The 57,671-nt window shown below is 30.2% G+C and carries 51 protein-coding genes, 1 other RNA gene and 1 riboswitch (2 of these 53 running past the window's edge); of the genes, 46 read left to right on the forward strand and 6 right to left on the reverse strand.

All coding sequences use genetic code 11. The features are described 5' to 3' along the window. From queG to U8307_RS14035, 37 genes are all read left to right on the forward strand, one after another. Positions 1-346: the 3' portion of a tRNA epoxyqueuosine(34) reductase QueG gene (gene queG, locus U8307_RS13855; protein ID WP_326908779.1), read on the forward strand. The gene continues 761 nt to the left of window position 1, outside the view; the window shows 346 of its 1,107 coding nt (coding positions 762-1,107); the start codon falls outside the window, past its left edge; it ends in the stop codon at positions 344-346. Next, on the forward strand, positions 327-608 hold the full coding sequence (locus tag U8307_RS13860) for a DUF503 domain-containing protein (protein ID WP_326908781.1): 282 nt from the start codon (positions 327-329) through the stop codon (positions 606-608). Before queG ends, U8307_RS13860 begins: the two co-directional genes overlap by 20 nt. Positions 609-612: 4 nt before the next feature. Next, entirely contained in the window at positions 613-1,248 is a 636-nt protein-coding gene (nth, locus tag U8307_RS13865) for an endonuclease III (RefSeq protein ID WP_326908783.1), read from the forward strand. A gap of 86 nt (positions 1,249-1,334) precedes the next feature. Then, entirely contained in the window at positions 1,335-1,805 is a 471-nt protein-coding gene (gene trmL / locus U8307_RS13870; RefSeq protein ID WP_326908785.1) for a tRNA (uridine(34)/cytosine(34)/5-carboxymethylaminomethyluridine(34)-2'-O)-methyltransferase TrmL, read from the forward strand. A gap of 12 nt (positions 1,806-1,817) precedes the next feature. Next, complete coding sequence (locus tag U8307_RS13875) at positions 1,818-3,446, forward strand: Na/Pi cotransporter family protein (RefSeq protein ID WP_326908786.1); 1,629 nt, start codon at positions 1,818-1,820, stop codon at positions 3,444-3,446. A 54-nt stretch (positions 3,447-3,500) separates the two neighbouring features. Continuing rightward, positions 3,501-3,611: riboswitch (glycine riboswitch) on the forward strand. Between the two features lie 171 nt (positions 3,612-3,782). Beyond that, positions 3,783-4,142, forward strand: a complete 360-nt coding sequence (locus tag U8307_RS13880) for a GrdX family protein (RefSeq protein ID WP_326908787.1) — start codon at positions 3,783-3,785, stop codon at positions 4,140-4,142. 38 nt (positions 4,143-4,180) lie between these two features. Then, complete coding sequence (locus U8307_RS13885) at positions 4,181-5,461, forward strand: glycine/sarcosine/betaine reductase component B subunit (RefSeq protein WP_326908789.1); 1,281 nt, start codon at positions 4,181-4,183, stop codon at positions 5,459-5,461. A gap of 17 nt (positions 5,462-5,478) precedes the next feature. Continuing rightward, a complete protein-coding gene (gene grdB, locus U8307_RS13890; protein WP_326908791.1) occupies positions 5,479-6,783 on the forward strand; it encodes a glycine reductase complex selenoprotein B in 1,305 nt (434 codons plus the stop codon). A 110-nt stretch (positions 6,784-6,893) separates the two neighbouring features. Continuing rightward, a complete protein-coding gene (gene trxB / locus U8307_RS13895; protein WP_326908793.1) occupies positions 6,894-7,826 on the forward strand; it encodes a thioredoxin-disulfide reductase in 933 nt (310 codons plus the stop codon). A gap of 13 nt (positions 7,827-7,839) precedes the next feature. Continuing rightward, complete coding sequence (gene trxA, locus U8307_RS13900; protein WP_326908795.1) at positions 7,840-8,157, forward strand: thioredoxin TrxA; 318 nt, start codon at positions 7,840-7,842, stop codon at positions 8,155-8,157. A 36-nt stretch (positions 8,158-8,193) separates the two neighbouring features. Next, positions 8,194-8,667 (forward strand): glycine/sarcosine/betaine reductase complex selenoprotein A, encoded by a 474-nt coding sequence (grdA, locus tag U8307_RS13905; protein WP_326908797.1) that lies wholly within the window; start codon positions 8,194-8,196, stop codon positions 8,665-8,667. A gap of 223 nt (positions 8,668-8,890) precedes the next feature. Continuing rightward, entirely contained in the window at positions 8,891-10,423 is a 1,533-nt protein-coding gene (gene grdC, locus U8307_RS13910) for a glycine/sarcosine/betaine reductase complex component C subunit beta (RefSeq protein WP_326908799.1), read from the forward strand. A 10-nt stretch (positions 10,424-10,433) separates the two neighbouring features. Beyond that, complete coding sequence (gene grdD, locus U8307_RS13915; protein WP_326908801.1) at positions 10,434-11,603, forward strand: glycine/sarcosine/betaine reductase complex component C subunit alpha; 1,170 nt, start codon at positions 10,434-10,436, stop codon at positions 11,601-11,603. 294 nt (positions 11,604-11,897) lie between these two features. Further along, positions 11,898-13,304, forward strand: a complete 1,407-nt coding sequence (gene rpoN, locus U8307_RS13920; protein ID WP_326908803.1) for an RNA polymerase factor sigma-54 — start codon at positions 11,898-11,900, stop codon at positions 13,302-13,304. 263 nt (positions 13,305-13,567) lie between these two features. Continuing rightward, the gene (locus tag U8307_RS13925) at positions 13,568-15,232 is read left to right on the forward strand and encodes a peptide ABC transporter substrate-binding protein (RefSeq protein WP_326908805.1); all 1,665 of its coding nucleotides are present in this window, start codon (positions 13,568-13,570) and stop codon (positions 15,230-15,232) included. Between the two features lie 137 nt (positions 15,233-15,369). Beyond that, positions 15,370-16,434: a Xaa-Pro peptidase family protein gene (locus U8307_RS13930; protein WP_326908807.1), complete on the forward strand. Its 1,065-nt coding sequence runs from the start codon at positions 15,370-15,372 to the stop codon at positions 16,432-16,434. Between the two features lie 81 nt (positions 16,435-16,515). Continuing rightward, positions 16,516-17,436 (forward strand): ABC transporter permease, encoded by a 921-nt coding sequence (locus U8307_RS13935; RefSeq protein WP_326908809.1) that lies wholly within the window; start codon positions 16,516-16,518, stop codon positions 17,434-17,436. A gap of 7 nt (positions 17,437-17,443) precedes the next feature. Then, entirely contained in the window at positions 17,444-18,385 is a 942-nt protein-coding gene (locus tag U8307_RS13940; protein WP_326908811.1) for an ABC transporter permease, read from the forward strand. A gap of 16 nt (positions 18,386-18,401) precedes the next feature. After that, a complete protein-coding gene (locus U8307_RS13945) occupies positions 18,402-19,424 on the forward strand; it encodes an ABC transporter ATP-binding protein (RefSeq protein WP_326908813.1) in 1,023 nt (340 codons plus the stop codon). Beyond that, a complete protein-coding gene (locus U8307_RS13950; protein WP_326908815.1) occupies positions 19,425-20,399 on the forward strand; it encodes an ABC transporter ATP-binding protein in 975 nt (324 codons plus the stop codon). It abuts the gene before it with no gap. Between the two features lie 297 nt (positions 20,400-20,696). After that, entirely contained in the window at positions 20,697-21,722 is a 1,026-nt protein-coding gene (locus U8307_RS13955) for a sugar-binding transcriptional regulator (RefSeq protein ID WP_326908817.1), read from the forward strand. Positions 21,723-21,797: 75 nt separating this feature from the next. Beyond that, positions 21,798-22,805 carry a type I glyceraldehyde-3-phosphate dehydrogenase gene (gap, locus tag U8307_RS13960; RefSeq protein WP_326908819.1) on the forward strand — a complete coding sequence of 336 codons (1,008 nt, stop codon included), beginning with the start codon at positions 21,798-21,800 and terminating at the stop codon, positions 22,803-22,805. Between the two features lie 76 nt (positions 22,806-22,881). Further along, positions 22,882-24,090, forward strand: a complete 1,209-nt coding sequence (locus tag U8307_RS13965) for a phosphoglycerate kinase (protein ID WP_326908821.1) — start codon at positions 22,882-22,884, stop codon at positions 24,088-24,090. Then, a complete protein-coding gene (gene tpiA / locus U8307_RS13970; RefSeq protein WP_326908823.1) occupies positions 24,087-24,845 on the forward strand; it encodes a triose-phosphate isomerase in 759 nt (252 codons plus the stop codon). Before U8307_RS13965 ends, tpiA begins: the two co-directional genes overlap by 4 nt. A 27-nt stretch (positions 24,846-24,872) precedes the next feature. Further along, complete coding sequence (gpmI, locus tag U8307_RS13975) at positions 24,873-26,402, forward strand: 2,3-bisphosphoglycerate-independent phosphoglycerate mutase (protein WP_326908825.1); 1,530 nt, start codon at positions 24,873-24,875, stop codon at positions 26,400-26,402. 22 nt (positions 26,403-26,424) lie between these two features. Continuing rightward, positions 26,425-27,714, forward strand: a complete 1,290-nt coding sequence (gene eno / locus U8307_RS13980) for a phosphopyruvate hydratase (protein ID WP_326908827.1) — start codon at positions 26,425-26,427, stop codon at positions 27,712-27,714. Positions 27,715-27,871: 157 nt separating this feature from the next. Beyond that, on the forward strand, positions 27,872-28,096 hold the full coding sequence (secG, locus tag U8307_RS13985) for a preprotein translocase subunit SecG (RefSeq protein WP_326908829.1): 225 nt from the start codon (positions 27,872-27,874) through the stop codon (positions 28,094-28,096). A 130-nt stretch (positions 28,097-28,226) separates the two neighbouring features. After that, positions 28,227-30,254, forward strand: coding sequence for a sodium-translocating pyrophosphatase (locus tag U8307_RS13990; RefSeq protein WP_326908831.1), 2,028 nt, complete (start codon positions 28,227-28,229; stop codon positions 30,252-30,254). A gap of 182 nt (positions 30,255-30,436) precedes the next feature. Beyond that, the gene (locus tag U8307_RS13995; RefSeq protein WP_326908833.1) at positions 30,437-31,207 is read left to right on the forward strand and encodes an alpha/beta fold hydrolase; all 771 of its coding nucleotides are present in this window, start codon (positions 30,437-30,439) and stop codon (positions 31,205-31,207) included. A gap of 11 nt (positions 31,208-31,218) precedes the next feature. Further along, complete coding sequence (locus U8307_RS14000) at positions 31,219-32,865, forward strand: UDP-N-acetylmuramoyl-tripeptide--D-alanyl-D-alanine ligase (protein WP_326908835.1); 1,647 nt, start codon at positions 31,219-31,221, stop codon at positions 32,863-32,865. A 32-nt stretch (positions 32,866-32,897) separates the two neighbouring features. Continuing rightward, positions 32,898-34,055, forward strand: coding sequence for a D-alanine--D-alanine ligase family protein (locus U8307_RS14005; RefSeq protein ID WP_326908837.1), 1,158 nt, complete (start codon positions 32,898-32,900; stop codon positions 34,053-34,055). A gap of 17 nt (positions 34,056-34,072) precedes the next feature. Further along, positions 34,073-36,187 (forward strand): ribonuclease R, encoded by a 2,115-nt coding sequence (gene rnr / locus U8307_RS14010; RefSeq protein WP_326908839.1) that lies wholly within the window; start codon positions 34,073-34,075, stop codon positions 36,185-36,187. A 170-nt stretch (positions 36,188-36,357) separates the two neighbouring features. After that, positions 36,358-36,807, forward strand: a complete 450-nt coding sequence (gene smpB, locus U8307_RS14015; RefSeq protein ID WP_326908841.1) for an SsrA-binding protein SmpB — start codon at positions 36,358-36,360, stop codon at positions 36,805-36,807. A gap of 9 nt (positions 36,808-36,816) precedes the next feature. Then, positions 36,817-37,173: a transfer-messenger RNA gene (ssrA, locus tag U8307_RS14020) on the forward strand. A gap of 194 nt (positions 37,174-37,367) precedes the next feature. Beyond that, positions 37,368-37,871, forward strand: coding sequence for a GNAT family N-acetyltransferase (locus U8307_RS14025; RefSeq protein ID WP_326908843.1), 504 nt, complete (start codon positions 37,368-37,370; stop codon positions 37,869-37,871). A gap of 156 nt (positions 37,872-38,027) precedes the next feature. After that, positions 38,028-38,606: a DUF1836 domain-containing protein gene (locus tag U8307_RS14030; RefSeq protein ID WP_326908845.1), complete on the forward strand. Its 579-nt coding sequence runs from the start codon at positions 38,028-38,030 to the stop codon at positions 38,604-38,606. Next, a complete protein-coding gene (locus U8307_RS14035) occupies positions 38,599-39,453 on the forward strand; it encodes a DegV family protein (protein ID WP_326908847.1) in 855 nt (284 codons plus the stop codon). Before U8307_RS14030 ends, U8307_RS14035 begins: the two co-directional genes overlap by 8 nt. A gap of 110 nt (positions 39,454-39,563) precedes the next feature. On the opposite strand, the gene U8307_RS14040 is transcribed toward U8307_RS14035, so the two are convergent. Together U8307_RS14040 and U8307_RS14045 are read right to left on the reverse strand one after the other, a co-directional pair. Then, positions 39,564-40,958 (reverse strand): tyrosine-protein phosphatase, encoded by a 1,395-nt coding sequence (locus U8307_RS14040; RefSeq protein WP_326908849.1) that lies wholly within the window; start codon positions 40,956-40,958, stop codon positions 39,564-39,566. Positions 40,959-41,116: 158 nt separating this feature from the next. Then, positions 41,117-42,301 (reverse strand): hypothetical protein, encoded by a 1,185-nt coding sequence (locus U8307_RS14045; protein ID WP_326908851.1) that lies wholly within the window; start codon positions 42,299-42,301, stop codon positions 41,117-41,119. 185 nt (positions 42,302-42,486) lie between these two features. On the opposite strand from U8307_RS14045, the gene U8307_RS14050 reads away from it, so the two are divergent. The 6 genes from U8307_RS14050 to U8307_RS14075 all read left to right on the forward strand — a co-directional run bounded on the left by U8307_RS14050 (position 42,487) and on the right by U8307_RS14075 (position 47,994). Beyond that, entirely contained in the window at positions 42,487-43,020 is a 534-nt protein-coding gene (locus U8307_RS14050; RefSeq protein ID WP_326908852.1) for a GNAT family N-acetyltransferase, read from the forward strand. Between the two features lie 39 nt (positions 43,021-43,059). After that, complete coding sequence (locus U8307_RS14055; protein ID WP_326908854.1) at positions 43,060-43,575, forward strand: DNA topology modulation protein; 516 nt, start codon at positions 43,060-43,062, stop codon at positions 43,573-43,575. A gap of 67 nt (positions 43,576-43,642) precedes the next feature. Then, on the forward strand, positions 43,643-44,500 hold the full coding sequence (locus U8307_RS14060) for an AAA family ATPase (protein ID WP_326908856.1): 858 nt from the start codon (positions 43,643-43,645) through the stop codon (positions 44,498-44,500). Between the two features lie 50 nt (positions 44,501-44,550). Next, complete coding sequence (locus U8307_RS14065; protein WP_326908858.1) at positions 44,551-45,993, forward strand: hypothetical protein; 1,443 nt, start codon at positions 44,551-44,553, stop codon at positions 45,991-45,993. A 24-nt stretch (positions 45,994-46,017) separates the two neighbouring features. Next, on the forward strand, positions 46,018-47,055 hold the full coding sequence (gene mnmH, locus U8307_RS14070; RefSeq protein WP_326911622.1) for a tRNA 2-selenouridine(34) synthase MnmH: 1,038 nt from the start codon (positions 46,018-46,020) through the stop codon (positions 47,053-47,055). A gap of 36 nt (positions 47,056-47,091) precedes the next feature. Next, the gene (locus tag U8307_RS14075; protein ID WP_326908860.1) at positions 47,092-47,994 is read left to right on the forward strand and encodes a DUF4392 domain-containing protein; all 903 of its coding nucleotides are present in this window, start codon (positions 47,092-47,094) and stop codon (positions 47,992-47,994) included. A gap of 73 nt (positions 47,995-48,067) precedes the next feature. Here U8307_RS14075 and U8307_RS14080 read toward each other — a convergent pair whose 3' ends face one another. The 3 genes from U8307_RS14080 to U8307_RS14090 form a co-directional block, all read right to left on the reverse strand. Further along, positions 48,068-49,000 carry an ArsA family ATPase gene (locus U8307_RS14080; protein WP_326908862.1) on the reverse strand — a complete coding sequence of 311 codons (933 nt, stop codon included), beginning with the start codon at positions 48,998-49,000 and terminating at the stop codon, positions 48,068-48,070. A gap of 11 nt (positions 49,001-49,011) precedes the next feature. Further along, a complete protein-coding gene (locus tag U8307_RS14085) occupies positions 49,012-49,305 on the reverse strand; it encodes a hypothetical protein (protein ID WP_326908864.1) in 294 nt (97 codons plus the stop codon). A 152-nt stretch (positions 49,306-49,457) separates the two neighbouring features. Continuing rightward, positions 49,458-51,131: a flavin monoamine oxidase family protein gene (locus U8307_RS14090; protein WP_326908866.1), complete on the reverse strand. Its 1,674-nt coding sequence runs from the start codon at positions 51,129-51,131 to the stop codon at positions 49,458-49,460. 359 nt (positions 51,132-51,490) lie between these two features. Here U8307_RS14090 and U8307_RS14095 point away from each other — a divergent pair, with 359 nt between their 5' ends. Then, positions 51,491-52,909: a sodium-dependent transporter gene (locus tag U8307_RS14095; RefSeq protein WP_326908868.1), complete on the forward strand. Its 1,419-nt coding sequence runs from the start codon at positions 51,491-51,493 to the stop codon at positions 52,907-52,909. Positions 52,910-53,111: 202 nt separating this feature from the next. Beyond that, positions 53,112-53,279, forward strand: coding sequence for a DUF3787 domain-containing protein (locus U8307_RS14100; RefSeq protein WP_326908871.1), 168 nt, complete (start codon positions 53,112-53,114; stop codon positions 53,277-53,279). Between the two features lie 34 nt (positions 53,280-53,313). On the opposite strand, the gene nifJ is transcribed toward U8307_RS14100, so the two are convergent. Next, complete coding sequence (gene nifJ, locus U8307_RS14105) at positions 53,314-56,838, reverse strand: pyruvate:ferredoxin (flavodoxin) oxidoreductase (RefSeq protein ID WP_326908873.1); 3,525 nt, start codon at positions 56,836-56,838, stop codon at positions 53,314-53,316. Positions 56,839-57,166: 328 nt separating this feature from the next. On the opposite strand from nifJ, the gene U8307_RS14110 reads away from it, so the two are divergent. Beyond that, positions 57,167-57,671: the start of a uracil-xanthine permease family protein gene (locus U8307_RS14110; RefSeq protein WP_326908875.1), read on the forward strand. Its footprint extends 854 nt past the window's final position; the window shows 505 of its 1,359 coding nt (coding positions 1-505); it begins with the start codon at positions 57,167-57,169; the stop codon falls past the right edge of the window.

Consider the following 57,671-nt stretch of genomic DNA (forward strand, 5'->3'; position numbering starts at 1 on the left):
CGATGATTTAACTGTAGATTTAATAGAGCTAATGAATATGAGTAACAATGAATTTATTAAAAAGTATGGCAGATTGTCAGGAAGTTGGAGAGGTAAAAATGTTTGGAAAAGAAATGCAATAATTTCTATAGCTAATCTTAAATTACATTCTTTGTTTGATAAAGTAAAAGATGAATTAAAAAGTCCTTCTGAAATGATTAGAATTTATTCAGCGTGGTCATTACTAGTACTAAATAAACAAAAGGCTAAAGACATATTAAATGAAAATCTTAAGAATGAAAAAGGCAAAGTAAAGAAAGAATACATTAAATTAATGGAGGAATTTCATGATTGTAGGCACATGTGAAATAGAGCTTTTAATATTTGAATCAAATTCTCTAAAAGAAAAGAGACATGTTATTAAAAGTATTATAGAAAGGATAAAATCTAGATTTAATGTTTCAATAGCAGAAATTGATTATCATGAATTGTGGAATAGATCATTATTAGGTGTTGCAGTTGTATCTAATAAAAAATCAATTTGCGAATCTTCAATTTCAAAAGTTATTGAATTTATTGATAATGATGAAAGAGTTGAGATAATAAGTAATTTCAAGGAGGTATTGTAATTTTATGAGAAAGGCTGACAAGGTTTATAATCTTTTGAAAGAGTCATATCCTTACGCAAAATGTGGTCTTGATTATAAATCACCTTTTCAATTACTTGTATCAACAATTTTAAGTGCTCAAGCAACGGATAAAAGCGTGAATAAGGTTACTATGGAATTATACAAGCAATACCCTGATTTAGATAGTTTTTTAACATTGTCTAAAGAGGAAATTGAAATTAGTATAAAAAAGATAGGTTTATATAAAAATAAGGCTAATAATATATATAATATGTGTAGGGAATTAAAAGAAAAATTTAATGGTGAAGTTCCAAAAAATATGGAAGATTTAATGTCTCTATCAGGTGTGGGGCGAAAAACTGCAAGTGTTGTTTTAGTAGAAGCATATAATATCCCTGCTTTTCCGGTTGATACTCATGTTTTTAGAGTAACAAGACGTTTAGGTATAGCAAAAGAAAATAACGCTGATAAGGTTTCTGAAGAATTGATGAGCAAACTTGCTAAAAAGAAATGGCATTTGATGCATCATCTATTGATAACTCATGGTAGAGAAACTTGCATTGCACGAAAGCCTAAATGCAATGAATGCTCAATATCGGCAATATGTAATTATTATAAGAATATCAAAAAAGAAATATGAATAATTTGGAAAAAAATTATCTCTTTATAATATTAATAAAGGATGATATAATCACATTGTCGAAAAACATAATATAGGAGTTAATAATGTCTTTAAATATAGTTTTGTTTGAACCAGAAATACCTCAAAATACAGGAAATATAGCCAGAACTTGTGCTGCTACTGGTTCAAATCTTCATTTAATTAAACCTTTGGGTTTTTCCGTAAAGGACAAGTATTTAAAAAGAGCTGGGCTTGATTACTGGGATTTGGTTAATATAACTTATTATGATGATTTCCAAGATTTTATTAAAAAAACTGGAGATGAAATAATCTTTATAGCTACAACAAAGGAAAGTAGAATTTATACTGATGTAAATTATACTGATAATTGTTACATTATATTTGGAAAAGAAACAGCAGGCTTGCCTGAATATATACATCAACATTTTATTAATACTAGAATTAAAATTCCTATGATTGAAAATGAACACGCTAGGTCGCTGAATCTAGCTAACTCTGTAAATATAGTGATGTATGAAGCTTTAAGACAATTAAGCTTCCCAAATTTAGTGTAAAATGGAGGAGATATGGATATTGCTATAAGTTTAATAGGTGGATTAGGCCTATTTTTGTTTGGTATGAATTATATGGGAGATGGTCTTCAAAAAGCTGCAGGTAATAAAATGAAAAGTATTTTAGCGGCTTTAACTAAAAATAAAGTAATGGGTGTACTAGTAGGAGCATTGGTTACAGCTGTAATACAAAGCAGTAGTGCTACTACAGTTATGGTAGTAGGTTTTGTTAATGCAGGATTAATGAATTTAAATCAAGCAGTTGGAATTATAATGGGAGCAAATATTGGTACAACTGTAACTGCTTTTATTGTATCACTAAATATTACAAAGTTAGCTACATTTTTAGTCGGTATTGGAGTGCTTTTGCATTTTACTGCTGAAAAGAAAAAAATAAAAAGTATAGCTGATGTAATAATAGGTTTTGGTATTTTATTTATTGGAATGAATATTATGAAAACTGCAATGGAACCATTAGAATCCAATCCTCAATTTACAAAATTAATGACAGAATTCAAAAATCCCGTCTTAGGTATATTTGTTGGTTTTATAATGACTGCAATATTACAAAGCAGTAGTGCCACAACCGGTCTTTTAATAGCTCTTGCATCTACTGGTGTTATTACCTTTGATATTGCATATCCAGTTATTTTCGGTCAAAATATGGGGACTTGTGTAACTGCAATGTTATCAAGTATAGGAGCAAACAAAACTGCTAAAAAAGCTGCTGTGGTACATTTATTATTTAATGTTATGGGAACTTTACTATTTTTGATTTTTTTAAAGAATCCAGTTGAATGGGTTGTTTATGAAGTAGCACCAGTTGATATAACTAAACAAATTGCTACTGGACATATATTATTTAATATTATTAATGTAATAATTTTATTTCCCTTTTCTGGGTTGTTGGTTAAAGCTTCAGAATATATTATTAAAGGCGGGGACGATGACGAAGAGCATATTACAAAGTATATTGATGAGAGAATACTTGCAACTCCACAAATTGCTTTAACACAAGCTTCAAAGGAAGTTTTGCATTTAGGTAACATAGCATTAAAAGAATTTGATACATCGATAGATGCTTTTATGAAAAATGATGAAGATTTAGCTTACAAAACTTTTGAAATAGAAAAGAAAGTAAATGCATTGAATAAAACAATACTAAAATATTTAGTCAAACTTGATAAAGTAGCTCTTACAGATTATGAAAAAGACAAAGTAGTTACTTTAATGAATGCTATTAATGATATAGAAAGGGTTGGAGATCATGCAGACAATATTGGTGAACTTGCTTTGTATAGAATAGAGAATGATGTTTCTTTTTCAGAAGATGCAAATAAAGAAGTAATAAAAATGTTTGACTTAACAAAAAAAGTTTTCATATTATCATTAAATGCATTAAGAACTTTAGATTGCGATAAATGTGACGAAGTAGTAATAAATGATAAAGAAATTGACATAATGTACAAGAATTTAAGGAAAAATCACATTGAGCGTCTGAATGACTTTATTTGTGAGCCTAATTCTGGAGTTATATTTTTAGATACTATAGGAAACCTTGAAAGAATAGGCGATCATTCATCTAATATTGCAATTTCAATAATGGAAGGTATCAATAGAAAATTAAAAAATAATTATAAATAGTACTTGTATTATTATAATTTATTATATATAATATAATTAACAGAATAGATTGGATGACGTTTAGCGGGAGAGTCTGTTATGAATTTAACAGCGCCGAAGGAGTAAGTAAATAATATTAGCCATATTATTTATGATGATCTCAGGCAAAAGGACCGTAAACTGACAAATCTCTGGAAAGCGTAGCACCGAAGGGGCAATTCTATTAAGAAGAATCTCTCAGGTTAAAAACAGAGCAGAAGGCAATTATTTTTAATATGCTTTCTGCTTTTTTACTCCGTAAAATATTATTTTATAAGTTTTATTTATTTAAATATGGGTATATTAAAGGTGAGAAAAATGATAATAACTAATAATGAAATGGTTTACAACAAATATATGGATGCGTATGATGTCATTTTTATTGATGGCAATTTTAGAGATGTCTTAATAGCGACAAGAAATAAAATACATGAAGGATATGAGTTGCTTACCCATCCATTGTCAAGTAGTGTAAAACCTAATGAAACACCGTATAAATCTATAATAATATCTGATAATAAAAGAAATAATAATTTTGATTCAATTATAATTATTGAAAATTCTATTATGACATATGATAAGTTTAATAAGGATAAAATTAACTACATAAGTGAAAGAATTGATAATGATTTTAAGTTGATTGATTTAACTGTGCTTCAAAGCGCATTAAATATATAGTAATATTTGTTTCTTATTTTAAACGGAGGTGAATAATTTTGAAATTAGAATTAGGCTACATTTTAATTAAGGATATTCAGTTTTCTGAAGAATCCAAAGTTGAAAACGGAACACTGTTTGTTAACAAAGAAGAAGTTAAAGCATTAATTCTAGAAGACCAAAACTTTAAGTCTGCAGAGGTGGAGCTTGCAAAACCAGGTGACAGCATTCGTATAATGCCTGTTAAAGATGTTATCGAGCCAAGAGTTAAAGTTGAAGGACCTGGAGGGATTTTCCCTGGTATGGTTAACAAAGTAGAAACTGTAGGTTCTGGAAAAACAAATGTTTTAAAGGGTGCAGCAGTTGTTACAACAGGAAAAATTGTAGGTTTTCAAGAAGGTATTATTGATATGACTGGTCCCGGATCAGAATATACACCATTTTCTAAGTTAAATAATTTAGTTTTAGCTTGTGAACCAGTTGATGGCTTAAAACAGCATGAGCATGAAAAAGCCCTTAGATTTGCTGGCTATAAAGTAGCATTGTATCTAGGGGAATTAGCAAGAAATATTGTACCAGATGAATCTGAAACATTTGAGACACCTACTATTACAGAAGGAATTAAATTATATCCAGAACTTCCTAGAGTAGGTTATGTTTTAATGTTACAAAGTCAAGGATTATTACATGATACTTATGTATATGGGGTTGATGCTAAACAATCATTAACTACAATGATATATCCTACTGAAATAATGGATGGTGCTATAGTAAGCGGTAACTGTGTATCAGCTTGTGATAAAAATACTACATATCACCATTTAAATAATCCTGTTATTCATGACTTATTTGCAGAACATGGAAAAACATTGAACTTTGTAGGTGTTATTATTACAAATGAGAATGTATATCTTGCAGATAAAGAAAGATCTTCTAACTGGAGTGCTAAATTTGCAGAACTATTAGGCTTAGATGGAGTAATTATTTCACAAGAAGGGTTTGGTAATCCAGATACAGACTTAATTATGAATTGTAAGAAAATAGAAGCTAAAGGTGTTAAAACTGTTATTATAACAGATGAATATGCTGGTAGGGATGGTTCATCTCAATCATTAGCAGATGCAGATATAAGTGCTAATGCAGTTGTAACTGGTGGAAATGCAAATGAAGTAATTGAACTTCCAGCTTTAGACAAGATAATCGGATATCCAGAAGTTGCTAATGTTATTGCTGGTGGTTTCGATGGAAGTTTACATGCTGATGGTAGTATTACAGCAGAACTTCAGGTTATAACAGGTGCGACTAATGAAATGGGCTTCAATAAACTAAGTGCGAGATAAGGAAGGGAGGAAAAATAATGATAAAAGTTGTTCATTATATAAATCAATTCTTTGCTAATGTTGGTGGAGAAGAAATGGCTCACATTCCTGCTGAAGTAAGAGAAGGTATTGTAGGCCCTGGGTTAGCTTTTAAACAAGCTTTTAAGGATGAAGCAGAAATTGTTGCAACAATAGTTTGTGGTGATTCATATTTTAATGAAAATCTTGAAGAAGCAAAGAGTGCTATATTAGAAATGGTAAGAAAATATAATCCTGATTTATTTATTGCAGGACCAGCATTCAATGCAGGTAGATATGGTGTTGCTTGTGGCACTATAGCCAAAGCAGTTAATGATGAATTAGGTATACCAGTAATTACAGGTATGTATATAGAAAATCCTGGTGTAGATATGTTTAAAAACAGTTTATACATAGTTTCTACAAAAAATTCAGCTGCTGGTATGAGAGATGCTGTTAAAAAAATGGCTCCATTAGCATTAAAATTAGCCAAAAAAGAAAAAATAGGATCTTCATTTGAAGAAAGTTATATTCCAAATGGAATAAGAAAAAATTTCTTTGAAAAAGAAAGAGGTTCAAAAAGAGCAGTAAAAATGCTTATTAATAAATTAAATGGAAAAGATTTTGTTACAGAATATCCAATGCCTGATTTTGATAGAGTAGAAGCAAATCCTGCTGTTAAGGATATATCAAAAGCTAAAATAGCATTAGTTACTTCTGGTGGTATAGTACCAAAGGGAAATCCAGATCATATTGAATCATCTAGTGCATCTAAGTATGGTAAGTACGATATTGATGGAGTGCAAGATTTAACAGAAGAAACATTTGAAACTGCACATGGTGGATATGACCCTGTTTATGCTAATTTAGATGCTGACAGAGTATTACCAGTAGATATATTAAGAGAATTTGAAAAAGAAGGTAAAATAGGTAGTTTATATAGATATTATTATACAACAGTTGGTAATGGTACTGCAGTTAAAAGTGCTAAAGGCTTTGCTGAAGAAATTGGTAAAGAATTGAAGGCTGATAAAGTAGATGCAGTTATACTTACTTCAACCTGAGGTACCTGTACACGTTGCGGCGCAACGATGGTAAAAGAAATTGAAAGAGCGGGAATTCCTGTTGTTCATATGTGTACTGTAGTTCCTATTTCGCTAACAGTTGGTGCGAACCGGATAGTTCCAACAATTGCAATTCCACATCCATTAGGGAATCCTTCTTTGACAATTGAAGAAGAAAGAGATATAAGAAGGAATTTAGTTGGAAGAGCATTAAGAGCTTTAGAAACTGAAATAACAGAACAAACAGTTTTTGAGAGTTAGTTAAAGGATCTCATTGAGATCCTTCGAGCTTTGCTCTCAGAATGACAGACTATATTATAGTTAGTATAGTAAGATTTGACCCATGACATTACAGAGAAAAGAGGTGTGAAATGAGCAAAGTATATGATGTTATAATAATTGGAGCTGGACCTGCAGGATTATCAGCAGGTATTTATGCAGGAAGAGCAAGATTAAGTACATTAATTATTGAAAAGGAAAAGGATGGAGGACAAATAGTTCTCACATCTGAAGTAGAAAACTATCCAGGTTGCTTAGAAGGTGAATCAGGCCCTACTTTGGTTGATAGAATGGCTGAACAGGCAAAGCATTTTGGTGCAGAGAAGGTTTATGATGAAATAATAGAAGTTAATCTTGAAGGCAAAGAAAAGGTGCTTAAAGGCAAAAAAGGTGAGTATTTAGGAAAAACAGTTATAGTTGCTACTGGAGCAACTTCAAGACCGATAGGTTGTCCAGGAGAAAAAACTTTTACTGGAAAGGGAGTTTCTTATTGTGCAACTTGTGATGGAGCCTTTTTTGAGGATTTTGAAGTATATGTAGTAGGCGGTGGCGATACAGCAGTTGAGGAAGCATTATACTTAACCAAATTTGCGAGAAAAGTATCTATAATTCACAGAAGAAATGAATTGAGAGCAGCAAAATCTATTCAAGATAAAGCAAAAGCAAATCCAAAAATTGATTTTATCTGGGATTCAGTTGTTAAAGAAATTAAAGGCGACGGAATTGTTGATACAATGATTATTGAGAATGTAAAAACTGGTGAATTAACTGAGGTTAAAGCAGATGAAGATGATGGTACATTTGGTATTTTTGTATTTATAGGATATGTTCCGAAAACAAAAATATTTGAGGATATGCTTGAACTTCAAAAAGGTTACATTGTTACTGATGAAAATATGAATACCAATATTGAAGGTGTGTATGCAGCTGGAGATATAAGAGTAAAAAGTTTAAGACAGGTTGTTACTGCAGCAGCTGACGGAGCAATAGCAGCTGTTCAAGCAGAAAAATACTTGGAGCAATAGTAGGAGGTAAATTATGTTAGAGTTAGATAAAAAAACCTTTGAGCCTGAGGTATTACAAGGAGAAGGTTATATATTAGTAGATTTTTATGGTGATGGTTGTGCTCCTTGTCAATCTTTAATGCCACATGTAATAGAGTTTTCTGAAAAATATGGTGATAAAATTAAATTTATGAAATTAAATACTACTAAGGCTAGAAGAGTTGCTATAGGACAAAAAGTATTAGGTTTGCCTGTTATTGCAATCTATAAAGACGGAGAAAAAGTAGAAGAATTAGTAAAAGAAGATGCTACTCCAGAAAATATAGAAGCAATGATAAATAAATATATTTAAACAGACAATTAACAAAAAATAATAGGAGGTTTAACTATGAGCTTATTAAAAGATAAGAAAGTAATTATAATAGGCGACAGAGATGGGATTCCAGGACCAGCCATTGAAGAATGTGTAAAAAGTGCTGGAGCAGAAGTAGTTTTTTCATCTACTGAATGTTTTGTCTGAACTGCCGCAGGAGCAATGGATTTGGAAAATCAGAAAAGGGTTAAAGAGTTAACAGAAAAGTACGGTGCTGAAAACATAGTAGTTGTACTTGGTGCAGCTGAAGGTGAAGCTTCAGGCTTAGCAGCTGAAACTGTTACAAATGGTGACCCTACTTATGCAGGTCCATTGACAGGAGTTCAGTTAGGACTCAGTGTATTTCACGTTTGTGAACCAGAAGTAAAAGAAGAAGTTGACGAATCTATTTATGATGAACAAATCAGCATGATGGAAATGGTATTAGATGTTGATGACATAGTAGATGAAATGAAACCAATTAGAGAAGATTATTGTAAATATTTATAATATGAATAATAAATTTTTAGAATATTTTTACGAGATATAAGGATATCCCCTTCCCAGATGCGATATCCTTAAACTCGTAAGCAGTGTGATGTAATAATTGCTTCGCAGCTACTGCGAAGCAAATTTTCAAACTTAATTTAAAGTATAAAGTTTAAAGTTTAAATAAACTGATTAAACTTTATACTTTGTATTTTAAATAGTTAATAGCACTAAGGAGGTAATTATGAACAGTGTAATAAAAGGAGCTAGTTATATTTTAGCCTTTGTACCTGATATGGTTTTACATAATGGTACAACACAAACTACTGAAAGAACTGTTAACCCAAATTCAGAGTATTTAAAAGAAATTAAAAATCACATAAGAAATTATGAGCAAGTAGTAAAATATCCACCAAATCAAGCTTATATAGGTAATATTACACCTGATGATTTAGCAAATTATGAATTGCCATGGTATGACAAATCAATAGAAAATGCTGATAGGTTTGGAAAGTATGGGGAGATAATGCCCCAAGATGAATTTATCTGTTTAATGCAAATGTGTGATGTATTTGATCTTGTGAAACTTGAAAAAGAATTTGTTCAACTTACTAGAGAAAAACTATCAAAGCATCCATTAATAGATGAAAATTTATTAGGAAGATTAAAAGATGGTGATGATGCTGAAATAATTGAAAAATTAGTTTCTGAAGAGCATTCAGAACCTATATATAATAATAGTAAATTAATTGGATGTGTAAAAAGAGCACATGATATTGATGTTAACCTAAGTGCTCATGTTATGTTAGAAAATTTGGTTTCTAAGGCTTCAAATGTTCTATCTATTTTGAATTTAATAGCTAAACATAATATTAATAGAGAAGAAATTGATTATGTTATTGATTGTTGTGAAGAAGCTTGTGGTGACATGAATCAAAGAGGTGGAGGTAATTTTGCAAAAGCATGTGCAGAGGTTGCAGGGCTAACAAATGCTACTGGTTCTGATGTAAGAGGTTTTTGTGCAGGTCCAGCTCATGCACTAATTGAAGCTGCTGCCCTTGTAAAAGCTGGAGCATATAAGAATGTAATTGTTTCAGCAGGAGGCTCTACTGCAAAACTAGGTATGAATGGTAAAGATCATATTAAAAAGGGACTTCCAATACTTGAAGATGTTCTAGGTGGTTTTTCTATTTTAATAAGCGAAAATGATGGTATCAATCCAGAAATAAGGTTAGATTTTATAGGAAAACATTGTGTAGGTACTGGTTCTTCTCCTCAAGCAGTTATTACTTCTTTAGTATCATCTTTAGATAAGGCTGGAATGAAAATTACTGATGTAGATAAATATTCAGTTGAAATGCAAAATCCTGACATTACAAAACCTGCTGGAGCAGGAGATGTTCCTTTAGCAAACTATAAAATGATTGGAGCTTTGGCAGTAAAAAGAGGTGACATAGAGAAAAAGGAATTAATTGATTTTACTAAAAAGCATGGGATGATAGGCTGGGCACCAACTCAGGGACATATCCCATCAGGAGTACCATATATAGGATTTGGAAGACAAGATATACTAGATGGTAAAATTAAGAATGCTATGATAGTTGGAAAAGGTAGTTTGTTCCTAGGCAGAATGACAAATTTATTTGACGGTGTTTCCTTTATTATTGAAGCAAACAAAGGAAAAGAAGAAGAACAAACTTCTGTTTCTGAAGATAAAATAAAAGAATTAATTGCACAAGCATTAAAAAATTTCGCTTCAAATCTACTAACTGAATAGGAGTGAAGAAATGTCTGAAAAACAAGTAAATCAAATAATAGGTAAAGTATTTAATCAATTGGCAGACACATTAATAAGTGGCGAATATGGACAAAAGCCACGTATTGGAATAACAGCTATAGGAAGCGAACACGGTGAAGATAATATTATTGAAGCAGCATTAAATGCAAGTAAAAGTTCTATTGAAACGATTGTTATAGGAACAAAGGATATAGATGGCATTGAATCATCTATAGTAAAATCTGAAGCCGAAGCACATAAAAGAATGGATTTGTTACTAGAATCTAAAAAAATAGATGCTGCAGTTACTATGCATTATCCATTTCCAATTGGGGTTTCAACAGTAGGTAAAGTAATTACCCCTGGAAAGGGAAAAGAAATGTTTATTGCTACAACTACAGGAACTTCCTCAACGGATAAAGTTGAAGGAATGGTAAAAAATGCAATTTATGGTATTATAACTGCTAAGGCTTGTGGTATTAAAAATCCAACTGTAGGCATTTTAAATGTAGATGGGGCTAGACAAACAGAAATTGCTTTGAAAAAGCTTCAAAGTCAAGGTTACGATATTAATTTTGCGTCATCTCAAAGATCTGATGGAGGATCTGTTATGCGCGGGAATGACTTACTTATGGGTTCGGCAGATGTTATGGTTATGGATTCATTGACAGGTAATCTTATGATTAAAATTTTCTCTTCATATACTACTGGTGGTAATTATGAATCCTTAGGCTATGGTTATGGACCAGGTATAGGAGAAAACTTTAAAAAATTAATTTTAATAATTTCCAGAGCGTCAGGAGCTCCTTTAATTGAAGGTGCAATAAAATTTGCAGCGAAACTTGTTAAAGGAAATTGTATTGAAATAGCTAAAAACGAATTTAATAAAGCTAATAATGCAGGTTTGAAAGATATATTAAGTGGATTAAAGTCTAGTAAAAAGTCAGAAGTTGAAGAAATAAAAGCACCTAGTAAAGAAGTTGTTACCTTTCAAATTTCTGGAATTGAAATAATGGATCTTGAAGATGCAGTAAAATTACTTTGGAAAGAAGGCATTTATGCTGAAAGTGGAATGGGTTGTACAGGACCTATAATTTTAGTTAATGAAGAAAAAACAAATGAAGCTATAAAAATTCTTTCAAAAGCAGAATACATTGCTAAAGAACAGACTGATTGTTAAAAGTACATTGATAGTATTATGATGATATAATAAATTAAAGAAATTCTTTAAAACTGATAAAAAAGTTGTGGAGAATTTCTTTTTTTGTAGAAGAAATTTTTAATTTCTATCTGAAATGAGGGACGCATATAATTCGTCACTACGTTTATCAGAGAGTTTCATTACTTAAAGGGTTTTTGTTTACTAATTAATGCCAAAAACTTATGTTTTTTATTATAATTCTTAATAAGAATTCATTATTATGTTGAAAAATTAATATAATTTGGTATAATATATATAGCAGGGAGTGATATTATGAAAATGGGATTTGAACTGAATCTTTCACAGACTCAAAAGCTTATAATGACACCAGAATTGAGACAAGCCATTCAAATTTTACAATTTAATAATGTAGAATTGTCAGAGTTTATTAATAAACAGTTAGAAGTAAATCCGTTTCTTGAAACTGCTGATAAGAATAATGATTCTAATTCTAGTGAAGAAATTACTAATGATTTTGAAAAAAATGAAACAAAGGAAGAAATTGATTGGAAGGATGTACTTGAAAAATATGATGATATAAGTTATAAGGCATATGGCAATGTAATTGAATCAGAGTATAAACAAACCTTTGAAAGTTATACATCCAAAAAAATGACTCTGAAGGATCATTTAATGGTTCAAATAGGTGTATCTGTCAAAACTCAAAAAGAAAAAAGAATAGGAGAATTCATAATTGAGTCCCTGGATAGCAAAGGTTATCTTGGATGTTCATTACAAGATATTAGCCTATTGTTAAATGAGGATATTGTAGAGATTGAAAGAATCTTAAGATTGATACAAACCTTTGACCCAGTTGGAGTTGGAGCTAGAAGTTTAAGTGAATGTTTAAAAATACAGATGAAAGAAAAAGGAATAAAAGATAAAAATGCATATATAATTGTTGAAGATTATTTGGAAGATGTTGCAACTAACAAAATCCAAAAGATTGCCAAGGAACTTCATATTACGATTAATAGAGTGCAAAATATCTGTGACATAATAAAAATACTTGAACCTAAACCATCTAGAGGATTCATTGTAGACAGTGATAATATAAGGTATATAGTACCTGATGTTACTATTGAAAAAATAGGTGATGAATATATTATTATTGTAAACGATAATAATTTACCAATGCTAACAATAAGCAGTTATTATAAAGATATGATTAATAATTTGGATAACAAAGAAGCAAATAAGTTTTTAACAGATAAGCTTAATTCTTCTATGTGGTTAATTAAAAGCATTGAACAAAGAAAGATGACGCTTTATAAAGTTGTAGAATCCATTCTAAAATTTCAAAGAAAATTTTTTGATGAAGGAAAAACAGAGTTAAAACCTCTTGTCTTAAAAGATGTTGCTGATGAAATAGGAATACATGAATCTACAGTAAGTAGAGCTACAAACGGTAAATATGTACAAACACCTAGAGGATTATTTGAACTTAAATACTTTTTTTCTAGCAGTTTAAATGATGAATCAGGTGGTAGTGTATCCTCAACAAGTGTAAAAACTAAAATAAAGAATTTAATTGAAAAAGAAAACTCTAAAAAACCATTAAGTGATCAGAAAATATCTGATATATTAAATGAAGATGGTGTAAATATATCGAGAAGAACAGTTGCAAAATACAGAGACGAAATGAGAATACCTTCATCGTCTTTAAGAAGAAGGTATTAAAAATCATCACATTTACTTTATGTGATGATTTTTTTTACACATTATTGACGAAAAATATTACAGTTGTATATAAAATATTAGAAGGATATAAAAAATATAAAAAAAATAGAAACAAATATATAATAAAAATCATTTTAAAGTAAATAGAAATTATTGATTTATCCTATACATGCAAATAGAAAGTATTTTTTAAAATTAGGTAAATAGCATATATGGCATTAAAGTTGCATATATTTAATAAAAAAAATTATGAGGTGTATATTATGAAACTAAGGAAAACGTTATTGCTTACTATGGTTATGATTTTTTTATTGACATCATGTACAACCCCTGGTCAAAGTGACAATGTAGCACCTATTGACGAAGAAGAAGTAACAACCGATGTAAATGAGTCTGAAACAACAGAAAAGAAAATACTTAGATATTCATTGATTGCAGATGCACCAACGTTAGACCCGCAGTTAATGAATTCGATTCCAAGTTCTACAGTTGGTTTTCATATTTATGAAGGTTTAATGAGAAATCATGTTGGTGAAATACAACCTGGTATGGCTAAGGATTATGAAATTTCAGAAGATGGGAAAATATATACATTTTATTTAAGAGATGCTCAATGGAGTGATGGTGTAGAGATAAAAGCACAGGATTATGAGTATGCATTAAGAAGGCTTGTGGACCCTGAAACAGCAAGTGATTATTCGTTTTTAGTCACTTCACTAATAAAAAATGCAGGGGATATAAACGCAGGAAATATGCCTGTAGAGGAACTAGGTGTTAATGCAATTGATGAAAAGACTTTAACTATTGAACTTAATAATCCAACAGGATATTTTTTAAGTATGCTTTCAATGTCTCAATTGTGTCCTGTGAGACAGGATATTGTAGAACAATATGGTAAAGACTTTTCTGCAGATGCTGAAAAAAATGTATATAGTGGTCCATTCATTGTAAAGGATTGGAAACACGAGGATAGAATAATACTTGAAAAGAATCCGAATTATTGGAATGCTGAAGCAATTAAATTAGATGAAGTTCATATATTAACTGTTGCTGATCCAATGACAGCAGTAGCAATGTTTGAACAAGGAGAATTGGATCAAGTTAATATTCCTGCAGAAGTCTTGGCAAATTATGAAGATAAAGTAGAATACTACTTTGATGGTGCAAACGACTTCATAAAACTTAATATGGATGGAAGTAGTGAACTTAGTAATAAAGATTTAAGATTGGCTATAAATTATTCTCTTAATAGAGAAGATTACATACTTTTAACTACACAAAATATGTATCTACCAAATACTAGGTATGTTTTACCTCAAGTTAATGGAGTTAATGGAGAATATGGAGAAGAATATCCTTATGAAGCATTTCCTGTTAAAGGAGATATAGATTTAGCCAAGGAACATTTATCAAAGGCTATGATAGAACTTGGAGCAACTAATCCCTCTGATATTGAAGTTGAATTATTAACTACTGATCAGGAGCGTACAAGAATAGAAGCTGAAGTATTGCAAAACCAAATACAAACTGCTTTAGGAATTAAGGTAAATATAAGACAGGTTCCATATAAACAGAGATTACAAATGGAATCTGATCATGAATTTGAAATGGTAGTAACAGGATGGGTACCTGATTATCCTGACCCTATGTCATATTTGGAATTATGGCCTACAGATTCTCCATATAATCACGGCTCATATAGTAGTGAAATATATGATGGATATATTAAAGAAGCTTTAAGTAATACTAATCCTCAAGAAAGGATGGATGCATTATTTAATGCTGAAAAAACTTTATTAGAAGACGGAGCTATTGTACCACTTCAATTGAGAAGAAATGCTATGCTTGTTAATCCTAAGGTTAAGGGTTTTGAGACTTATTTTGTTGGTATAAACTATGACTATATTTATGCTGATATAGAAGAATAGTTTTTTAAGTACTATTTAATGTTAAAAGATGATTTCTTGAATATGGAATCATCTTTTGCGAATTTAGTATTAAAATAACAATGAACTATTTTTCATTAATAATGATTAGTTATTAATGAAATTAAGGAGATATAGACATGATAAATAATGTTCATAATTTTTTATCTAAAAGAAATATAGATGGTTTTATTATTACTAAACCACAAAACGTAAGATATATTAGTAAATATACAGGAGACGATTCTTGTTTATTAATAACTGAAAAAGATAAGTTTTTTATTACTGATCCAAGATATACTGAACAGGTGCAGCAAGAATGTCCAAGCTATAATGTTGTCAATTGGCGTAGTTATGGAAAAAACATTATTGCAGCAGTAAGGTATATAATAGAAAAGTTAAAACTTAAAAACTTTGCCTTTGAAGGAGATTCGTTAAGTTTTAATTTGTATAAAGAATTATCTGAAGGAATAAATGCAGAAGCAATTCCAATAACTGGAATAGTAGAAGAATTTAGAGCTATTAAAACGAAAGAAGAAATTTACAACTTAAGAGTTGCATGTCAAATTGCTGATCGTGCTTTTGATAAAATAATAAGGGATATACGGGTCGGTATAACAGAAAAAGAATTGGCATCTAAATTATCACATTATATGGTAATGGAAGGTGCAGATACAAAACCATATGGAAATATATTAATTTCAGGAAAGAGAACATCATTATTACATGGGATTCCGTCTAATAAAACGATAGAATATGGAGATTTTGTACTTATGGACTATGGTTGTGGTTTCAATGGATACTTATCTGATATGACGAGAACAGTTATAGTCGGAATACCAACACCAGAGCAAAAAGAAGTATACGAACTAGAAAAGAAAATGTTAGAAGATGCAACTAAAACTATGATTGCTGGGACTCCCGCTGTTGATGTTTATAATGCTTCTGTAAAAGCAATAAAAGATACAAAATACTATGAATATCATTATAATGGTATTGGTCATGGTATAGGATTATTTGTTCATGAAAAACCATTTATGGGCCCAAATTCTACTGAAGTATTAATGAGAAATAATGTAATTACAATTGAGCCTGGAATTTATATTCCAAATTGGGGTGGAGTAAGAATAGAAGACCAAATTTTAATAATGCAAGATTCTAACGAAAGTTTAACTAATTCAACAAGAGAGTTAATTATCCTTTAATACCCCCCCCTTGTTAAAACAGTTTGAAGTAATTGCTTACGTAATAACTTCAAACTGTTATTAAAAATTTGAGGTGATAAAGTGGTAAAATATATATTAAAAAGGTTAGGAATTTCACTTATAACAATATGGGTATTAGCAACAGTAGTTTTTATTTTAGTAAGATTAATGCCAGGGGATCCTTTTGTAAGTGAAAAATTAACACCTGAAATAAGAGCAAATCTTGAAAGATATTATGGCTTTGATAAGCCTTTAATTGTACAGTATTTTACTTATATGAAAAATATTGCTCAAGGTGATTTTGGACATTCTATTAAATATGTAAATCAATCTGTTAATAAAATAATTGCTGATGCATTTCCCTATTCTTTTGATTTAGGTATGAGAGCACTATCATTTTCTATAGCTTTAGGACTAGTCTTTGGAATAATTGCTGCATTAAATAGAGGAAGGACACTAGATTTTATTTGTATAATAATAGCCATTATAGGTACATCTGTTCCTGATTTTATAATTGGCGCCTTGCTGCAGTATTTTTTTGGTATAAAATGGGGATTGTTTCCAGTTGCCCAATACATGGGTATAGAGTATACAATACTACCTTCAATAGCTCTAGGATTCTATACTTTAGCTATGGTATCAAGACTTATGAGAGCTAGTATGTTAGAAGTAGTACAGCAAGATTATATTAAAACAGCTAAATCTAAAGGAATTTCTAGATTAAGAATAATCTATAAACATCAAATTAGAAATTCCATTTTACCTGTAGTTACAGTTTTAGGACCAACTGTAGCTGCCGTATTAACAGGTACATTTGTAATTGAGTCTATATTTGCAATACCTGGCATGGGTAAATATTATGTTCAAAGTGTACAAAATGCTGATTATTCACTTATATTAGGAATGACAATTTTCTATGGGATTTTTTTAGTAATAGCAAATATGATAGTAGATATTTTGTATGGATTAATAGACCCAAGAATTAGAGTATCAGGAAGGTAGGCTAAATATGGAAATTTACGATATAAATGAAAATATAGAAGAATCACAATTTAAGACTGTCGGTAAAAATATAGAGAAAATGGAAGCCATATCGAGACCTAATCTTACCTATTGGAAAGATACTTGGAGAAGAATAAAGAAAAATAAAGTTGCTTTCGCAGGTTTGATATTGATAGTACTATACATAATTTTAGCTATCTTTGGTCCGATTATCAGTAAATACGATTATACAGGTATTGATTCATCAAGAATGAATCAAACTATATCAAAAGAACATTGGTTTGGTACAGACGAACTTGGGAGAGATTTGTGGACTAGAACTTGGAGAGGTGCTAGAGTCTCATTGGCAATAGGATTTATTTCTACTATATTAAATACAGTTATAGGAGGATTGGTAGGTGGAATATCAGGTTACTATGGAGGAACATTAGATTTAGTTTTAATGAGAATAATAGATGTAATGTATGGTATTCCTTATATAATAGTTTCAATACTAGTTATGGTTGTATTAGGGCCAGGTATTACTTCACTGATTATAGCAATGGTAATAGTTGGTTGGATTGGTACGGCAAGATTTGTAAGAGGAGAAATGTTAAAGCTTAAAGAGCAGGATTTTGTTGCAGCTGCAAAGGTTCTTGGAGTGTCTAATATTTCTATTATTGTTAAACATATAATTCCAAATGTAATGGGATTAATAATTACAAATTTAACTATGGCAGTGCCAAAGGCAATATTCAATGAAGCTTTTTTAAGTTATATCGGCCTTGGTATAGCTCCTCCAGAATGTAGTTGGGGTATTTTGGCAAAATCCGGTATTAAAATGCTGAGGATTTATCCATATCAATTATTTATTCCATCATTTTTTATATCAACTACAATGCTGGCATTAAATCTTTTAGGTGATGGGATGAGAGATGCATTAGATCCTAAACTTAGAGGTACTGAATAAATAAGGAAGTGAAATTATGGATAAGATACTTGAAATTAAAGATTTGAATTTTTATTTTAATACTTATGGTGGTATAGTTAAATCAGTTAGAGGAGTAAGTCTAGATATAAATGAGGGCGAGATTATTGGTATAGTGGGAGAATCAGGTTGTGGAAAAAGTGTAACGGCTCAATGTATATTAAAACTCAATCCTGAACCACCAGGTTTTTTTAAAGAAGGCTCAATTAAATATAAAGGTAAAGAAATAATAACAATGACTGAACAAGAAATGAGAAAGATTAGAGGCGTAGAAATAGGATTTATATTTCAAGATCCAATGACGTCATTAAATCCTACAATGAAAATAGGGAAACAAATTGAAGAAATATTTGTTCAAAGAAAACTATATAACAAAAAAGAATTAAAAGAAAAAGCTTTGGAAATTTTAAAGTTAGTTGGAATATCTGATGGTGAGAGAAGATATAATCAGTATCCTCATGAACTAAGTGGAGGAATGAAACAAAGAGTAATGATTGCAATAGCTCTCATAGGAAATCCAAGTATTATTATAGCTGATGAGCCAACAACATCTTTAGATGTTACTATAGAAGCACAAATACTTGATTTGTTGAAAGATTTACAGAAAAAATTTAAAACATCAATTATATTAATAACTCATGATTTAGGTGTTATAGCAAAAATGTGCGATAGAGTTTTTGTTATGTATGGAGGGAAAATTTTAGAAAGAGGAATGGTTGATGATATATTCTATAATACAAAACATCCCTATACATCTGGTCTTTTATGTTCTATCGCAAGTTTGGATATAGAAAAAAGTGAAGAACTAGAACCTATAGAGGGAACACCTCCAGATTTGTTTTCGCCACCTTTAGGATGCCCCTTTGCGGCAAGATGTGATTATGCAATGGAAATTTGTTATAGTAAAATGCCTCTAGAATATTTGATAAAAGAAGAACATTCAACAATGTGTTGGTTGCAACATGAATACGCAAAGAATGTAATACTCCCATGTAAAAAACAATCAAGAGGGGTGAACTAAATGACAAATGAAAGAAAACCTCTAGTACAAGTAAAGAATTTATGTAAATATTTTCAAGTTAGCAAAAAAGAAACATTAATGGCAGTGGATGATGTTTCATTTAATATCTATGAAGGAGAAACTGTAGGATTAGTAGGAGAATCAGGTTGTGGGAAATCCACAACTGGTAGATGTATTGTAAAATTATATAATCCGACTAAAGGAAAAATATTATATAAAGATAATGATATATTTAATGCAACTAATAAAGAAGAAAAATTAGAGTATTGTAGAAATACACAAATGATTTTTCAAAATCCATATTCATCTTTGAATCCAAGAATGACTGTAAAAGATATTGTAGGAGAAGGCATAAGACTTCATGAAAAAATATCAGTTAAAGAATTAGATCTAAAAATAGAAGACTTATTAAAAACGGTTGGATTAAATAGAGATCATATGTCTAGATTCCCACATGAATTTTCTGGAGGACAAAGACAACGTATAGGTATTGCAAGAGCATTATCTGTAAATCCAAAATTTATAGTATGTGATGAGCCAATTTCAGCACTAGATGTATCTATACAAGCACAAGTTTTAAATATGCTAAAGAAGCTACAAAAAGAAAGAGGACTGACATTTTTATTTATAGCTCATGATTTAAGTGTTGTAAAATATATTTCAGATAAAGTAATAGTAATGTATCTTGGTATAATAGCAGAAGAGGCAGAAGCAAATGAGCTATATAAAAATCCATTACATCCATATACTAAAGCTCTATTATCTGCCATTCCTGAAGCAGATCCAAACAAGTCGAAAACTAAAGAAAGAATAAAACTTAAGGGAGAAATTCCTAGTCCAATTAATCCGAAAGAATGTTGTAGATTTGTTGAAAGATGTAATTATGCAAAACCAATTTGCTATAAAGAAATACCAAAATTGAAATCAATAGAGCAATCAAATATAAAACATAAAATTGCTTGTCATTTATATTAAATAATTAAAATAAAAGGGATAAAATCTATTCCTTTTATTTTTTGTATTTTTTTAAAAAATACTATACATTAGATAATCAGTATGTTATAATTCTGCATATCAAATAAATAACACATCCTATTTAAATAAAGTATAACACATATCCTTTCGAAGCAAATCTATATATTTATAAGATTAAATAAATCTAAAATTTCAAAAAAATAACAAAAAGGTATTGCATTAAAAATTAAATATGATAAAATAAAAACACAGGGACGCAAAACGTACAACAGGGACACTAAACGCCCGGAGGTGATTATGAAAATTAATAAAATGCTTGAAATACAAAGACGTATAGTGCCTGAAACTGTAGATGCTTTTATGACAAGATATGAGATTCTTAAAATTATAAGTATTTCATATCCTATTGGCAGAAGAGCAATATCTAAAAAAATCGGGACAACAGAAAGAACAATACGAACAGAAATTGATAAATTAAAAGAGTTAGACTTGGTACGTATTTTATCTACAGGAGTAGAATTAACTGAAGAAGGGAAAGTAACTCTTTCAGAAGTTCAAAACACCTTTTATTCTATTAAGAATTTATCCGAAATTGAATTGAAATTAAAGGAAAAATTAGGAATTAGAAGAGTTGCAGTTGTATCTGGTAATGTAGAAAAGGATAATTTTGCTTTTGACGCCCTAGGTAAAAAGGCTGCAGAAATTGTTGTTGAATATATAAAAAACGATACAGTCCTTGGAATAACCGGTGGAACTACGATGGCTTGCGTTGTAAAACAAATGAAAAAGAAAAAGGGAATAAGAAATCTTTTAGTTTTGCCAGCTAGAGGAGGCTTAAGTGAGGATTTAGAAATTCAGTCTAATACAATTGCAGCTACATTGGCAAAAAAAATTAATTCTGAATATAAATTATTACATATACCTGATAATTTGGATTTTGATGAGCTTAATGTTCTTAAAAATAATAGAATAATTAGTGATGTATTATCGGATATAAAGAAAATTAACTTATTAGTGTTTGGATTAGGAAATGCTTATGATATGGCTGTACGTCGTAAAGCAGATAAACCAGTTTTTGAAAAGATTAAAAAAGATAATTTAGTTGCAGAAGCATTTGGATATTATTTTGATTATAATGGAAAAATGAAAATGCAGACAAATTCAGTAGGTATAACACTAGAAAATTTAAAAGAAATTAGCAATGTTGTTGGAGTAGCTGCTGGCAGCTCTAAAGCAGAAGCAATTTATGCAGTTTCGAAGTTCTATAATGACTATATTCTCGTTACAGATGAAAGTGCTGCAAAAAAGATTTTAGAGTTATAGATAATTTAAAATTGGAAATTTCATTAATTTCCGAAATTATGATATAATAAAATATATAATCTATAGGAGGATAACATGATTAGAGTAGCAATTAATGGATTTGGAAGAATTGGGAGATTAGCACTTAGAAAGATGGTTCTAGATGATGACTTTGAGGTAGTAGCAATTAATACTAACTCAGATGCCAAAACACTTTCATATTTACTAAAATATGACACAGCCCATGGAAATTTTATGATTGATAAAGTTTCTCATAAGGACGACAAATTGATTGTTGATGGTAAAGAAATCATAACTTCTAGAATTAGAGAACCTGAAAATTGTAATTGGAAGGATCTTAAAATTGACTTAGTTATTGATTGTACTGGAAAATTTAACGAAAAAGATAAAGCAGAAGCTCATATAAAAGCAGGGGCAAAGAAAGTTTTACTTTCAGCACCAGGTAAAGGCGATTTAAAAACTGTAGTATTCAATGTTAATCATAATATTCTTGATGGAAATGAAACAGTTATTTCAGCAGCTTCTTGTACTACTAATTGTTTAGCTCCTTTAGCTCAAGCAATTAATAATGAATTTGGTATAGTAAAAGGATTGATGACAACTGTACATGCTTATACAAACGATCAAAATATTCATGACAATTCCCACAAAAAAGGTATTGAATCAAGAAGAGGACGTGCAGCGGCAGCTAATATAATTCCTGCATCAACAGGTGCTGCAAAATCAGTTGGAATAGTACTTCCTGAATTAAAGGGTAAATTAGATGGTATGGCTCTTAGAGTTCCTACATTAACTGGTTCTGTCGTTGATTTGGTTGTAGAGCTTAAGAAAAATGTTACTATAGAAGAAGTTAATGCAGCTATAAAAGCAGCATCTAATGAAACTTTAGGATATACTGAAGATCCTATAGTTTCAGGAGATGTAATAGGAAGTAATTTTGGTTGTGTATTCGATTCATTATCTACTAGTGTCCTTGAATCAGATGGGAAACAATTAATTAAGCTTATAGCTTGGTATGATAATGAAATGTCCTTTACATCCCAATTAATAAGAACAGCTAAATATTGGGGTTCAATGAAATAAATTAATTAATTTTGATTGATGAGCAATAGCTATGTAATCCAGCTATAGCTCATCGATTATTGAATCGGAGGGTTACATGAACAAACAAACTTTAAAAGATATTGATGTGAGAAACAAGAAGGTATTGGTTAGATGTGATTTTAATGTTCCTCTTGATAATGATGGAAATATCACTGACGATATAAGAATCGTAAGTTCTTTACCTACAATTAATTATTTATTAAAAAATGGTGCATCAGTAATTTTGATTTCTCATCTTGGTAGACCAAAAGGTGAACCTAATCCAAAATATTCTTTATTACCTGTATCAAAAAAATTATGCGAATTATTAGGTAAAAAGGTTATTTTTGAAGAAACTGATGAAGTAGTTAATGACAAGGTTAAGGAAGATGCAGATAAAATGAACCCAGGGGATGTTATGTTGCTCCAAAACACACGTTTTAGAAAAGAAGAAACAAAAAATGGGGATAAATTAGCAATGGAATTATCTTCACTTGGAGACATTTTTGTTAATGATGCCTTTGGAACTGCTCATAGAGCTCATTCTTCAAATGTTGGTGTAAGTACATATTTACCATCAGCTGTAGGGTTCTTAGTTGAAAAAGAAATTGAAATTATGGGAAATGCATTAGCAAATCCTAAAAGACCATTAACAGCTATTCTAGGAGGAGCAAAAGTATCTGATAAAATAGCAGTAATTGAAAATCTATTAAACATAGCAGATAATATTTTAATAGGCGGTGGAATGGCTTATACTTTTATTAAAGCTCAGGGCTATGAAATTGGTAAATCCATGTTGGAAAAAGATAAAGTAGATTTAGCTAAGAAATTAATCAATAAAGCAATTGAGAAAAATGTTAAACTTTATTTACCTATTGACACAGTTGTAGCAAAGGAATTTAAAAATGAGACAGAATTTTATATAGTTGAATCAGATAGTATTCCTATTGATTTTATGGGACTTGATATAGGTGAAAAAACAATAGATTTATATTGTGATGTTATACGTAATTCTAAAACTATTATTTGGAATGGACCTTTAGGGGTTTTTGAAATGGATAACTTTGCTAAAGGTACAAATTCGATAGCAAATTGTATTGCTTCAAATGAAAAAGCAATCTCGATAATAGGTGGAGGAGATAGTGCTGCAGCTGTTGAAAAAATTGGTATTGGTGATAAAATTACGCATATTTCAACAGGTGGTGGCGCTTCTCTAGAATTTTTAGAAGGACAAATATTGCCAGGAATAGATGCAGTTAGTAATAAAATAAGGAGATTAATATGAGAACACCTTTAATAGCTGGAAATTGGAAAATGAATAATAATATGACTGAAAGCATGGAATTAGTTGATAATTTGATTCAATTGACAAAAAATTTTAATAAAAATGTGGAAATTTTGATTTGCCCACCTTTTACAGCTTTATTTTCTATAAAGAATTCTATTAATGATTCAGTTATAAAATTAGGTGCACAAAATATGCATTTTGAAGAAAAGGGGGCTTATACAGGAGAAGTATCGCCTATGATGTTACATGATATTGGTGTTGAATATGTTATTATTGGGCATTCTGAGAGAAGACAATTGTTTAATGAAACTGATGATTTAATTAATAAAAAGCTTAAAGCAGCTCTTAAATATGGCATCAAGCCAATTTTATGTGTGGGAGAAACATTAGGACAAAGAGAATCGGGTATTGAAAAATCAATAATAAAAAATCAAATTACTAATGCTTTTAATGATATAAACGATAAAGATAGTGCTAAGGTTATTATTGCATATGAACCTATTTGGGCTATAGGAACAGGTAAAAATGCAACGAGTAATCAAGCTAATGAAATGGCATCTTTTATAAGAAAAACTGTTTCAGAACTTTATGGTGAGTTAGTATCCCAAAATATGATTATTCAATATGGGGGTAGTGTAAAAGTAAATAATGCAAATGAAATATTGAGTCAAAATGATATAGATGGAGCTTTGATTGGCGGTGCAAGTCTAAAAGCAGAAGATTTTTATAAAATAATTAACAGCGCACAATAATGTACGATAGGAAAGTAGGAATAATATATGGACAAAGTAACAGCATTGATTGTTCTGGATGGTTGGGGCATTGGTCCTGATTATGAAGGAAACGCAATAACAAGAGCAAAAACACCTAATTTTGATTTGTTAATTAAAAAATATCCTAATACATTACTGTCCTCAAGTGGATATGACGTAGGTCTACCTAAAGGACAAATGGGAAATTCCGAGGTAGGACATCTGAATATAGGTGCAGGAAGAATTGTATATCAAGATTTCACGCGAATAACAAAGTCAATAGAAGATGGTGAATTTAAAGATAATGAAGCTTTAAATAGCGCAATTAATTATGTTAAAGAAAATAATTCAACTCTTCATGTTATAGGTCTATTATCTGATGGTGGAGTACATAGTCATAATACACATTTGTATAGTTTAATGGAATTAGCAAAGAATAGTGGTATAGAAGAATTAGAAATACATTGTATAACAGATGGCCGAGATGTTGGTCCTACAAGTAGTCCAAATTATATAAAAGAGCTACAAAAAAAGATAAAAGAAATAGGTATAGGTCATATTGGAACAATTATGGGTAGATACTATGCTATGGATAGAAATAGACAATGGGATAGAGTTGAATTAGCTTATAATGCATTAACTAAAGGTGCCGGTGAAAAATTCGAAAATCCATTAGAAGCTATCAAAAGCTCTTTTTTAAGCAATGTTACAGATGAATTCATTAAACCATTGTTAGTAAAAAAGGAAAATGGAGACCTAGGTACAATTAAGGACAATGATGCAATAATATTCTTTAACTTTAGACCTGATAGGGCAAGACAGTTAACAAGGGCATTTGTTGATGATAGTTTTGAGCATTTTGAAAGACAAAAAATCAATATAAAATTTATATGTATGACTCAATATGATAAAACTATTAATAATGTTGAAATTGCATTTAAACCACATTTTGTTAAAAATACTTTGGGAGAATATTTAAGCAACTTAGGCCTAAAACAGCTAAGGGCAGCTGAAACTGAAAAATACGCCCATGTAACATATTTCCTTAATGGAGAAATTGAAGAACCCTTTAAAAATGAAGTAAGAGTATTGATTCCATCACCGTCTGTACCAACTTATGATTTAAAACCTGAAATGAGTGCTTTTGAATTAAAAGAATTAATTATGGATGAATTAGAAAAGGGTATTTACCAAGTAATGATTATTAATTTTGCAAATCCTGATATGGTAGGTCATACAGGGGATATTGAAGCTGCTATAAAAGCAGTAGAAACAGTGGATAAATGTCTTGGTGAAATTGTAAATTATATTATTAGAATAGACGGTGCTGCATTAATAACTGCAGATCACGGTAATTGTGAAGAAATGTTGGAGCCAACAAAACTATCAAAATTAACAGCACATTCAACTAATAAGGTACCATTTATTGTTGTTCAAAACCATAAGAAATTTAAACTTAGAGAGGGTATTTTAGCAGATATTGCACCTACTATGTTGGATATTATGGGTTTGGAAAAACCAGTTGAAATGACTGGAGAAAGTTTAATTAGTCATTAAAAATTATATAACGGAGGTAAGTATGACTATTATATCAGATGTATATGCAAGAGAAATTTTAGATTCAAGAGGTAATCCTACTGTAGAAGTAGAGGTATGGACAGAAAGCGGAGGTTATGGTAGAGCTGGTGTTCCATCAGGAGCATCTACTGGAGCTTTTGAAGCTGTAGAATTAAGAGATGGAGATAAATCAAGATATCTTGGTAAAGGAGTTTTACAGGCCGTTGATAATGTAAATAACATTATTGCTCCTGAATTAATTGGAAGAAATGCATTAGAACAAGTTAATATTGATAAAATGTTAATTAATCTTGATGGTACTTCTAATAAAGGTAAACTAGGGGCAAATGCAATTCTAGGTGTTTCTATTGCATGTGCTAAGGCAGTAGCTAATACTTTAGGGTTACCATTATATCAGTACTTAGGTGGTGTCAATGGAAAAACACTTCCTGTACCAATGATGAATATTTTAAATGGTGGGCAACATGCAGATAACAATGTTGATATTCAAGAATTTATGGTTATGCCGGTAGGGGCATGTTGCTTTAAAGAAGCTTTAAGAATGGGAACTGAAATATTTCATAGCTTAAAAAATGTATTGAAAGGTAAGGGACTAAATACTGCAGTAGGTGATGAAGGAGGATTTGCTCCAAATCTTACTTCTAACGAAGAAGCTTTATCTACTATAGTAGAAGCAATAGAAAAGGCTGGTTATGTACCAGGTAAAGATGTAATGTTAGCCCTTGATGTTGCAGCATCAGAACTATACAATTCAGAGTCTAAATTGTATAGTTTAGAAGGTGAAGGAAGACAATTTACACAATCTGAAATAGTAGATTTTTATGTAGATTTAGTTAATAAATATCCAATTATTTCTATTGAAGATGGAATGGATGAAGAAGATTGGGATGGCTGGAAAATGCTCACAGAAAAATTGGGAAATAAAGTTCAGCTAGTTGGAGATGACTTGTTTGTTACTAATACAGAAAGACTTAAAAGAGGAATTAACCTTTCGGTTGCAAATTCAATATTGATAAAATTAAATCAAATTGGAACTATAACAGAAACATTAGATGCAATAGAAATGGCTAAAAGAGCTGGTTATACTGCTGTTGTATCACATCGTTCTGGCGAGACAGATGATACTACTATTTCTGATTTAGTTTTAGCAGTAAATGCAGGACAAATTAAAACTGGAGCTCCTTCTAGAATAGATCGAGTAGCTAAATATAATCAATTAATGAGATTAGAAGATTTATTAGGTGAAGCTGCTCAATATAATGGATTAGAAGTATTTTATAACATAAAATAATTTAATAAAAGAATTTAGGTTATAATCTAAATTCTTTTATATTATTAAAATTCTTAATTTTTGAATGTTTATTGATGAAATATATTGATTTCATAAAAATTTAGTGATATAATCTAACCGTTATGCAGAGAAAATAGTAACAGGAGGTGTGTGACTAGTGGACGTATTTTTTAGAATAATATTAATCATAGCAAGCTTAGTACTTATAGCAAGTATATTACTCCAATCTGGTAAATCAGCGGGAATGGGAGAAATTGCTGGTGGAGCTGAATCTATTTGGGGAAAAAATAAAAGTAGAAGCTTTGAAGGTAAGTTAGAAAAAGCAACAACTGTTTCAGCAATTATTTTTGTAATTGCATCATTAATATTGACAGCTATTTAGTAATAATTTGTTATAAAATGGTAATGATATAATAATATATCATAATTTTTATATTCTAAAAAACCTAATGGTATTTTGGAATATATTAGTATGTAATTTTAAATTTTTTAAACGATGGAGGAATATTTAAATGGGAACACTAATAATAGCTCCTATAGTAGGAGTTTTGGCATTGCTGTATGCTTATTATAAAGCTGTAAGCATTAACAAAGTAAATGCTGGTACTAAAAGAATGGAAGAAATTTCTTCATTCATTCATGAAGGTGCAATGGCTTTTCTAACAAGAGAATATAAGTCAGTAGCAATATTTGCAATCGTATTATTTTTTATATTAGGATTTGGAATTAACTGGCAAACAGCTGTTTCCTTTGCTGTTGGAGCAATATTTTCAACATTAGCTGGATATTTTGGAATGACTGTTGCTACAAAAGCAAATGTTAGAACAGCTAATGCAGCAAGAGAATCAGGAATGAATAAAGCATTAGAAATAGCATTCTCAGGTGGTGCTGTAATGGGAATGGTAGTTGTTGGTCTTGGCTTGTTAGGAGTTGGAGCTTTATGGATTGTATTTGGTGAAGCTAGTTACTTGACAGGATTTAGTTTAGGTGCTTCTTCAATAGCATTATTTGCACGTGTTGGCGGTGGTATCTATACAAAGGCAGCTGACGTAGGAGCTGATTTAGTTGGTAAAGTAGAAGCTGGAATTCCTGAAGATGATCCAAGAAATCCTGCAGTTATAGCTGATAACGTAGGTGATAACGTAGGTGATGTAGCAGGAATGGGAGCAGATTTATTTGAATCATATGTTGGTTCAATAGTTTCTGCAATAACACTTGGATTAATAGCATTTCCAGAGGGTGGCAGAGGTGTATTGTTTGCACTTTCATTAGCAGCAGTTGGAATACTTGCTTCTATATTAGGAACACTTTTTGTTAAAGGTAAAGAAGGTGGAAATCCTCAGAAATCATTAGATGCAGGTACATATGTAAGTTCGTTAATAGTAGTAATTGCAGCGTTTTTCTTAAGTAGATCTTTATTGGGAGATATAAGACCATTTGGAGCAATTGTATTAGGTTTAGCTGTTGGTTTAATAATAGCAAAAATCACAGAATATTATACAGCTGATGAATATAAACCAGTTCAAGGAATCGCTGATCAATCTGAAACAGGAGCTGCTACAACAATTATTAGTGGTTTGTCAGTTGGTATGCAATCAACTGCTTATCCAATAGTAGTATTAGCTATTGGTATTATAGGTGCGTATTATGTAGCAGGTTATTCTGGTGGCTCAATGGACTCAGTTCAAGGGTTATATGGTATAGCACTTGCTGCTGTAGGTATGTTATCAACTGCAGGTATGACTGTAGCTGTTGATGCGTACGGTCCTATAGCTGATAATGCTGGTGGTATAGCAGAAATGTGTGAATTACCTCATGAAGTTAGAGAAATAACAGATAAACTTGACTCAGTTGGAAATACAACAGCAGCTATTGGTAAAGGATTCGCAATAGGTTCAGCAGCTTTAACAGCTCTAGCATTATTTGCATCTTATACTCAAGTTGTTGGAATAACATCAATTAGTTTAACTGAACCAACTGTTATAGCAGGATTATTTATAGGTGGTATGTTACCATTCTTATTCTCAGCAATCACTATGAGTGCAGTTGGTAAAGCAGCATTTGCAATGATTGAAGAAGTAAGAAGACAGTTCAAAGAAATGCCTGGTATAATGAAGGGAACAGAACAACCTGATTATAAAACTTGTGTTGACATAAGTACAGCTGCTGCATTAAGAGAAATGATTATTCCAGGTCTTTTAGCAGTTGTAGTTCCTTTGATTGTAGGATTTTTACTTGGAGTAGAAGCTCTTGGTGGATTATTAGCTGGGGGTTTAGTAACAGGAGTACTTATGGCTATCATGATGTCAAATGCAGGTGGAGCTTGGGATAATGCTAAAAAATTCATTGAATCAGGTAAGCATGGTGGAAAAGGTAGTGAAGCTCATAAGGCAGCAGTTGTTGGAGATACAGTCGGAGATCCATTTAAAGATACTTCAGGACCTTCAATTAATATATTGATAAAACTTATGACTATAGTAGCCCTTGTATTTGGACCTACAATAGCACAATATGGTGGAATATTACTAGATTTATTCTAAAATATTAAAAATAGAGACTTCTCATTTGAGGAGTCTTTTTTATTGCAGTGAGAATTACTAATATGGTATAATCATTTTAATGGTTTTACATATAATAGTAAAAGAACAATAAATGAACAATTTCGCTCACCTCATTTTGTAGTTAAGCAACTAATGCATAATAAGAAAGGAAATGATGATAAATGCAAATTAATATTAAAAATTTAAATATTAACTACATAGATGAAGGAATAGGTAAGCCAGTGTTATTGCTCCATGGTTGGGGTGGAAGCATACAAACTATGTTACCTATTTTTAATATTTTAAAAGATAGATGTAGAGTTATTGCATTGGATTTACCAGGGTTTGGTGAAAGTGATATACCAAAAATGCCATGGAATTCTTATGATTATGCTGATTTTATAAAAAAATTTGTTAATGAAATAAATATTAAGGGTATTATATTAATTGGACATTCACATGGTGGAAGAATTTCTATAATATTATCAAGTAAATATGATAATTTAATAAAAAAATTAGTATTGATTGATAGTGCAGGTTTAATACCTAAAAGGAATATTAAGTATCATATTAAAGTATATAGTTTTAAGATATTAAAATACGTATTTACTATATTTGTAAAAGGAAATAAAGAAGAAAGATTGGAAAAGTTCTATAAAAAATATGGCTCTGCTGATTACAGAGATTCTCAGGGAACAATGCGAAAAACTTTAGTTAAAGTTGTTAATGATAACTTAATTGAATTATTACCTATGATAAAGGTACCAACACTTTTAATATGGGGAGAGAATGATGAAGATACTCCACTATATATGGGTAAATTAATGGAGCAAAAAATTGAAGATAGCGGGTTAGTTATACTAAAAAATGCAGGTCATTATTCATATATTGATTGTTATGACCAATTTAAAGCAGTAATTAATGTCTTCCTAAAAGAAGATTTCAACATATAGGGAGTGAAGAAATGAAAATAGTAATTTTATTATTCGTCGTATTTTGGATGATTTTATGTGCATTAAAGTTGAAGTATAGTTTACATATGATTCAATTAGTTGGATATAAAAGCAACAAATATATAGAATGGATAAACAATAACAAGAATAAAATACATACTAAATATGATAAGATATATATATCGAATTTAATAATTTTTTCTGTTTTTCTATTATTTAAGTATTCTAGCGAGTATATTTTTGGTTATTCTTTGATGTATTTAATTAATATAATTATTTTATTAGTTATAAATGTTTGGTTAGAATTTTGGTCTAAATATGATGTAAAGAAGCCACTTGTATTTACAGGAAGAGCTAAACGCTTGTTTGGAATTACTTTATTATTAGTTTTGATAGACTTAATAAGTACAACAATTTTAGTTTTATTAATAACAAAAAATTTAATATTGTATTTTATACTATTTGCTGGCTTATTATCCATAATCTATTATTTTTCTTCGTATTATATAATAGCTGCAAATTATATAGCAAAACCTATAGAAAATAAGATTAATAATAAGTTTTACTCAGCTGCTTCAAGGAAAATTAGAGAAATGAAAAATATTACTTCTATCGGTATAACAGGTAGTTATGGTAAAACAAGTACTAAATTTATTACTGCAACAATACTTAATGAAAAATATAAAGTATTAAATACTCCGGAAAGTTATAATACTCCTATGGGAATTAGTAAAGTAATAAATAACGATTTAAATGGCGAGTATGATATATTCATTGCTGAATTAGGAGCTACTCAAATAGGAGATATAAAAGAAGTAGCAGAACTTTCTAATCCAACAATAGGGATAATAACTTCTATTGGGCCATGTCATTTAGAGACTTTTAAATCTATTGATAATATTATGCGAACTAAATATGAACTTATAGAAGAATTACCTGATAACGGCATTGCTATTTTTAATTATGATAATGATTATGTCAAAAAATTAGGAGACAAAACATTTAAAGAAAAAATATTATATGGTATAGACAATATTGAAGATACTGATGTATTTGCAACGGACATAAAAGTTAGCAACAAAGGTTCTACATTTACTTTATGTGTAAGTGGATTAGGCAATATAGAATGTAAAACAAAACTTCTTGGAAGACACAATATTTTAAATATACTTGCAGGAGTTGCAACAGCAAAAGTATTAGGGTTATCTTTAGAAGAAATATCAAAAGGTATATCAAAGATAAAAAATATAGAACACAGACTACAACTCATAGATCCGGGTACCGGCGTTATAGTAATCGATGACGCATTTAATTCAAATCCTGATGGAGCAAAAACTGCTTTAGAAGTAATAGATTCCTTTAACGATAAAAGAAAAATAATAGTAACACCGGGAATGGTAGAACTGGGAGAAGTAGAGGAATTAGAAAACGAAAAATTTGGAGAAAGTATTGCAAAGATTTGTGATATTGCAATATTAATTGGAGAAAGAAGAACAAAACCAATTTTCAAAGGATTACAAAAACATGATTTTAACATGAGTAATCTGTATGTTGTTAATTCATTAGATGAAGCTAGTAAGGTACTTAAATCTTTAACAAAATTCAATGACGTAGTTCTATTTGAAAATGATTTACCTGATACATATAATGAAGTATAAAAAGGTAAAAGTATTATAATATAGGAGGGAATATGAAAACATCAGTTGGTATAATAATAGGTGGAAAAACTGTAGAACATGAAGTATCAATAATAACTGGACTACAAGTATTAGACAATATTAATAAAGAAAAGTATGACCCTAGAATTATATATATTCAGAAAGACGGAAAATGGTTTATTGGTAACAGCTTACATGATATTAATAATTTTAAGAATAAGAAATTTGAAGATGCTTATGAGGTTTTATTAGGATTTGAAAATGGAAAGTTAATTCTCTATCCTCATCCTAATATAAAGCAAGGGTTGTTTTGTAAAAAATATAATACCTATGAGATTGATGTAGTATTTCCTGCAGTTCATGGAACAAATGTAGAAGATGGTGCACTTCATGGTATATTTCAAATGAATAAAGTACCATGTGCCTTTGGTTCTGTTTTGAGTTCAGCTGTTGGAATGGATAAAGTTATTATGAAAAAAGTTTTCCAAAGTTATAATTTACCTGTTGTTAATTATACATGGTTCTATAGAAGTAGCTGGGAAAATGATAGAGAAAAAATATTATCTGATATTGAAAAAATAGATTATCCGTTGATAGTTAAACCTGCTAATTTAGGCTCTAGCATCGGTATAAGTAAAGCTGCTAATAAGGAGGAACTTATTAATTGTTTAGAAATTGCAATGGCATATGATAGAAAAGTAATTGTAGAAAAATGCATTGAGAATGCAAGAGAAATAAATTGTGCTGTTATGGGCTTTGAAAATGACTTAACTTCTTCCCTATGTGAAGAACCAATTGGATGGAAAGAATTTCTAACATATGAAGATAAATATGTAAATGAATCAAAAGGTGTGTCAGGAGATAAAAGAAGAATTCCTGCAGACTTAGATAATGAAGTAACAGAAGAAATTAAAAATCTCGCTAAGATTGCTTTTAAATCAATAGATTGCTGTGGAAATGCAAGAATAGATTTTCTATATGATGGTAACAATATTTATGTAAATGAAATCAATACCATACCTGGATCCATAGCATTTTATTTATGGGAAGGAATGGGGGTAACATTTACTCAAATGATAACAAAAATAATTGAGTTTGCCATAAAACAACAAGATCAAAGGGATATAAATACTGTTTCCTATGATATTGATTTATTAAATAAAATGGCTAGTAGTGGTAAACATAAGTAAAAATAGAGGAAGGTAAAATGAACATAAAAGAAAAAATAGTAGCATTTATGAAAGAAGAAGCATATAAGCCTTTAACTTTGAATGAATTGTTAGAATCTATGGAAGTTGAAGGTAATATGAAAAAAGAATTATTAAAAACTTTGAATGAGTTAGAAGATGAAGGTAAAATAATATTTACAAGATCTAAGAGATATGGCATACCAGAAAAAATGAATTTAGTATTAGGAACATTAGAAGGACATCAAAAAGGTTATGCTTTTTTAAGACCGGATAATAAAGAACTACAAGATATCTTTATTTCTCCTACAGATATGAACGGAGCTATGAATGGAGATCGTGTTATTGTTCGACCTATGAAATCTTCAGAAGATTTAAAAAGTCCCGAAGGAAAAGTAATTCGTATAATAGAAAGAGCAAATATCTTCGTTATAGGTACATTCCAAAAAAGCAAACATTTTGGTTTTGTAGTACCAGATGATAAAAGAATTTCCTATGATATATTTATTCCAAGAGAAGAATTTAGAAATGCTCAATCAAATAATAAAGTTTCTGTAAAAATTACTGAATGGCCAGTAAATAGGAAAAATCCTGAAGGTAAAATAGTAGATATAATAGGAGATAACGAAGATACACTAACACATATAGAAGCTGTTTTATTAGCCAAAAAAGTTAGACAGAAATTTCCAGAAGAAGTAATTAAAGAAGCTAAAAGAGTATCTAGCGAAGGTATCCATGAAGAAGAATTAAAAAGAAGAAAAGATTTGAGAGACCTTAGTATTATAACCATAGATGGAATTGATGCAAAGGATTTAGATGATGCTGTTTATGCAGAAAAAACAAATGACAATGAATATAAACTAGGAGTATATATAGCTGACGTTACCCATTATGTCAAAGAAGATAGGAAACTAGATAAAGAAGCTCTCAAAAGAGCTACTAGTATATATTTAAGCGACAGAGTTATACCTATGCTCCCAAAAGAATTGTCTAATGGAGTATGTAGTTTAAACCCTAATGAAGATAAGTTAGCATTATCAGTAGAAATGACAATAAACAACGAAGGTAAGGTAACTGATTATGAAATTTTTGAAAGTATAATCAGAAACCATTATCGTATGACTTATTCAGATGTTTCAGAAATATTAGAAAATAATGATAAAGAATTAAGTGATAAATATAGCAAAATAGTGCCTATGTTAAAAGTAATGGAAGAATTAAGCTTAATATTGAGAAGAAAAAGAGAAGTTAGAGGTAGCATAGATTTTGATTTTGATGAAACTAAGATAATAACAGATGAAAAAGGCAAGGCAATAGATGTAACAAAGTATGAAAGAAGAGTTTCAAATAAAATGATAGAAGAGTTTATGTTAGCATGCAATGAAACTATTGCAGAACATTACTTTTGGCTAAACATACCATTTGTATACAGAGTTCATGAAGAACCAAAAGAAGAGAAAATGTATGAATTCGAAAAGTTCGTACATAATTTAGGATATACATTAAAAGGAAGTCAAGATATTCATCCAAAGGAATTACAGCAACTTTTGTTAAAAATTAAAGGTACAAAAGAAGAATCCTTAATAAATACTATGATGTTAAGATCCTTGAGCAAGGCAATTTATGCGCCTCAAAGTTCTCCACACTTTGGGCTTGCTGCAAAATATTATTGCCATTTTACTTCACCAATAAGAAGATATCCTGATTTGCAAATACATCGAATAATAAAAGATCAAATTAAGGGTAATATCACACAAAATGAGATAAATAGGCTCGCTGAAAGAACAGATGCAGTTGCAGAACAGTCTTCTAAGATGGAAAGAGTGGCAGATGAAGTAGAAAGAGAAACCAATAAAATAAAAATAGCTGAATATATGTCAGATAAAATCGGTGATGAGTATGAAGGGGTTATTTCTGGGGTAACAAGCTTTGGAATTTTTGTTGAATTATACAATACTGTAGAGGGATTGGTTCATATTTCAAATATGATTGATGATTTTTATATATATGACAACGAAAAGAAAGAATTACTCGGACAAGGAAATAGAAAAATTTATAAAATTGGCGATAAAGTAAATATCAAAGTATCAAATGTCAGCATAGCTAAAGCAGAAATTGATTTTGTTTTAATATAATATTAAGGATATAATGCTAGAATATATTTGTAAATATAAATATTGTATATATTTATCATGAATATGTACAATATTAATTTACAGATAAATGATAACTTCAAAAAAACTGGTATTTGACATTAAAAAGATTTAATGCTATAATCATTCTACACTTTAGGGCAGGTGATTATATGGCTCAAAATAATAGAATTGCAGCAAAAAATAAAAAAGCATATCATGATTATTTTATAGAAGAAAAATTAGAAGTAGGTCTTGTACTTGTAGGTACTGAAGTTAAATCTATAAGACAGGGTAAGGTTAACTTAAAGGATAGTTATGTAAACATAAAAAATGGTGAAGCATTTGTTCATAACATGCATATAAGTCCCTATGAAAAAGGTAACATATATAATGTAGATCCTTTAAGAGTCAGGAAACTTTTATTAAATAAGAGAGAATTGAGAAAACTTATTGGCCTAACTACTTTAAAAGGATATTCTTTGATACCTTTAAGTTTATATTTTAAAAATGGTCTTGTTAAAATGGAATTATCTGTAGCAAAAGGTAAGAAAAATTATGATAAACGTCAAGTTCTTGCTAAAAAAGATGCAGAAAGAAGAATGCAGAGACAAGATTATTAATAATATTACGGGGGCGTAAATGGTTTCGACGGGGATATAGAAGGAAGATAAGCGAGTCGTTGTCGCCAAACAACGAAAAAAGTGGCAACAAAATATAAACGCAAAAGAAAATAATAATTTAGCATTTGCAGCGTAAGCTGTAAATCTTGTTCCCTTTAGCCCTCCTGCCGGTTAAATGGGAGCATCATCTAATGCAGGGAACTGTATTAAGGGTTCTTCGACTTAATACTGAATAATTGGAGATAGCTGAACCTAAAGCTTGGCGGTAGGCGTTAGGTAAGGCGAATATTAAATTATCGTCTGCACTCGGAGAAAGTCTTGTGGAAATATTTTCGGACGTGGGTTCGACTCCCACCGCCTCCATGGAAAATTATGTAAAAAATTAAAAACTCTTCAGATTTGAGGAGTTTTTTTTATAGTGGATAAATTTTATTTCTAAAATTTGCTATCTAGTTATTACTAAGTTATAATTAAAAAGTGATACAGAATTGTAAGATTATATGACATACGATTTATTTAATAAAAACCGACAAAAAGGAATTTGTAAAGGAGAAAGACAATTGAAAAAAGTAGAATTTGATGTTGCAGAAGAAAAAAATCTACAAGAAATATTTAGTATATTTTTGGCTGCAATTGAAGAAATGAATAAACATAATATTCTACAATGGGATGAAGTATATCCAGATAAATATATACTTCAAAACGATATTAAAAAGAAACAGCTTTATATTGGTAAGATTGACAATGAGATTGTTTGTGTGTATGTTTTGAACAGTGATTGCGATGAACAATATATTAATGGGAACTGGGAGTATCCAAATGCAACATATAGTGTAATTCATAGAATGTGTGTAAATCCTAAATTCCAAAATCAAGGTATAGGAGCATTAACTTTAAATCATATTGAAGAGAACTTGAAAAGCGTAGGAGTAGAAACAATTCGGCTTGATGCTTTTTCGCTAAATCCATATGCTTTAAAAATGTATTATAAACAAGGATATATCAAAGTAGGAGAGGCAAATTGGAGAAAGGGTAAGTTTTATCTTATGGAAAAGAAATTATAGACAAGTATTTGTTTTGTTGCAATTTTATGCTTTGTAAAGCTTATTATCTAAATATTAAGAAATTTTTAAGAACTTGCTTGACATTTAAAAACATTTGAATTATTATTTAAATAGTTATGATAACTATTTATAATCGTTATTAATAAAGGGGAAGCAATGATACATAATTTAGAATTATATGAATATAGCAAGATAATGAGTGAAGTAAAACTTACTTTGTGGGATAACTTACCAGATTTTGCAATTTATTGTGACCAGTTGTTACAAATTGTTACTGATGAAATATCATTTATGCAAATTGACGATGAAAAACTTATCACTAAAAGCATGGTGAACAATTATGTAAAATGGGGAATGATGCCGAAGCCAGTGAAGAAAAAATATGAAAAAATCCATATTGCATATGTTATCGTGATTACCATACTTAAACAGATACTCCCGATTTCTAAAATTAAAAATGGAATTCAATTGCAGGTTGCATTGCAAGGAAATGAAAAAACAGCTTACGATTCATTTTGCGAAGCATTTGAAGAATCTATGCGAAAAGTTTTTGTTCCTATTTTAGAAAAAAGTAGTCCTTATTTATTGGAGGAAAGAGAAATAAAATATGAAAAGCTTGCTATTTCTTCTATTACTACATCATTGTCGAATAAATTGTTAACTGAAAAAATTATTGAAACAAAAATTAATAAGAATAATAATAAAGATAAATCAGAAGGAGAGTATCATGGATAAAATTGCAATACTAACAGATTCTTGCTCAGATGTACCTCGAAATTTATTGGAAAGATTTAAAATTTATGAAATGGCACTTAGCATCAACTATAAAGATAAATCTTATCGTGATAGAATTGATATTACACCAGAAGAAGTGTATGAAAATCTAAAAAATGAAATTCCTCATACTAGTTTGCCAACTGTTGGAGAAATGCATGAGAAATTAGAACAAATTATAGCAGATGGATACAATCAAATAATCATTCCTGTAATCTCTTCAGGTTTGAGCGGAACATGCAAAGCAATTGAAATGGTTTGTGAGGATTTTAAGAATATCAAAACAAAAGTAATTGATACAAAAAATATTGCGCTTGGTTCTGGATTCCTATCAATATATGCAGCTCAATTAGTTGAAAAAAATTTAAACTTTGAGGAAATTGTTAAGAAAGTAGAAAATAAAATTGAAAACTCAAATATTTACTACAGTTTACAAACGCTACATTATCTTGTAAAGGGTGGAAGATTAGGCCGTGTAGAAGGAATGATAGGAAGTATTCTTCAAATCAAGCCTATCATTAGCTGTGACGAAGATGGTATTTATTATACAGTAGAAAAAGTACGAGGAAGAAAACAAAGTATTAATAAGATAATAGAAATAGTACAGGATAAAATCAAGGATAAGAAAAATTATTATCTTACCATTTGTCATGGATATGCTCAAGAAGAAGCAGATAAAATCAGAGAAAAAATGCAACCATATATAGATAAAGCAACAATATATATGGAAGGACAAATTTCTCCTGCCCTCGGTGTTCATACAGGACCAGGACTTATTGGTATTGGATGTTTTAACTTTGACGACTGATTAAAAAAATAACATTGTATTTAATGGGGCTACAGGTAAAATTAAAAATTATGGCAGAAATGATTTATAAAAGCACCAGCTATAAACTGGTGCTTCTTTAAATACAATATTTATTTAGTAGGAAGAAGCAATTTTTGACCTATGTTGATTAATTCAGGATTCTTGATTGTTTCTTTGTTAAGATTGTAAATTTCCATATAACGAGTGCCATTGTCAAGGTGGGTCTTAGCTATATTCCACAAGCAGTCTCCAGAAACAACTATATAGTAAGTAACTTCAGAATCTGTTTCTTTAACTTCAGGTTCTTTAACAGGTTCTGTTATAATAGGTTCTTCTATTTTAGGCTCTTCAATTGCAGTTTCTTCAGGAACTACAATCTCAACTGATAGCTTTACTTTAAGTGTATTAATTTCAGTTGAAGTCATACCTATTTTTAATAAGTAGTCTTCTGCAGCTTTAGAAAGGTCAACTTCTGAAATGTCAGAATCTTTTTCTAAGCCGCAAACAACTGTAGTTAAGGATGCTAAAATATTGCTTTCTGCTATTGATTTGTGTTGTTCGCTTCCTACTTCAACCTTATAATAGTTTTCATATGTAGTCATGTAATCAGCAACAACTTCATCAAGAGTTGCGCCCATTAAACATTCTAATACCGCACTTACAAAGCCAGCACGATCTTTGCCTTCAGTGCAGTGGATTAAATAAGGTCCATCATTATTATTTAAAAAACGTAATCCTTTTGTTAATTTTTTACCGAAATCTTCTCCTGCGATATCAACTCCCATATAAAGACTTATAACGTTGCCTTCATCATATAGAGATTTGTAATATTCAGAATTAAAGTTTTCTGATGCTATGTATCCGTTAATTTCTTCTTCTGAATCAGCTAAGTTTAGAACTGTATTTATTCCTACAGATTCAGCTAATTTATCAGCATAGGCCGCTCTTCCTAATTCATTGTTAATTGGGCTTGAGCTTCTGTATAATATTGATGGGTTAATTCCAGTTGTAGAAATATTACGGAAATTAGCAAATACAGAATCTGTTGAATAATCAGAACGAGTATTAGTACGTGTTAGTTGACGAAGAAGATATTCTCCGAGATAACCTTCCTTTTCAGATAAAGAGAACGTTAATGTATCGCCAACATTTACATTGTAAGTTGTTGAAAAGTCACCCATATTGATTGCAACAACTAATAAATCACCTTCTTTGTCGTCACGAACTACAAGACTTCCTGTATCAACATCACTATATGATGTACAGAAAGGTATTTCTAAAACATGATCATCAATTGTAACTTCAAGAATATCCCCTAATTCATAACCAACATCATATAATGTCTTAGGCTGAATATCCATTGTAAGATTGCCGTACTTCTGCACCTCTTTAACAGTACCATTTACAACTGTAGAACCTTTTTCAGCAGCATTGGCAGTAATAGTAAGTGAAAATACCATAACAAAAACCAAAAGCAAAGAAATAATTTTTTTAGTTTGTTTCATGTTCTCCTCCTATTATAAGAATTATCATCAGCGATTAGCTGATAATTTATTTCATTATAGCACTTATTGAAAAATATTACCATATTAAACAAAAATAGTATAAATAAAGAAGCTGAGATTAAACACCTCAACCGCTTTAATATATCAAATTTTAAACGCTAATAATGACATTTATTCTTACTATGTCTATCAGTGTCATCATAACAACATGAGTTAAAATAGCGTGGATTTACATATTTGCCACAAGGATAGTATTTTCCCATAACTTCTGGAGGAACAATTTGACCTTCAGGTATATTCTTTGCTGTATAAGAGAAATTTTGAGATACCTGATTATTTCTGTACATAAGGTATAGAGGAATTAATGGTAGATTACTAGCATCAATCCAATTAAATTCATTTTCAGCTGTTACGAAAGACGGACGTGGTGCACCAAAACTTATAACAAGGTTTACATAGCCGTTTTTATCAATAACAGCCTGAAAATCGCTTATTGTGTAAAGTCCCAAAAGTCCTACTCGTGATACAAAAGATATACTCCAGTATCGCATATCTTCATTTCCTATGAGTCCGGTATTATGATAAGTGTCAGGGAATTTAGGTGCCTTCCATCTAATGAATAGCAACTCACATGAGTCTCTTTGTATTTGTTCAGAAATCATATATATTGTATTTAAATCAGGTTGTAATAATCGTGTTGCGATAATTCCTATACGATTCCATGCTATATCACAATCTTGTCCTACTGTTTCACAACAACAACGCTTAATTATAACTTCTTTATCATTAACACTTGTAGGGTTTAATGGATTATAAGGGTCAGTAGTATTAATAAACCTATTAATGTTTGTATTTTTGTAATCCTTTTTTGCAGTGCAGTAGGTTATTTTAGGAAGCCCAACACCACCTGTTTTATCATAGCCAATGCTTGGAACATAAATTCTAAGTCCAATAAGTCCAAAGCTGTTTTGTGTGCCATCTTTTAAAGTTCCAGCATAAAATACATTATTTCCTGCTTCTGGAACAAAATGCTCTGAACCCTGAGGAGGTGCAGTAGAACGAATTTTTATAGTGTAATTACGATTGTCTGCATTCCAGTTAGCGCCAGGTAAAAAAGGATTGGTACTTCCAGGGTCAGGAATTAAAGCTTTATCAGATGCTGTGACTATGACATTGTCTAACTGACCAGCTAAAGTAAATGACATATATCTTGCATAGGGGAATTGCCCTTTAATAATAATTTCAAGCTCTGGGTCCACTTCATAAGGAAAGGTATAGTAACTTGCATTAAAATCTCCTAACATCAGCAAAGAGTTATTAGGTTGCTGAATCCAATTTTGCATGAAAAACACTCCTATATATTTTTTTAGTTTATTATATGTAAGGCTTGACCATGCGTGATTGTAAAATTACTATTTTTAAAGTAAAATACTAAAATACAAATGATTGCTCAAATTTAAAGATTTTTCGTTTCTAAAGTTTGCCATTTAATTGTTAATTAGTTATAATTAAATAGGAGGTGTAGACAATGAAGTATTATAGAAAATTAGTGGGGAAAAAAGTATATTTATCACCAATGAATGCGGAGGATGTTGAGGTTTACATTAAGTGGCTTAATGATTTTGCTGTGACTGACGGATTAGGAACTTCTAATAAGATAGTTTCATTGGAAGATGAAAAAGAATGGATTTCTCAAAATTCAAATCAATATCAATTCGCAATAGTTAGATTAGAAGATGATCAATTAATTGGTAATTGTGGGTTTCATGCGATTGATCATCTAAGACAATGCTCTGATGTAGGTTTATTTATTGGAGATGAGGAAAACCGAAATAAAGGCTATGGGAAGGAAGTTCTTAATTTATTGCTAGACTATGGTTTTTATTATATGAATTTAAACAATATAATGCTAAAGGTATTTTCATTTAATGAAAGGGCTATTAATTGTTATAAAAATGTTGGTTTTAAAGAAATAGGAAGAAGAAGGCAGTCTTATTATTTAAAAGGTAAATTTTATGATGAAGTTTTTATGGATAAATTAAGAGATGAGCATTTTATGTAAATTTGTATTAATTCAATATACTTATTATTAGAGGTAGAAATGAAAATTGCAATAATCGGTTACAGTGGTTCTGGGAAGTCAACTTTAGCAAGATTATTAGGAGACTTTTATAACTATCCTGTTTTATATTTGGATAAAATTCAATTTAAAGCAAATTGGATAGAACGAGATGAAGAAACAGCCAAAATCAAGGTTAAAGAGTTTATGGACAATAATGATAACTGGATTATTGACGGTAATTATACAAAGCTCCTCAGGGAGCAAAGGCTGGAAGAAGCAGATATCATTATATTTATGTGCTTTTCAAGGTTGATTTGTTTGTGTCAGGCATATAATAGATATAAGAAGTATAAGGGGAAAACCCGTGAAAGTATGGCTGCTGGTTGTAACGAAAAATTTGATTATGAATTTATCAAATGGATTTTATTAAATGGAAGATCGAAAAATAAGAAAAAACAATACACCGAAACAATTCAGAAGTATAATAATAAAATTGTAATACTAAAAAACAAGAAAGAAGTAGCTTTATTTTTAGAGGAATTAAAGTATGAATAATTATAGCACCATATTGTTCCAATGAAGTGTTTGTGATATAATAAACTAAAAAGATTAGGAAGAACATATGATTTATTTGAAAGCTTTTAAATTTCCAAATGAAGATTTGGAATTCAATTTTTTTATGGGAATAAGAAGAACATGTTATGACTCGTTTTATCCTTTTAAGATATTATCGAAAAATGGTTTTGAAAAAATCGATTTTGAACCAGTTACTATTTTATATGGTGGCAATGGTTCAGGAAAAACAACAGCATTAAATGTAATAGCTGAAAAAGCAGGAATCAATCGTGATTCTGTTTATAATAAATCTAATTTTTTTGTTGATTATGTTAATATGTGTGATATGAAAGTTTCCGGTAGTAAAATACCTGATCACAGCAGTATTATTACAAGTGATGATGTGTTCGACTATTTATTAAATATTCGAAACCTTAACGAAGGAATTGATTTAAAAAGAGAAGAACTTTTTGATGAATATTTGCATTCAAAATATTCAGAATTTCAACTTAAGTCAATGGAGGATTATGAGCAATTAAAAAAAGTAAATAATGCTAGAAGTAAAACTCAATCACGCTTTGTAAGAAACGAACTCATGAATAATGTTCGAGAGTATTCTAATGGAGAAAGTGCCTTTAAATATTTTACTGAAAAAATCGAAGAAAATGGTCTTTATTTATTAGACGAACCTGAAAACAGCTTGTCACCAAAACGGCAGTTGGAATTAATGAAATTTATTGAAGATTCTGCAAGGTTTATGGGATGTCAATTTATAATTTCAACACACTCACCATTTCTTCTTTCCATGCATGGTGCTAAAATATATGACCTTGATGAAAATCCTGTTGATGTTAAGCATTGGACAGAGTTAGAAAATGTACGAATATATTATGAGTTTTTCAAAAGGTTTGAGAATGAATTTTAATAGAGTTTTGTACTTATAATGATGTAACAGAATATTGAGGAGGCAACAAAATGAGTAGTATTAAAAGTATTTTAAACAACAAGAAACCATCATTTTGGATATTTGCAGCAGTAATTGTTATTGTAGTCAGTATTGCTATTTCACTAGGAACAAATCCGATAATGGTTGAAGAATATCAATTTCCATTAACAGTTGAGGATATAGAAAAAGTATTAACTGAACAAAAATTAGACTGGTATATCAAAGAGCATAATGGTGATGACACAAGAGATATTTTCACATTAACTAATGATGATAATATAACTTTTGGCATTAATTCTTATATTAGAGAAAACAAAAAAGTTTTAAATTTGTCATGGTATTTACCTAGTAATCTTACAGCTGATGAAGTTGAAAATTTTTATTATAATGAATTATCAAGAAATTTTAAATTGCCTGGTATCATTTATGGCAATAAAAAGAAAATGGATAAAGCCTTAAGTAAACTATTGGATTATTATCTTAATGAAGAAAATTATGAGAATGGTTTATATTGGAATAAACGAGTAGGAGATGATCATTTAAGAGTTTCAATTAATAATGAAAATAGAATCGTATCATTGCAGATTATACCTAACGAGTTATATGAGGATTATTTAAGAGCATTAAATGATTCTTGGAAAAGAACTGCTGAAGTTGATAATATAAAAATATTTAACAGTACGGTAGCAGATATGAAAGAAGGCATTCCGCCTGTTAATGATATTGATATTTTTTCTAAACATTTTATTATACACGGTAATTTAGAAGATATTAACGAATTAAAAAAAGTTCCAGAATCATTGAAAAATATAAAGTCTAAGTTTTTAATGCCGAATAAAGATAAATATTTGAATGCTAAATTGGTTGACAATACAGGCAGTGTTAATGTATTCTTACAAATGAATTCATTAAACTCGGAAGAATTAAATTCAAAACGTAATCACCATGTTGCAATGTTTTATTATAACAATGAACCATTTTATGTTGTTCGTTTTAGTGTACTGTATTCTGAAGAAATGAGAGCTGAAGAAATAGCAAAAGATTTTATTATGGATTTGTATACTGTAGATGCAAAAGAAACTGATAATTATGAATCTATATTAAATATGAATACTGTAGATGCTAAAGCTTTAACTGAAGCAACACAGATTAACGATGAGGTTTTGAAATCATTAATGACAGTTGATGCATATGATACTCTATTAAATAACAGAGAGAATTTATTGTTTGCTCAAGCATGTTATAAGGGGAATTATACAATGCGAGTCGCAGAAATACAACTGTCAGAAAATAAAAATAATATTGAAAACAATGAATCAGGCTATAATTTTGAAGTATTATTAAATATTATTTTAAATGATGGTACAGTGCGTAAAAATACAGCAAAAGGATTAATAGAACTTGATAATATTGATGATATCTGGAAAGTAACAGGATACAGAAATATAATTCCAGATTTTATCATGGATTAGAAAGGAAGTAAATACTTGAATACAGTGATATATACAGACGCTAGGGATGATTTTTTTTTCATAGATGTTAGAAGTCCCTCAGAATATAAAGAAGATACAATAAAGGGTGCAATTAACATACCACTTTTAAATGATGACGAAAGAAAACAAGTTGGGACTACTTATGTTCAGTTAGGAAAAACTAAAGCTAAAAGACTTGGGGTCAATTTAATTTCACCAAAGTTACCTGATATATTTGAACAGGTATTAGAATTAAAATATAAATACGGTAAAATAGCAGCCTTTTGTGCAAGAGGAGGTTACAGGAGTACATTTTTTGCTTCTATTTTCAGTTCAATAGGAATTCCAATTTATCAGCTTGAAGGTGGATATAAAAGTTATCGCAGGGAAGTTATAAATGCTCTTCCTAATCTGAATGAAAAAATTAATTATATAGTTCTTAACGGAAATACAGGAGTTGGAAAAACAGATATACTAAAAAATTTAGAAAAACTTGGATGTTCGGTATTAGATTTAGAAGGAGCTGCTAATCATAGAGGTTCAATTCTTGGAGGCATAGGTTTAGGAAAAAGCAATTCACAAAAGAAATTTGAAACAAATATATATGAACAGTTGAGAAAAGCAAAGAATGGCTATGTATTTGTTGAAGCTGAGAGTAATAAAATTGGCCGAGTTACAGTACCAAAATTCATCTCTGATAAATTGAGGCAGGGTATACAGGTTTTCATCGATGCGGATATAGAGCATAGAATTGAAAACTTGAAAAAAGATTATATTTTAAATGAAAATTGGAAAGAAGAATCTATTAGTGCCATAGATAAGCTTAATAAATATATATCAAAAGAAAAAATTGAAATATTGAAGCAAGAAATTGTGTTGGGTAATTTTGATTTTGTTTCAAACGAACTGATGAAAAAGTATTATGATCCTATGTATAATTTTAAGTCTGACAAAATAAAATATTCGAGAAAATTCAAGGTAAAAACAAACAGTGATGAAATTTCAAAGGATATATTAAAATGGTACAATGATTATGTAGAGAACCCTAATAAAGAAGGTTAATCGGCTTTGTAAAATATATCTAAAAAGGTGAACTTGATGATGACTAATAATAACTATTATGATGAATTTGATGAAATTGAAAATATCATATCTAAAAATATAGAAAGTAGAGGACTAGACAAAGCATATTTAAGAGGACAACTAAAATTATGTGTAAATTCTTTAAACGATAGTGAAACTATAGTTATTGTAACAGGTTTTGTAGTAAAGTCTGCGAAAATTGGTGAAACTGACGGACCACCAGGTGCTTTGGCTTTGGCTTATGCTCTTGAAAATTTAAATAAAAAAGTAATAATCGTAACTGATAAATATTCTGAAGAGTTTTTGAGGATAGGAGTTAAATTATTAAATCTTAATGCAATTATATATATTTTTAAAGAAAATAGAGAAAACGAGCAAGCTGAAGAAATAATTAATAAATATAAACCTGATCATATAATAGGAATTGAACGTCCAGGCAGAAATATAGAAAATAGATGTTATTCAATGCATGGAGAAGATATAACAAGTTTTTGTCCAAATACAGACTTGCTATTTATTAAAGCAAAAGAGAATAACATAACTACGTCAGCAGTTGGTGACGGAGGAAATGAAGTTGGTATGGGTAAAGTTATGAATTTCATACAAAAGTATGTGAATAAAGGAAATATTATATGTGCTCAGTTAGAAACAGATAATCTTATTATAGCAGGAGTATCCAATTGGGGCTCTTTTGGCATCTGTGCAGGTCTATGTATTACAAACGATAAAATGGTTATGTATGGTGAAGATATATATGAAAATATATTAAAAGAAATCGTAAAAGCAGGCGCAGTCGATGGTTGTAGTAAAAAAAAGATAGAAACTGTTGATGGCATAACTTATGAAGAAAATTTAGAAGTTTTTACAAAATTAAGAGCATTAACTAATAAAGGTTTAGGTTTGGAATTGTTAGCGTAAACTAAAATCAGCTATATCTTTTATTGTATTTAATGATATAGCTGATTTTTATATATTAATTAAAGAATAAATTTTAAAATTCAGAGAATTTATTTGCAATAATTTCTATATTATTAGCTTTCATATCTTCTTGAATAAGAGGTAGTGTGAATATTTTCTTACCTTCAAATGTTTTTGTGATAATATCTAGATACTTCTGTTCTTGTTCCTTTTTTCTTATCCAAAATTCATCTTGCATATTTTCTGGAAGTATCTTATTTACTATTAATCCATCTACTAATATATTATATTTCTCTAATATATTTATAGCTTTAACTGTTTCATCTATAGGTAATTTTTCTGCATTTATTACGAAAACAAAAGATAAGAGTTTCTCATTCATCATTATATTTTTTGCCAGATTAATTTTGTCATATCGTTTTTTTAAAATTTTAATAACTTCATCTTTTTCATTTTCCTTATTATTAGCATTTCCATTATTATTAGCCATAGACATAAGGGAAATGGATTTACTTCTTTTCTTTATAAGAGTTTCTATCCAAGCTCCTAAAAGTTCCGGTAAGGTTAAAAGTCTCACAGTATGTCCAGTTGGTGCAGTATCAAAAATAATTCTATCATATTCATTATTTTTTTCAGTTATAATTTCTATCATTTTATCAAATAAAGCTGCTTCTTCAGTTCCAGGTGATATTGAAGCAGCATCAATTTGTTTATTTATTTCTTCTATAATAATAGGGCTAACAACCTGCTTTAAGCTAGCTCTTACTTTATCCATGTATAATTTACTTTCTTTTTCACCATTTATTTCTATAGCATCTAAGTTTGGTAAAATATTAGTTATATTATCCTCAATTTTTTTTTCAAAAATATCTGAAGTTGAGTGAGCTGGATCAGTAGAAACTAAAAGTGTTTTTAAACCACTTTTTGCTGAATATACGGCATATGAAGCACTACATGTAGTTTTACCTACTCCGCCTTTACCACTAAAAAATATTAGTTTATTCATTAATTTCCTCCTTAAGCATCAAAGCCATAATCTCCCCATTTTTCTTCCCATATATTCAATCTATTACCCATTCTAAACTGCCAACTTTCTAAATCTTCAGCAATTAAGGGAAGTAATTCTAATGAATAATAACTTGTAGGAATAGGAATCCCTAAAGAATCGCCAAAACATAAAAGTAAAAATTCATCCATTTCATTGTGAGATTCTTTTACAAGAAGAGATCTTGATTTTCTATTATAATCTGTAGCCGCTTGAAAAAATAATTTAAAATTTTCTAAAACTTCTCGTAATTTTTCTTTATCCAATTTGCCGCCTCCTAATTAGTTATAACTGTTAGTAAGTGTTATTGATATTGTTATAATTCAATGAGATATAACTTGCTATTTTACATAAATTATATTTCGTTTGTTAATAAATGTCAATGAATTAAACTTATAACATAAAGAATAAATTATCTTTATCGATTATTTATTTGTTTAGCTATTTGATTTGCAGCTGATTTACCAGTTTGTAATGCTCCTTGCATCCAAGCTTGTTTAGTCGACACATGCTTACCTGCAAATAGCACCCTATTATTATATTCTGGTTGTAGCATTGAATAAGAAAAATTGACTTTTTGTCCAGGATAATTTGCTGCAAAGGCTCCTCTAAACCAATATTCTGTGTTCCAATTAACGGTAGCATATTTTTCAATAAGAGTATCCAAAAATCCATAAGGAAGACCATGAACCTCTTCTACATTTCGCTTTATTATATTAAAACGTCGTAGTGTATTTTGATTACTAAGTCTAGTGGAATCAAGTCCCAAGTTATAACTTGCAATCAATACTCCTGGATCAGTGAAAGAGCATTCTTCAGTCTCTTCACACCGTAAATGATCTGGAGGGTAAACAATAGATTGAATAGGTAAGTCAGTAAAGGATATGCCACCATTAATATTTCCATAAGACCTATTTGCCTCCCAAAATCGTATTTTACATAGAAATAATGTCTTTTGAGCCTCTATATAGTTTATTTCTTTAATTGCTTGCATTTTTTGATTGCTAAAATATGGACTTATATTTAAATCTCTTAATGTAGAAAAGGGAATTGTGCATATTACATAATCGAAAGATTCAATGAAATTTTCATTATTACAATTATTATAATGTAGATTAACTTCGTCAGAGTGTATAGATTTTGAAATACCATTTACAATACATCCTAATCTGATATCTACTTTTCCTAAAAAACTTGATGGAAGTTTAAATTCATGTGGATTGTCATCAATAAGAGAGTTATAGAAAGCTAAAGGTAAATTAACCATACCACCACTAATTCTATAAGTATTGAGAAAATCTAGTGAATAATTGCTACTCATTGTTTCATCATGACTTATATTTAATAATGCACCTGTAAATGGTTCCACTGCTGCTAACAAATTTATAGCTTCTTGACTTAATCCAAGCATTTCAAAAACCTGTCGATTAGTTAATTTAGTAATTGAAGCGTATTCTTCCGAGTATTCAGGCAAAATTTTCAATATTTCAGTACGTACTTGAGGGGATAAACTTTTCAACATAGTATCAGTTGCATAGCTGTTCAATTCATTCCATGGAATATTTCTTTCTATTTCAGATAAATTATAATAGGGGTATATTAATTCAGTAATTTTCTGGCTACTATGTTCACGTCTTATTCTTATATTATGAGTATATAGAAAATTATTTGATTGTGTTGATAAGGATTCAGTATCTAAATTAAATACGTTTATATAATGCCATGTTGTTTCATGCGATACAGGTATTCTCATTGCGCCAAATTCTCCAAAATATTTTTTGAGTTTATCAAAATATAAAGTATATACTCGCCCTCCGATTCTTTTTTTTTCTGCATCAAAAATTGTAATATTTGCACCTAATTTTCTAAGTTCATATGCTGAGGCCAGACCAGCAAGACCGCCTCCAATAATTCCTATTCGCATATTTTTTAATGCTAATGGAGAAGCAAATTGATAAATGCTAGGTGGGGGACTTAATAACTCTAATATATTTTCATAATCCTCAAATCTGCCAACTCGTGTTAAGGAATTCAGTAATAATTGATGTCTTTGCTCGTTAGTGGGGTTGTAATATAAATCTTGGTTATTCATATAAAAATATCCTCCCTTAAATACAACAAAAAAATGTAATAAGTAATTAACTTAATGGTATAAATATATTATTAAAAAGGAACTTTTATGATAGAATTAAACCTCATATATATATGATAAAAATATTACATTCATTGATTGATTGATATTCATTTATCTTTAAGTTTTTTATGTCAACTTGAAACTAATTATTTACACCCGTGACATAATGTGCTAATATATTGAATAATATCTTATTAAGGAAAAAAATGAACGGAAATTTTTGTAAATTCAGGTTTGACAAAGTACGTTAATTATATTATTATGTAATTAGGTTTACGTTTTCATTTTTTTTAATGTTTAAAGGAGGGATTTTTTTAATGGAGAAAACAGGAAATGGAAAAAGAGAGAATTGGGGCTCGAAATTTGGTTTTATCATGGCAGCTGCAGGCTCAGCAGTTGGACTTGGTAATATATGGAGATTCCCATATTTAACCGGTGAAAACGGTGGTGGAGCATTTATAGTAATTTACTTGGCTTGTGTATTAATAATTGGACTTAGTATTATGGTGGCAGAATTTACTGTAGGTAGAAGAACTAGTCTTGCTGCTGTAGGAGCTTACAAAACAACTGATAGAAGATGGACTTTTGCTGGAGTTTTAGGTGTTCTTAGCGCATTCTTTATAATGGGATTTTATCCAGTAGTTGGTGGTTGGTCAGCAGCTTATATCTTTAAATCAGCTACAGGGTTACTCAGTGATCCAGCAGCAATTGTAGATACATTTAGTGCTTTTACAGCTAATCCGATTGAGCCAATCTTGTGGATGTTAGGTTATTTGGTAGTAAATGTTATTATTGTTTCAAAGGGAGTTAAAGGTGGTATTGAGGCAGCGGGTAAAGTTCTTATGCCGACTCTTTTTGTATTATTAATCTTTATTTCTATTAGAAATGTTATGTTACCAGGAGCTGGAGCAGGAATGGAATTTTTATTTAAACCTGATTGGACAAAAGTTTCCGGAGGAACTTTTTTAGCAGCATTAGGTCAGGCCTTTTTCTCACTTAGTTTAGGTATGGGTTGTATGATAACTTATGGTAGTTATCTTAATAAAAAAGAAAGTCTTCCAAGTAGTGCTTTACAAGTAACTATTATGGATACAGGTGTTGCAATATTAGCAGGAGTTGCAATATTTCCTGCATTGTTTGCATATGGAATGGAACCAGCAGCAGGACCTAGTTTAATATTTATGGTTTTACCAACTGTTTTTGCTGAAATGGGAGGTTTTGGTGTATTTCTTTCTATTATATTCTTTATTGCATTTACAGTTGCTGCATTAACTTCATCAGTATCATTATTGGAAGTTGTAGTAGCTTACTTGATTGATGAAAGAAAAATGGAAAGAAAGAAAGCAGTTTATGGAACTGCGGCTATAATGGTATGCACAGGTATTTTATCATCATTATCTATGGGACTTATGTCAGAATTCAAAATATTAGGTGTTGTTGTATTTGATTTCTTCGATATATTAACTGATAAAATTTTCTTAGCTATTGGTGGTATGTTTATAGCTATATTTGTTGGATGGTTTATGAAGAAGGAAGACCTTAAAGATGAACTTACTAATGGTGGAACAATTAAATTTGGGTTGTTTGAAATTTGGTATAATTTAATTAAATTTGTTATTCCTTTGGCTATTGCTGTAGTAGCATTTGTAGGAATAACATCAATTGAACAAACTAGCTTAATGATTTTTGGTTTGGCTATTATAGTAGTTCTTGCTATATTCTCTAAAAAACTATAATTGTTAAATGATGATTAATCTATAAATATGTAAGACGCGAACACTTCCTATATATAATGTAGGAAGTGTTTTTGTAATAAAATTTTAAATTTTTTGTAAATTTCATCAAAAAAATTTTATCAAGTATAATTACTTTAATTATTATAAATAATAATACTATGAAAGTATTATAGTATTTTCAAATGATTAAAGGAGAATTATCATGGCAAAAAATAAGCATAAAGAAAAACAGATGTCAATGCCAATAGAAAACCATGATACTGCTGCATGGGCAAATAAAGCAACTTTAAAAGCAGTTTCAAAAGTTAATATTCCAGATGAAGAACAAGTGCAAAATGCAAAAGAACATGTTGATTCAAATCAAAAATAAAAGAAAGCTCATATGAGCTTTCTTAATTTTTATCCTAAAATACTTCATGGTCTGCTAATGCTTTATATCTCCTGTACCTGTCTGAAGCATGTTCACTAGATATATTGTACATTTCATCAGCAATTTCAGGGAACACATTCATAAGTTGGGAATAACGAATTTCACCACGAATGAATTCTATATAATCCTGTGATGGTTCTTTTGAATCAAGTATAAAAGGATTTTTCCCTTGTTCTTTAAGTTCAGGATTAAATCTGTATAAATGCCAATATCCTGAATCTACTGCCTTCTTTTCTTCCATCATACTAGTTCCCATACCAGATTTGATACCATGATTTATACATGGTGAATATGCAATTATCAATGATGGGCCCTTATAATTCTCAGCTTCTTTTATAGCTTTTATAGTTTGGTTCATGTCAGCTCCCATAGCTATTTGTGTTACATATACATAACCATATGTCATAGCGATAAGACCTAAGTCTTTTTTTCTTATTTTTTTACCACCAGCAGCAAATTTAGCAACAGCTGCTGCTGGAGTGGATTTTGAACATTGGCCTCCTGTATTAGAGTAAACTTCAGTATCCATAACTAATATATTTATATCTTCTCCTGAAGCAATAACATGATCTAAACCACCATATCCAATATCATAAGCCCAACCATCACCTCCAAATGACCAAACTGATTTTTTAATCAATTGATCTTTTCGTTTTAATATCTCTTGAACTATTAGATTATCACTATTACTATTATCTTTTATAGCATTTAAAATCATATTGGTTGCTTTTTTCGAGCCTTCTCCATCATTAAAATTGTCAATCCAATTTGAAAAAGCGCTTTTTAAATTATCATCTATATTAGATTTAATTGATTCTTTCATAAGTAGTAATAGTTTTTCTCTATTTTGTTTAACACCAATTTGTAATCCTAATCCAAACTCTGCTGCATCTTCAAATAAAGGATTAATCCATGCAGGACCACGTCCCTCAGCATTTGTTGAATATGGCATCGATGGCGCCGAAGCTCCATAAATAGATGAACAACCTGTTGCATTGGAAATCATCATTCTATCACCAAACAATTGTGTAATTAGTCTTATATACGGAGTTTCACCACAACCAGGGCAAGCTCCGCTAAATTCCATAAGAGGTCTCAAAAATTGACTTCCTTTAACAGTAAATTTATCCATTACATCTTCCTTAGGTTTTACTGTCATTGCAAATTCCCAATTTTCAGACTCCATTTCAATTTCATGCTCTGCTGGTTTCATTATTAAAGCTTTACCTTTTGCTGGGCAAATATCAGCACAATTTGCACATCCTGTACAATCCATTGGTGATACCTGTATCCTCCAATGATAATTTTCCATGTTTTTACCGATTGGTTTAGTAGTTTTAAATGTATCAGGTTTTCTTTTTTCTTCATCATTATCTAACAAAAATGGTCTAATCGTAGCATGAGGGCAAACATATGAACATCTGCCACATTGAATACATTTATCAATTTGCCATTCTGGAATCATAGGTGCAATACCGCGTTTTTCATATGAGGTAGTTCCATTAGGGAATGTTCCATCTTCCATACCTTTGAAGGTGCTTACGGGGAGTTCATCCCCTTCATCACGTGCCATTGGACGTTGAATATTTTTAACAAAATCAGGCTCATCTTTAATTGGTAGTGAGTCATCTTTAGCATTTGCCCAAGAAGAAGGAACATCTACTTTAATTAAAGCTTCTATTGATTTATCTACTGCCTTTTTATTCATCTCAACTATATCAGAGCCTTTTCTACCATACATTTCTTCAATGTTTTGTTTTAGATAATTAAGAGCTTCATCAACTGGAAGTACATTAGCAAGTTTGAAAAATACTGACTGCATTACCATGTTAATTCTATTTCCTAAACCAACCTTAGAAGAAATAGACATAGCATCAATAATGTAAAAATTAATATTATTTTTAGCAATATAATTTTTAATTGATGCTGGTATTTTTTCATCTAGTTCCTTAGTACTCCATGAGCAATTCAAAACAAATGTTCCGCCGTGTTTAAGTCCTTTGATTATATCATAGTGATATATGAAGGATTTATTATGACAAGCTATATAATCAGCGTTGAAAACCAGATATGGAGATCTAATTGGTTCTTTACCAAACCTTAAATGGGAGGTAGTAGTACCACCAGATTTTTTACTATCATAAGAGAAATACCCTTGAACATACATATTTGTATTGTCACCTATTATTTTTATAGCCGTTTTGTTAGCACCGACAGTTCCATCTGAACCAAGTCCCCAAATACGGCATCGTATAGTACCTTCAGGTGCTGTTTCAATAATATCGCCTTCAGGTAGAGAAGTATTAGAAACATCATCAACTATTCCAATAGTAAAGTTATCTTTTGGCTCTGATTTTTTTAAATTTTCATATACGGAAATAATTTGAGAAGGTCTTGTATCTTTAGATGAAAGACCATATCTACCACCAACGATTAATGGTGGATTTTCATAATTTTTATAACATTTCACTATGTCTAAATACAAAGGTTCTCCAGTTGAACCAGGTTCTTTAGTTCTGTCTAATACAGCAATCTTTTTTACTGAACTAGGTATAGCCTCTAATAAATATTTTTCAGAAAATGGCCTATAAAGGTGTACTTTTACTACACCTACTTTTTCACCTTTTGTTCTTAAATAATCAATAGTTTCTCTTATAGTATCTGTCACAGAGCCCATAGCTACAATTATATATTCAGCTTCCTTATCTCCATAATAATCAAATAATTTATATTTTCTTCCTGTAATTTCACCAAGCTTATCCATATAATGCTGAACAATATCTGGCACTTCCATAAAATATTGATTTTGACTTTCTCTTTGTTGAAAATATATATCAGGATTTTGTGCAGTACCTCTAGTAACAGGATGTTCTGGATTTAAAGCTCTATTTTTAAAATCTTCTAAGGATTTATAATCAACAAGAGCTTTAATATCTTCATAATCTATTTTTTCTATTTTTTGAATTTCATGTGAAGTTCTAAAGCCATCAAAAAAATGTATAAATGGTAATCTGGATTTAATTGCTGCTAAATGTGCAATAACGCCTAAATCCATAACTTCCTGAACATTTGAAGAAGCTAAAAGGGAAGCACCTGTCTGGCGACAAGCCATAACATCTTGATGATCCCCGTAAATTGATAATGCATGGGTTGCAATTGATCTTGCTGCAACATGCAAAACCCCTGGTAACAATTCACCTGCCATTTTATAAAGATTTGGTATCATTAGTAGAAGCCCCTGAGAAGCTGTATATGTAGATGCTAAAGAACCAGCTTGAAGTGCACCTCTCATTGTTCCTACAGCTCCAGCTTCTGACTGCATTTCTATTACCTTTACTGCTTGATTAAATATGTTTTTCTTTCCATGGGCTGACCATTCATCTACACCTTCTGCCATTGGTGTAGATGGAGTAATAGGGAAGATAGAGGCTACCTCTGTTAGAGCATAGGAGGCATAAGCTGCAGCTTTATTCCCATCCATTGATTCGAATTGTTTCATATAATTTCTCCTCGTAATTTTTTTATACAATTGTCAAATTCATTAATCATAAAATATTTTTTCCTATATAGCATTAAATATTCAAATGTTTCCAATAAAATTGATATATAATAGTTAATGAACATTAATGAAAATTAGGTGAAAATTAAAGGTGAAAATTAAATGAAAATTATATTGACTTAAATATAATAAATATGCTATAATAGGAAAAATTAATCTTTAAATCGGTACCGTGATGCCGTCAAGATTTGTGATATTTCTATGTTTATTGTACAATAATCCTGACGGTTGGTAGGATTATTTTTATTTTCAATAAACGGAGGTATTTATGTCAACAAAAAATGAAGAAATACATGGTTATTTGCCGGACGAACGTCCACCAGTCATAGGACTCATATTTTTTGCATTGCAACAAATTGTTGTAATGTTTCCCGCAACAGTACTAGTAGCACTTATCACAGGCTTTCATGTTTCAACAACAATTTTTGCAAGCGGATTAGCTACACTTGGATTTATATTAGTTACTGGTAGAAAAATTCCTTTATATTATGGTTCGAGTTTTTCATATATTTCAGCAATTGCCTCGATTATGAGTGCAGAAGCTTTCACAAATTATACTCTTGACGACAAAATTGCAATTGCACAATTCGGTATAATTATGTCTGGTTTTGTATCAATAATAGCAGGATATATAATTAAACGTTCAGGGAAAGATACAATAGATAAAGTATTACCACCGACAGTAACGGGAAGCATAGCGATAATTATAGGATTATCTCTAGCTGCTAATGCAATGTTAGATGCATCAACTTATCCTGCAGTAGTATTAGAAA

The sequence above is a fragment of the Sedimentibacter sp. MB31-C6 genome, assembly GCF_035934735.1.
Lineage (GTDB): Bacteria > Bacillota > Clostridia > Tissierellales > Sedimentibacteraceae > Sedimentibacter.

What these genes read in the sequence shown, in the direction of transcription:
- U8307_RS14000 (WP_326908835.1), top strand. Translation starts at nt 31,219, where the DNA reads ATGAAAATAGTAATTTTATTATTCGTCGTATTTTGGATGATTTTATGT.
- U8307_RS14040 (WP_326908849.1), bottom strand. Translation starts at nt 40,958, where the DNA reads ATGAAACAAACTAAAAAAATTATTTCTTTGCTTTTGGTTTTTGTTATG.
- U8307_RS14035 (WP_326908847.1), top strand. Translation starts at nt 38,599, where the DNA reads ATGGATAAAATTGCAATACTAACAGATTCTTGCTCAGATGTACCTCGA.
- grdC (WP_326908799.1), top strand. Translation starts at nt 8,891, where the DNA reads ATGAACAGTGTAATAAAAGGAGCTAGTTATATTTTAGCCTTTGTACCT.
- U8307_RS13925 (WP_326908805.1), top strand. Translation starts at nt 13,568, where the DNA reads ATGAAACTAAGGAAAACGTTATTGCTTACTATGGTTATGATTTTTTTA.
- U8307_RS13875 (WP_326908786.1), top strand. Translation starts at nt 1,818, where the DNA reads ATGGATATTGCTATAAGTTTAATAGGTGGATTAGGCCTATTTTTGTTT.
- U8307_RS14095 (WP_326908868.1), top strand. Translation starts at nt 51,491, where the DNA reads ATGGAGAAAACAGGAAATGGAAAAAGAGAGAATTGGGGCTCGAAATTT.
- U8307_RS14080 (WP_326908862.1), bottom strand. Translation starts at nt 49,000, where the DNA reads ATGAATAAACTAATATTTTTTAGTGGTAAAGGCGGAGTAGGTAAAACT.
- U8307_RS13965 (WP_326908821.1), top strand. Translation starts at nt 22,882, where the DNA reads ATGAACAAACAAACTTTAAAAGATATTGATGTGAGAAACAAGAAGGTA.
- gap (WP_326908819.1), top strand. Translation starts at nt 21,798, where the DNA reads ATGATTAGAGTAGCAATTAATGGATTTGGAAGAATTGGGAGATTAGCA.
- U8307_RS13995 (WP_326908833.1), top strand. Translation starts at nt 30,437, where the DNA reads ATGCAAATTAATATTAAAAATTTAAATATTAACTACATAGATGAAGGA.
- U8307_RS14045 (WP_326908851.1), bottom strand. Translation starts at nt 42,301, where the DNA reads ATGCAAAATTGGATTCAGCAACCTAATAACTCTTTGCTGATGTTAGGA.
- U8307_RS13880 (WP_326908787.1), top strand. Translation starts at nt 3,783, where the DNA reads ATGATAATAACTAATAATGAAATGGTTTACAACAAATATATGGATGCG.
- U8307_RS13990 (WP_326908831.1), top strand. Translation starts at nt 28,227, where the DNA reads ATGGGAACACTAATAATAGCTCCTATAGTAGGAGTTTTGGCATTGCTG.
- U8307_RS14050 (WP_326908852.1), top strand. Translation starts at nt 42,487, where the DNA reads ATGAAGTATTATAGAAAATTAGTGGGGAAAAAAGTATATTTATCACCA.
- U8307_RS13955 (WP_326908817.1), top strand. Translation starts at nt 20,697, where the DNA reads ATGAAAATTAATAAAATGCTTGAAATACAAAGACGTATAGTGCCTGAA.
- gpmI (WP_326908825.1), top strand. Translation starts at nt 24,873, where the DNA reads ATGGACAAAGTAACAGCATTGATTGTTCTGGATGGTTGGGGCATTGGT.
- U8307_RS14060 (WP_326908856.1), top strand. Translation starts at nt 43,643, where the DNA reads ATGATTTATTTGAAAGCTTTTAAATTTCCAAATGAAGATTTGGAATTC.
- U8307_RS14090 (WP_326908866.1), bottom strand. Translation starts at nt 51,131, where the DNA reads ATGAATAACCAAGATTTATATTACAACCCCACTAACGAGCAAAGACAT.
- smpB (WP_326908841.1), top strand. Translation starts at nt 36,358, where the DNA reads ATGGCTCAAAATAATAGAATTGCAGCAAAAAATAAAAAAGCATATCAT.
- U8307_RS13940 (WP_326908811.1), top strand. Translation starts at nt 17,444, where the DNA reads ATGGAAATTTACGATATAAATGAAAATATAGAAGAATCACAATTTAAG.
- trmL (WP_326908785.1), top strand. Translation starts at nt 1,335, where the DNA reads ATGTCTTTAAATATAGTTTTGTTTGAACCAGAAATACCTCAAAATACA.
- U8307_RS13930 (WP_326908807.1), top strand. Translation starts at nt 15,370, where the DNA reads ATGATAAATAATGTTCATAATTTTTTATCTAAAAGAAATATAGATGGT.
- grdD (WP_326908801.1), top strand. Translation starts at nt 10,434, where the DNA reads ATGTCTGAAAAACAAGTAAATCAAATAATAGGTAAAGTATTTAATCAA.
- U8307_RS14005 (WP_326908837.1), top strand. Translation starts at nt 32,898, where the DNA reads ATGAAAACATCAGTTGGTATAATAATAGGTGGAAAAACTGTAGAACAT.
- eno (WP_326908827.1), top strand. Translation starts at nt 26,425, where the DNA reads ATGACTATTATATCAGATGTATATGCAAGAGAAATTTTAGATTCAAGA.
- U8307_RS14055 (WP_326908854.1), top strand. Translation starts at nt 43,060, where the DNA reads ATGAAAATTGCAATAATCGGTTACAGTGGTTCTGGGAAGTCAACTTTA.
- U8307_RS14065 (WP_326908858.1), top strand. Translation starts at nt 44,551, where the DNA reads ATGAGTAGTATTAAAAGTATTTTAAACAACAAGAAACCATCATTTTGG.
- nifJ (WP_326908873.1), bottom strand. Translation starts at nt 56,838, where the DNA reads ATGAAACAATTCGAATCAATGGATGGGAATAAAGCTGCAGCTTATGCC.
- U8307_RS13945 (WP_326908813.1), top strand. Translation starts at nt 18,402, where the DNA reads ATGGATAAGATACTTGAAATTAAAGATTTGAATTTTTATTTTAATACT.
- U8307_RS13950 (WP_326908815.1), top strand. Translation starts at nt 19,425, where the DNA reads ATGACAAATGAAAGAAAACCTCTAGTACAAGTAAAGAATTTATGTAAA.
- rnr (WP_326908839.1), top strand. Translation starts at nt 34,073, where the DNA reads ATGAACATAAAAGAAAAAATAGTAGCATTTATGAAAGAAGAAGCATAT.
- U8307_RS14100 (WP_326908871.1), top strand. Translation starts at nt 53,112, where the DNA reads ATGGCAAAAAATAAGCATAAAGAAAAACAGATGTCAATGCCAATAGAA.
- nth (WP_326908783.1), top strand. Translation starts at nt 613, where the DNA reads ATGAGAAAGGCTGACAAGGTTTATAATCTTTTGAAAGAGTCATATCCT.
- trxB (WP_326908793.1), top strand. Translation starts at nt 6,894, where the DNA reads ATGAGCAAAGTATATGATGTTATAATAATTGGAGCTGGACCTGCAGGA.
- U8307_RS14075 (WP_326908860.1), top strand. Translation starts at nt 47,092, where the DNA reads ATGATGACTAATAATAACTATTATGATGAATTTGATGAAATTGAAAAT.
- U8307_RS14030 (WP_326908845.1), top strand. Translation starts at nt 38,028, where the DNA reads ATGATACATAATTTAGAATTATATGAATATAGCAAGATAATGAGTGAA.
- rpoN (WP_326908803.1), top strand. Translation starts at nt 11,898, where the DNA reads ATGAAAATGGGATTTGAACTGAATCTTTCACAGACTCAAAAGCTTATA.
- tpiA (WP_326908823.1), top strand. Translation starts at nt 24,087, where the DNA reads ATGAGAACACCTTTAATAGCTGGAAATTGGAAAATGAATAATAATATG.
- U8307_RS13860 (WP_326908781.1), top strand. Translation starts at nt 327, where the DNA reads ATGATTGTAGGCACATGTGAAATAGAGCTTTTAATATTTGAATCAAAT.
- trxA (WP_326908795.1), top strand. Translation starts at nt 7,840, where the DNA reads ATGTTAGAGTTAGATAAAAAAACCTTTGAGCCTGAGGTATTACAAGGA.